Annotated in this window: 51 protein-coding genes and 1 tRNA gene (1 of these 52 running past the window's edge); 23 read left to right on the forward strand and 29 right to left on the reverse strand. The window is 63.4% G+C overall.

What is annotated here, in order from left to right:
* Positions 1 to 1,366 (reverse strand): hypothetical protein (locus PMI40_RS15720; RefSeq protein WP_008117268.1); only part of this gene is annotated, 1,366 nt, incomplete at its 3' end.
* 54 nt (positions 1,367 to 1,420) lie between these two features.
* On the opposite strand from PMI40_RS15720, the gene PMI40_RS15725 reads away from it, so the two are divergent.
* Complete coding sequence (locus PMI40_RS15725; protein WP_008117270.1) at positions 1,421 to 2,017, forward strand: 5-formyltetrahydrofolate cyclo-ligase; 597 nt, start codon at positions 1,421 to 1,423, stop codon at positions 2,015 to 2,017.
* A 114-nt stretch (positions 2,018 to 2,131) separates the two neighbouring features.
* Here PMI40_RS15725 and PMI40_RS15730 read toward each other — a convergent pair whose 3' ends face one another.
* The 3 genes from PMI40_RS15730 to PMI40_RS15740 form a co-directional block, all read right to left on the reverse strand.
* Complete coding sequence (locus tag PMI40_RS15730) at positions 2,132 to 3,802, reverse strand: diguanylate cyclase (RefSeq protein WP_008117272.1); 1,671 nt, start codon at positions 3,800 to 3,802, stop codon at positions 2,132 to 2,134.
* A gap of 181 nt (positions 3,803 to 3,983) precedes the next feature.
* On the reverse strand, positions 3,984 to 5,552 hold the full coding sequence (locus tag PMI40_RS15735; RefSeq protein ID WP_008117274.1) for a methyltransferase regulatory domain-containing protein: 1,569 nt from the start codon (positions 5,550 to 5,552) through the stop codon (positions 3,984 to 3,986).
* Positions 5,553 to 5,594: 42 nt separating this feature from the next.
* On the reverse strand, positions 5,595 to 5,990 hold the full coding sequence (locus PMI40_RS15740) for a nucleotide pyrophosphohydrolase (protein ID WP_008117276.1): 396 nt from the start codon (positions 5,988 to 5,990) through the stop codon (positions 5,595 to 5,597).
* A gap of 165 nt (positions 5,991 to 6,155) precedes the next feature.
* On the opposite strand from PMI40_RS15740, the gene PMI40_RS15745 reads away from it, so the two are divergent.
* The 5 genes from PMI40_RS15745 (at position 6,156) to PMI40_RS24290 (ending at position 10,210) form a co-directional block, all read left to right on the forward strand.
* Entirely contained in the window at positions 6,156 to 6,755 is a 600-nt protein-coding gene (locus PMI40_RS15745) for a hypothetical protein (protein WP_008117278.1), read from the forward strand.
* A 324-nt stretch (positions 6,756 to 7,079) separates the two neighbouring features.
* Entirely contained in the window at positions 7,080 to 8,744 is a 1,665-nt protein-coding gene (locus tag PMI40_RS15750) for a PAS domain-containing methyl-accepting chemotaxis protein (protein ID WP_008117280.1), read from the forward strand.
* Between the two features lie 178 nt (positions 8,745 to 8,922).
* On the forward strand, positions 8,923 to 9,132 hold the full coding sequence (locus PMI40_RS15755; RefSeq protein ID WP_008117282.1) for a hypothetical protein: 210 nt from the start codon (positions 8,923 to 8,925) through the stop codon (positions 9,130 to 9,132).
* Between the two features lie 138 nt (positions 9,133 to 9,270).
* The gene (locus PMI40_RS15760; protein WP_008117284.1) at positions 9,271 to 9,897 is read left to right on the forward strand and encodes a trimeric intracellular cation channel family protein; all 627 of its coding nucleotides are present in this window, start codon (positions 9,271 to 9,273) and stop codon (positions 9,895 to 9,897) included.
* A 154-nt stretch (positions 9,898 to 10,051) separates the two neighbouring features.
* Positions 10,052 to 10,210: a hypothetical protein gene (locus tag PMI40_RS24290; protein WP_008117286.1), complete on the forward strand. Its 159-nt coding sequence runs from the start codon at positions 10,052 to 10,054 to the stop codon at positions 10,208 to 10,210.
* 20 nt (positions 10,211 to 10,230) lie between these two features.
* On the opposite strand, the gene PMI40_RS15765 is transcribed toward PMI40_RS24290, so the two are convergent.
* Positions 10,231 to 11,748, reverse strand: coding sequence for an ATP-binding protein (locus tag PMI40_RS15765; RefSeq protein WP_008117288.1), 1,518 nt, complete (start codon positions 11,746 to 11,748; stop codon positions 10,231 to 10,233).
* A gap of 2 nt (positions 11,749 to 11,750) precedes the next feature.
* Positions 11,751 to 13,241, reverse strand: a complete 1,491-nt coding sequence (locus tag PMI40_RS15770; protein WP_008117290.1) for an ATPase domain-containing protein — start codon at positions 13,239 to 13,241, stop codon at positions 11,751 to 11,753.
* Positions 13,242 to 13,620: 379 nt separating this feature from the next.
* Between PMI40_RS15770 and PMI40_RS15775 the strand changes: the two genes are divergently transcribed.
* Positions 13,621 to 14,010 carry a response regulator gene (locus tag PMI40_RS15775; protein WP_008117292.1) on the forward strand — a complete coding sequence of 130 codons (390 nt, stop codon included), beginning with the start codon at positions 13,621 to 13,623 and terminating at the stop codon, positions 14,008 to 14,010.
* Between the two features lie 473 nt (positions 14,011 to 14,483).
* Here the strand turns inward: PMI40_RS15775 and PMI40_RS15780 are convergent, their stop codons facing one another.
* Entirely contained in the window at positions 14,484 to 14,696 is a 213-nt protein-coding gene (locus tag PMI40_RS15780) for a cold-shock protein (RefSeq protein WP_008117294.1), read from the reverse strand.
* 365 nt (positions 14,697 to 15,061) lie between these two features.
* On the reverse strand, positions 15,062 to 15,490 hold the full coding sequence (gene arfB / locus PMI40_RS15785) for an alternative ribosome rescue aminoacyl-tRNA hydrolase ArfB (protein WP_008117295.1): 429 nt from the start codon (positions 15,488 to 15,490) through the stop codon (positions 15,062 to 15,064).
* A 238-nt stretch (positions 15,491 to 15,728) separates the two neighbouring features.
* On the opposite strand from arfB, the gene PMI40_RS15790 reads away from it, so the two are divergent.
* From PMI40_RS15790 to trmB, 3 genes are all read left to right on the forward strand, one after another.
* Entirely contained in the window at positions 15,729 to 18,191 is a 2,463-nt protein-coding gene (locus PMI40_RS15790; RefSeq protein ID WP_157221575.1) for a hypothetical protein, read from the forward strand.
* A gap of 212 nt (positions 18,192 to 18,403) precedes the next feature.
* Positions 18,404 to 18,477, forward strand: a tRNA-Gly gene (locus tag PMI40_RS15795).
* A 70-nt stretch (positions 18,478 to 18,547) separates the two neighbouring features.
* Positions 18,548 to 19,267, forward strand: a complete 720-nt coding sequence (gene trmB / locus PMI40_RS15800) for a tRNA (guanosine(46)-N7)-methyltransferase TrmB (protein ID WP_008117299.1) — start codon at positions 18,548 to 18,550, stop codon at positions 19,265 to 19,267.
* A 160-nt stretch (positions 19,268 to 19,427) separates the two neighbouring features.
* Here the strand turns inward: trmB and recQ are convergent, their stop codons facing one another.
* From recQ to PMI40_RS15815, 3 genes are all read right to left on the reverse strand, one after another.
* Entirely contained in the window at positions 19,428 to 21,284 is a 1,857-nt protein-coding gene (gene recQ, locus PMI40_RS15805; protein ID WP_008117301.1) for a DNA helicase RecQ, read from the reverse strand.
* Positions 21,285 to 21,307: 23 nt separating this feature from the next.
* Positions 21,308 to 22,180, reverse strand: coding sequence for an undecaprenyl-diphosphate phosphatase (locus PMI40_RS15810; protein WP_008117304.1), 873 nt, complete (start codon positions 22,178 to 22,180; stop codon positions 21,308 to 21,310).
* Positions 22,181 to 22,332: 152 nt separating this feature from the next.
* Positions 22,333 to 23,187, reverse strand: coding sequence for an undecaprenyl-diphosphate phosphatase (locus PMI40_RS15815; RefSeq protein ID WP_008117306.1), 855 nt, complete (start codon positions 23,185 to 23,187; stop codon positions 22,333 to 22,335).
* Between the two features lie 197 nt (positions 23,188 to 23,384).
* On the opposite strand from PMI40_RS15815, the gene arsC reads away from it, so the two are divergent.
* A complete protein-coding gene (gene arsC, locus PMI40_RS15820) occupies positions 23,385 to 23,738 on the forward strand; it encodes an arsenate reductase (glutaredoxin) (RefSeq protein ID WP_008117308.1) in 354 nt (117 codons plus the stop codon).
* A 127-nt stretch (positions 23,739 to 23,865) separates the two neighbouring features.
* On the opposite strand, the gene PMI40_RS15825 is transcribed toward arsC, so the two are convergent.
* Positions 23,866 to 24,123 carry a YkgJ family cysteine cluster protein gene (locus PMI40_RS15825; protein WP_008117309.1) on the reverse strand — a complete coding sequence of 86 codons (258 nt, stop codon included), beginning with the start codon at positions 24,121 to 24,123 and terminating at the stop codon, positions 23,866 to 23,868.
* 456 nt (positions 24,124 to 24,579) lie between these two features.
* Between PMI40_RS15825 and PMI40_RS15830 the strand changes: the two genes are divergently transcribed.
* The 6 genes from PMI40_RS15830 (at position 24,580) to PMI40_RS15855 (ending at position 32,239) form a co-directional block, all read left to right on the forward strand.
* The gene (locus PMI40_RS15830) at positions 24,580 to 25,239 is read left to right on the forward strand and encodes a TetR/AcrR family transcriptional regulator (protein WP_008117312.1); all 660 of its coding nucleotides are present in this window, start codon (positions 24,580 to 24,582) and stop codon (positions 25,237 to 25,239) included.
* A 38-nt stretch (positions 25,240 to 25,277) separates the two neighbouring features.
* Positions 25,278 to 26,465 (forward strand): efflux RND transporter periplasmic adaptor subunit, encoded by a 1,188-nt coding sequence (locus tag PMI40_RS15835; RefSeq protein ID WP_008117313.1) that lies wholly within the window; start codon positions 25,278 to 25,280, stop codon positions 26,463 to 26,465.
* Between the two features lie 4 nt (positions 26,466 to 26,469).
* A complete protein-coding gene (locus PMI40_RS15840) occupies positions 26,470 to 29,658 on the forward strand; it encodes an efflux RND transporter permease subunit (protein WP_008117315.1) in 3,189 nt (1,062 codons plus the stop codon).
* Positions 29,659 to 29,793: 135 nt separating this feature from the next.
* On the forward strand, positions 29,794 to 30,456 hold the full coding sequence (locus tag PMI40_RS15845; RefSeq protein WP_008117317.1) for a protein-L-isoaspartate O-methyltransferase: 663 nt from the start codon (positions 29,794 to 29,796) through the stop codon (positions 30,454 to 30,456).
* A gap of 9 nt (positions 30,457 to 30,465) precedes the next feature.
* A complete protein-coding gene (locus PMI40_RS15850; protein WP_008117319.1) occupies positions 30,466 to 30,789 on the forward strand; it encodes a rhodanese-like domain-containing protein in 324 nt (107 codons plus the stop codon).
* A gap of 145 nt (positions 30,790 to 30,934) precedes the next feature.
* Positions 30,935 to 32,239, forward strand: a complete 1,305-nt coding sequence (locus PMI40_RS15855) for a TolC family outer membrane protein (protein WP_008117321.1) — start codon at positions 30,935 to 30,937, stop codon at positions 32,237 to 32,239.
* On the opposite strand, the gene PMI40_RS15860 is transcribed toward PMI40_RS15855, so the two are convergent.
* Positions 32,208 to 32,864, reverse strand: coding sequence for a TetR family transcriptional regulator (locus tag PMI40_RS15860; RefSeq protein ID WP_008117323.1), 657 nt, complete (start codon positions 32,862 to 32,864; stop codon positions 32,208 to 32,210). The two genes, PMI40_RS15855 and PMI40_RS15860, sit on opposite strands and share 32 nt — an antisense overlap.
* Before the next feature lie 626 nt (positions 32,865 to 33,490).
* On the opposite strand from PMI40_RS15860, the gene PMI40_RS15865 reads away from it, so the two are divergent.
* The 6 genes from PMI40_RS15865 (at position 33,491) to PMI40_RS15890 (ending at position 41,924) form a co-directional block, all read left to right on the forward strand.
* Positions 33,491 to 34,693 (forward strand): efflux RND transporter periplasmic adaptor subunit, encoded by a 1,203-nt coding sequence (locus PMI40_RS15865; RefSeq protein ID WP_040502179.1) that lies wholly within the window; start codon positions 33,491 to 33,493, stop codon positions 34,691 to 34,693.
* Between the two features lie 11 nt (positions 34,694 to 34,704).
* Positions 34,705 to 37,860 (forward strand): efflux RND transporter permease subunit, encoded by a 3,156-nt coding sequence (locus tag PMI40_RS15870; protein ID WP_008117329.1) that lies wholly within the window; start codon positions 34,705 to 34,707, stop codon positions 37,858 to 37,860.
* Positions 37,853 to 39,286 (forward strand): efflux transporter outer membrane subunit, encoded by a 1,434-nt coding sequence (locus tag PMI40_RS15875; protein ID WP_008117331.1) that lies wholly within the window; start codon positions 37,853 to 37,855, stop codon positions 39,284 to 39,286. Before PMI40_RS15870 ends, PMI40_RS15875 begins: the two co-directional genes overlap by 8 nt.
* 192 nt (positions 39,287 to 39,478) lie before the next feature.
* Positions 39,479 to 40,357: a dTDP-4-dehydrorhamnose reductase gene (rfbD, locus tag PMI40_RS15880; RefSeq protein ID WP_008117333.1), complete on the forward strand. Its 879-nt coding sequence runs from the start codon at positions 39,479 to 39,481 to the stop codon at positions 40,355 to 40,357.
* A 50-nt stretch (positions 40,358 to 40,407) separates the two neighbouring features.
* Complete coding sequence (rfbC, locus tag PMI40_RS15885) at positions 40,408 to 40,947, forward strand: dTDP-4-dehydrorhamnose 3,5-epimerase (protein ID WP_008117335.1); 540 nt, start codon at positions 40,408 to 40,410, stop codon at positions 40,945 to 40,947.
* Positions 40,944 to 41,924: an SDR family oxidoreductase gene (locus PMI40_RS15890; RefSeq protein WP_008117337.1), complete on the forward strand. Its 981-nt coding sequence runs from the start codon at positions 40,944 to 40,946 to the stop codon at positions 41,922 to 41,924. Before rfbC ends, PMI40_RS15890 begins: the two co-directional genes overlap by 4 nt.
* Here PMI40_RS15890 and waaA read toward each other — a convergent pair.
* From waaA to PMI40_RS15970, 16 genes are all read right to left on the reverse strand, one after another.
* The gene (gene waaA / locus PMI40_RS15895) at positions 41,906 to 43,180 is read right to left on the reverse strand and encodes a lipid IV(A) 3-deoxy-D-manno-octulosonic acid transferase (protein ID WP_008117339.1); all 1,275 of its coding nucleotides are present in this window, start codon (positions 43,178 to 43,180) and stop codon (positions 41,906 to 41,908) included. The genes PMI40_RS15890 and waaA overlap by 19 nt on opposite strands.
* 2 nt (positions 43,181 to 43,182) lie before the next feature.
* Positions 43,183 to 44,052: a Kdo hydroxylase family protein gene (locus PMI40_RS15900; RefSeq protein ID WP_008117341.1), complete on the reverse strand. Its 870-nt coding sequence runs from the start codon at positions 44,050 to 44,052 to the stop codon at positions 43,183 to 43,185.
* A 105-nt stretch (positions 44,053 to 44,157) separates the two neighbouring features.
* A complete protein-coding gene (waaC, locus tag PMI40_RS15905; protein ID WP_040502181.1) occupies positions 44,158 to 45,153 on the reverse strand; it encodes a lipopolysaccharide heptosyltransferase I in 996 nt (331 codons plus the stop codon).
* A gap of 42 nt (positions 45,154 to 45,195) precedes the next feature.
* A complete protein-coding gene (locus tag PMI40_RS15910; protein ID WP_008117345.1) occupies positions 45,196 to 46,572 on the reverse strand; it encodes a phosphomannomutase/phosphoglucomutase in 1,377 nt (458 codons plus the stop codon).
* Positions 46,573 to 46,608: 36 nt separating this feature from the next.
* Positions 46,609 to 48,591: a nucleoside-diphosphate sugar epimerase/dehydratase gene (locus PMI40_RS15915; RefSeq protein WP_008117346.1), complete on the reverse strand. Its 1,983-nt coding sequence runs from the start codon at positions 48,589 to 48,591 to the stop codon at positions 46,609 to 46,611.
* Between the two features lie 6 nt (positions 48,592 to 48,597).
* A complete protein-coding gene (locus PMI40_RS15920) occupies positions 48,598 to 49,158 on the reverse strand; it encodes a sugar transferase (RefSeq protein ID WP_008117347.1) in 561 nt (186 codons plus the stop codon).
* Positions 49,159 to 49,223: 65 nt separating this feature from the next.
* Complete coding sequence (locus PMI40_RS15925; protein WP_008117349.1) at positions 49,224 to 50,348, reverse strand: glycosyltransferase family 4 protein; 1,125 nt, start codon at positions 50,346 to 50,348, stop codon at positions 49,224 to 49,226.
* Between the two features lie 6 nt (positions 50,349 to 50,354).
* A complete protein-coding gene (locus tag PMI40_RS15930; protein ID WP_008117352.1) occupies positions 50,355 to 51,227 on the reverse strand; it encodes a glycosyltransferase family A protein in 873 nt (290 codons plus the stop codon).
* Positions 51,211 to 51,927: a methyltransferase domain-containing protein gene (locus PMI40_RS15935; protein WP_008117356.1), complete on the reverse strand. Its 717-nt coding sequence runs from the start codon at positions 51,925 to 51,927 to the stop codon at positions 51,211 to 51,213. Before PMI40_RS15935 ends, PMI40_RS15930 begins: the two co-directional genes overlap by 17 nt.
* A gap of 33 nt (positions 51,928 to 51,960) precedes the next feature.
* On the reverse strand, positions 51,961 to 53,529 hold the full coding sequence (locus tag PMI40_RS15940; RefSeq protein ID WP_008117358.1) for a hypothetical protein: 1,569 nt from the start codon (positions 53,527 to 53,529) through the stop codon (positions 51,961 to 51,963).
* A gap of 20 nt (positions 53,530 to 53,549) precedes the next feature.
* The gene (locus PMI40_RS15945) at positions 53,550 to 53,978 is read right to left on the reverse strand and encodes an FdtA/QdtA family cupin domain-containing protein (protein ID WP_008117361.1); all 429 of its coding nucleotides are present in this window, start codon (positions 53,976 to 53,978) and stop codon (positions 53,550 to 53,552) included.
* Positions 53,953 to 54,354, reverse strand: a complete 402-nt coding sequence (locus PMI40_RS15950) for a GtrA family protein (RefSeq protein ID WP_008117362.1) — start codon at positions 54,352 to 54,354, stop codon at positions 53,953 to 53,955. Before PMI40_RS15950 ends, PMI40_RS15945 begins: the two co-directional genes overlap by 26 nt.
* Complete coding sequence (locus PMI40_RS15955; protein WP_008117364.1) at positions 54,341 to 55,267, reverse strand: glycosyltransferase; 927 nt, start codon at positions 55,265 to 55,267, stop codon at positions 54,341 to 54,343. Before PMI40_RS15955 ends, PMI40_RS15950 begins: the two co-directional genes overlap by 14 nt.
* Positions 55,264 to 56,220 carry a GNAT family N-acetyltransferase gene (locus PMI40_RS15960; protein WP_008117365.1) on the reverse strand — a complete coding sequence of 319 codons (957 nt, stop codon included), beginning with the start codon at positions 56,218 to 56,220 and terminating at the stop codon, positions 55,264 to 55,266. Before PMI40_RS15960 ends, PMI40_RS15955 begins: the two co-directional genes overlap by 4 nt.
* Positions 56,217 to 57,137 carry a hypothetical protein gene (locus PMI40_RS15965; RefSeq protein WP_008117367.1) on the reverse strand — a complete coding sequence of 307 codons (921 nt, stop codon included), beginning with the start codon at positions 57,135 to 57,137 and terminating at the stop codon, positions 56,217 to 56,219. Before PMI40_RS15965 ends, PMI40_RS15960 begins: the two co-directional genes overlap by 4 nt.
* Positions 57,134 to 57,671: the 3' portion of an acetyltransferase gene (locus PMI40_RS15970; RefSeq protein ID WP_008117369.1), read on the reverse strand. Its footprint extends 140 nt past the window's final position; only the last 538 of its 678 coding nucleotides appear in the window; its start codon lies beyond the right edge, outside the window; the stop codon is at positions 57,134 to 57,136. Before PMI40_RS15970 ends, PMI40_RS15965 begins: the two co-directional genes overlap by 4 nt.

Raw genomic sequence — 57,671 nt, forward strand, 5'->3', positions numbered from 1 at the left:
TTGCGGCGGCCGCCAGCAACTGGCGGTCCGTCATGTTGCGCAGTTCCCAGTTCCACTCGCGGATCGCCTCGAAGCGCAGGTTGAGCTGATAGAACCGCAACGAGCGCTTGAAGCCGGCGTTCTGCGAATACACGGCAACCTCGCCGGCGCCCGGCGGCACAGGCCCGGGCGGCACGGAAATCTTCTGCCCCAGTTCTTCCAGCGCCAGCTGGCCGTAGAAACTGAAGTTGCCGGCGATCGATTCGAACAGGCGGCGTGCCGCATCGTTCTGGCCGTCTTCGCGCAGGGCGCGGCCCAGCCAGTAGACCCAGGTGATGTCGTTGCGCAGCCCCACCGGCATGCCCTCGATGGTGCGGCGAACGGTTTTCCAGTCGCCTGCGCGCAGGGCCATGCGCACCTTCCACTGCATCGCGTCCTGCGACAACGGCGCGTCCTGGGCCCGGCGCCAGTAGTCTGCGGCTTCCGGGGCCAGCTTGTAGGACGCCGCCAGCGCGATCTGCGCCCAGGCCAGGGCCACTTCCTGGGTGGTCATCTGGCGCGCGGCGCCGTTGAGATAGGTCGCCGCCTGGCCCGGGTTGCTCTTGGCGATACGCCCTAGCGCGATGATGTAGAGCTGATGGTTGGCCGCGCCCGTGCCCGGCCCCTTGGCCAGCATCAGCGCCGGCTTGTCCATCACCTGCGGCACGCTTGCCATGCCATTGTCGACCAGCACCGACGCCCGTCGCGCCACGGTGGTGTTGTTGTTCTCGGCGGCCTGGCGAATCTGGAACCAGACATCGGCCTGGCTGAACTGGCCGTTCTGGGCCAGGGTGGCGATCAGGTCGCTGCAGCCCTGGCCGAAGTCCTTGGGCGTGACCAGCAGGGCGCGTGCCTCATCGGCCACGTTGGCCCCCTTCAAGGCACGCGAATTGAGCGCGAAGCACTTGACCTGGGTGTCGTCGTCGAGCACGAATTTGGGATACTGTTCGTCGAACAAGGCCCAGTTGCCGGTCTTGCCCAGCGCCAACAGCCAGTCGTTGCGAAGGCGGTCGACGATCGCCTGGCCTTCGTAGCGATTCATGAAGTCGCGCACTTCCTGCTCGCTGGCGCTATAGTCGCGCACGCGCGGCTTGAGCCGGTAGTAGTCGACGTAGGATGCAAGGTCGTAACCCGGCAAGCGCGCCGCCAGTTCCTGGGCCAGGGCGACATTGTCGCTGGCGGCGGCGGCTCGAAGGGCCACGAAGACCTCGTCGGCCGATGCGTCGGGGCCGGGGCGCTTCTGCGCCTGCGCCGGCGCCGCCAGGCACAGCGCTGCACCGGCGGCCAGCGCCAGGGACGCCGCCAGCCGACGCAGGGTTTTGTCGAACAGATAATTCTTCAGACGCATTCTTGGACAACCTGGTTGAGTAATCGAGAAAAACAGACTAACTGATACATCAAAATGACGACACCAAGCATAGCACGCGACCCATTGCCGTCGCTGCCGCAAAGCAAGTCCAAATCGGCCTTGCGCGCCGATTTGCTGGCCTGCCGCCGAGCCCAGGATGAGGCCGCGCGGATCCGCGCCGACGCCGCCATTGCCGCACGGGTACTGGATTGGTGCGCCGCCACCGGGGTGACCAGCCTGGGGGTGTATCACCCGATCCGCCGCGAACCCGACCTGCTGTCGGCCTATAACGCGCTCAGCGCCCAAGGCGTGCACCTGTCGTTGCCGGTGGTGCTCGAGCGCCACGCACCGCTTGCGTTCCGGCGCTGGGTACCCGGCGATGCGCTCGACAAGGATGCGCTGGGTACGCTGGTACCGGCGGCCAGCGCCGAGGTGGTGATTCCGCAGGCGCTGTTGGTGCCGTGCCTGGGCTTTAACGCACAGCGCTACCGGCTGGGCTATGGCGGCGGTTTCTATGACCGCACCCTGGCCGGCACGCCGCGGCCGCTGGCCGTCGGGGTGTGCCATGCCAGCGGGCTGGTGGAGTTTGCGGGGGAGGCGCACGACGTTGCGCTGGACCTGATACTGACCGACCAGGGGCAATGGCGCTAGCCAGGTCGGGCCGGGTCGTCGCCAGTCACGCCGGGCAACGTCGCGGCCGGACCGCGCCGGCAAGGCGGCGTGACCGTCACCGGCGCGGTGGCTGCCCGCACGGCACCGGCGGCATCAGCCGCCCTTGGCCAGCCGCAGGTCTTCGATGGTGCGAATGCAATCGCGGCCGGCCGCCTTGGCCAGGTAGAGCGCCTCGTCGGCTTCGCGCAGCACGTCTTCGGGATTATCGACCTGGCGTTGCGGCGCCACCGCCGACACCCCGATGCTGATGGTCAGGAAACCGGTGGCGCTGGCGGTGTGTTCGATCTCCAGCTTCTGGACCGACAGCCGGATGCGTTCGGCCACCATCAAGGCGCCTTCGAGCTTGGCACCGGGTAACAGCACCGCGATTTCCTCGCCGCCGTAGCGGGCCAGCAGGTCTTCCGGGCGCACGTTGGTGTCGCGAATGGCGCTACCCAGGCGGCGCAGCACCTTGTCGCCAGCCATGTGGCCGTACAGGTCGTTGTATTGCTTGAAGTAATCGACGTCGATCATGATCACCGCCAGCGACAGGCCGGTACGGGCGGCGCGGTTGAATTCCTCGTTCAGGCCGCGCTCGAACTGGCGGCGGTTGGCAAGCCCCGTCAGCGCGTCTTCCAGCGCCAGCCGCGCCAGCGTCTTGTTCATCTCTTCCAGATGCACGCGCGCCTCGTCCAGCTCGACCTCGATATTCCTGCGTTCGGCGATCAGCGCATTGAACGCGCCCTGCACCTCGCCCAATTCGTCGGCCCGCACCTCGCCGGGCAACTGCTCCAGCGTCTTGTCCTGGCGGATGCGCTGGATATGCGCATGCAACCGCTGCAGCGGCTGCAGCAGGCGCGATACGAACCACCACGACAGCAGGCCGGCCAGCAGCGTCAGGATGGCGGCGACCAGGATCGCCCGGTTTTGCATTGCGGCGATCGCCGCATAGGCGTCACGCGCCGGGTAATGGGCACCGATGATCCAGTCGGTGGTGCTCATGCGCTTGAAGGCGTACAGCGCCGGCTCGCCATCGCGGTCGGGGCTTTCCATGCTGCCTTCGAAACCCTTGAGCGCGGCCTGGCTGGCGGGGCGGCTGCCACCGGCGGCATCCACATGCTGCAGTACGCGGCTCTTGTCCTTGTGCTCGATCACGGTGCCGTCACCGGCCAGGATGAACATGCTCCTGCTGTTGCCCATCTGCACGCTGGTGAATTGGCCCAGGAAGTTGTTTTCCTTCAGGTCGATGCTGCCCACCAGCACCATCTCGACCTCGCCGCGCGCGCCCAGCACCGGCTCGGTCATCAACACCACCGGGCGGTTCGACATCTTGCTCAGCAAAGGCTTGGAAATGATGCCCTTCTTCGTCTTGAGGGTCTGCTCCAGGTAATCGCGACCGGTCAGGCTGACACGATTGGCCTGGGATGGGTCGACCAGGTTGGCCAGCACGCTGCCATTGCCGTCGACCACGCTCACATTGAAGAACTGGGCGGTCAGCGACAGGTGCTGTTCAAGCAAGCGCTGCAGTTGCACGCTGTTGTGCCGGGCGCTGTCGGGAATACCTTCGGCCAGCAGCCGCAGGGCGATGCGGCGGTCTTCGAAGCCGGCATCCAGGGCGGCGGCGGTGAGTCGGAGCGCGGCAAACTGCTGCCCGCCCAATTCTTCGCGCATGTCACGCCGGATGACGAACAATGAAACGGCGGTGACGACGATGGCGGTGACGACCACCGCGACCACCACGGCCAGGGCCAGGCGGGTTTTGAGTTCCAGGTTCAGGCGCGACATAGGCTAGACGTTCTTCCCCGGGGGCAGTCCGTCCCCCCCATTTTTCTGTTTTACTTCCTTGCCCTTGGCAGCTGGATAACCACCGCAGGCCGATGACCACGCGAAATGCTACAGGCTCGCGCGGCGACATGCAAACAGCGCGCAAGCCGCGGGCCTGCGCTGTGCCGTTTTATCCACGCTCTCAGATCACCTGCAGTGCCCGCAACAGCGGTAGCCGGGTGGCGGCGAACAACCGTGCCTGCAACGCCAGCTCGCCCAGGTTCTCGGCCTCGCTCTCGAGCCGCACCCCATCGCGCACCAGCTTCTTGCCCTGTGCCGAAATATGCTTCCAGACCACCTCCGGCCAGCCGGCCACGTCGTCACCGCGTTCCAGGAAGGCCAGCAGGAACAGTTGCTCGATGCGGTCGACCGACACGCCGCCACCGGTGACGGGGCTGACCAGGTGGCCGACGTCGCCTTCGCTGCCGGCGCCGGCCGCCAGTCGCGCCTTGTGCAACAGGTGCAAGTTCAGGGCACGGGTGCGCCGGTTGATCTCGGCGCGCATGGCGGCATCGCCCTCGGCCGGCACCGGAGCGGCGTGGCCGGTGCCGATCAGCATCAGGGCCGAGTCGATCACCTGCTGCAGGTTCAAGTTGCGATGCGCCAGGCTGGCCGCCAGGTCGACCAGGGTATGTGGCTGGTAGTCGCCCAGCGCCTGCAGGATAGGCTCATAGATCAGCCGGTTCAGGGTGATCTCGGAGGCCACGTTTTGCACCGTCAGCGGTACCTTGTCCGGCTCGGTCAGCAACACGATCGATTGCAGGGCCAGCGCCTGCACCCGTTGCCGGTCTTCCATCGGTTGCGCCCCGCGTACCCAGTAATCGCGCCGGAACTGCTGGTTCACCATGAAGTCGCGCACGCTCTGCTGCTGCACCGGGTCGGCGATACCTTGCATGAACTGGCGCTGCGCCGGCGTCAGGTTGGCCATGTCGAGGTGGTCGGCGTAGTGCGCGGTGCAGGCAAAATCGAGGCCGATCGACGACAGCCGGGCGTGCACCGATGCGAACGACTCGGCATGCCAGTCGCGGTTGAAGTATTCGTGCGCCAGGTAGCTGCGCGGCTGCTGCTGCAGTATCTTCAGCCGGTCGCGCATGAAGGGATTGGCCTGGGCATAGACCGGATCGGCGTCGAACATGCTGGCCGCGAAGTCGAGCGCGGCGTCGATGCGTGCCGCCGTGGGCACGCCCTGTTCGTCATTGCCGGCTTGCAGCGTGTGCTGCATCAGCAGGTCGCGCAGCGGCATGAACGCGGCCCAGCCGGGCTGCGTGTTATAGCTGATGTACAGCACGCCGCCCGGCTTGAGCTTGCGGTCGATGAAATCGAAGATGATCGCGCGGTTCTCGGCCGAGACCCAGCTCCAGACGCCATGCAAGGCGATGAAATCGAAATCCGGCAGGTCGCTGCGGCGGCAGAAACGCGAAAAACTGGAATCTTCCAGTTGTGCGCCGGCGCCGGATGCGGCCGCCAGTTCCTGCGCGAAGGCCGCCTGCATCGGGTTGAAATCGTTACCCCACCAGCGGGTGGCGGAGCCGGCGGCGTGGAAGTTGGTCGACAGACCCTGGCCGAAGCCCAGCTCACAAGCCGTCTGCACCACCGGCGCCTGCAGGCCGTAGCAGGCAAAGGCCAGCGGCAGGCGGGCCGGGTTCATGCCGGGGTAGTAACCGTAGGTATAGGCGATGTCGAAGACGTAGCCGTCATTCCAGTTGTTCAAGGGGGTGCTCCGGGCGGTTGGCGTAGCGTTGATGTTATTGATCTAGTCGGGCTCGCCCGCGGTGCCGCGATCGGCATAGGCGGTATATTTGCGTGCGCTTGCCCGCGCCAGCTGCACCGGGTACTTGCGGGCGTTCAGTTCCAGCTTCTCCAGCACCGCCTGGTGCAGGTCGACCCCGGTGTGGTCGGCCAGCTGGATCAGGTACACCAGCACGTCGGCCATTTCGTGCCGGATGCCGACGCGGGCGGCGTCATCGAGTTCATGGTCGGCGCCGGTAGGCAGCCACTGGAAGTGTTCCACCAGCTCGGCCACCTCGACCGACAACGCCATGACCAGGTTCTTGGGCGTGTGGAAGCGCCGCCAGTCGCGTTCGTCGCTGAATTGCCGCACACGCTGGCGTAGATCGGACAGGTCGGAGCGCTGCTGTGCTGGATTCATGGATGGCAATGTTGGCGTGGATCAAGCGATCACTTTATCACCATCGGCCGTCCAGGCTGGTCCGGTGCCGCGTCGCAATCATCGTAAAGCTTGACCTGCGACAGCCATCGTCGCGACCGATTGCGGCACAATGGGCAGCTCAACCTTACCCGAGCCGAAAAAACCATGCGCCTGTCCACCCTGCCCCGCTCCACCGCCCGCCTGTGGCTTTGCATGCTGGGCCTGTGCGGCCTCGTGCTGGCAGGTTGCGACCGGTCGGTAGAGCGCGAACTGGCCGAGCATGAGGCGGCCCAGACCTCGCTTGGCGTGACCCCGAGGGAATTCTCGCAGCGCTTCAACCAGCAGTTGCCCGAGGTGCTGGCCGCACTGCAGGTAGGCGAGCCGGCCCACATGGCCCGGCTCTACCAGATCGATGACAGCAGGCTGCATCCGGGCAAGTACGAATACGTGCTCGAGACCACCGTGGGACCGGCCCAGACCACCGTACTGGGCACGCTCGACAAGAAAGGACAGTTGCGTGCCGTGGGCATCCTGCTGACCGCGCGGGGATCGGCCGCGCGCGATGAGTTCCTGATCTGCGCCGAAAGCGCCGCGCGCAGCTTCGTGACGGGCTCGAGCGCCAGGCTCACGCCGCTGATCAAGCGCATGACCGGCGTGGCGCTGGACAACCCGGGCCAACGCATGACCGAAGTTGTCGAGCGTCAACTTCTGTCGGTCGAGATCGTGCCGCAAGGCCTGCTGTTCCAGGTACAGCCCCAGCAGTGACGTAACCTGTAATCAAGTATCAATTTGCACCTCATTTCCGCGCATGGCAGCCGGCGGGCACAAGGCAGACTTGAAATGTGTTGGAAATTCTCCAACAATGGCTTGCCAGGTCATTCGGCAGCAGTCTTCGCGGTGGCATCCATATCAATAACAAATTCATCATTGCCTTGCAGCACCACTCATCCTTTGCATGATGCCGTCGGCATGACGACGGTTTAGTTGGGAGCCGCGGCCTTCCGGGGGGAATGCCGCCGCGGTATTCATAACAATGGGTGCAGGGTCTGGCCGCCAGTACGGTCGCCCTCGCCCCACAAGGGGAAGCGCATGCGCAAAAACCTGCCGGTTACCGACGTCGAGCGGCTGCTGGAAGATGGCAAGTCGATCGTCTCCAAGACCGATCTCCAGGGCAACATCACCTACGTCAATCCCTACTTCATCGAGATCAGCGGGTTCGAAGAACCCGAGCTGATCGGCGCGCCGCAGAACCTGGTGCGCCATCCCGACATGCCGCGCGAAGCCTTTGCCGACATGTGGGCCACTCTCAAGGCCGGGCTGCCGTGGAACGGACTGGTCAAGAACCGCTGCAAGAACGGCGATTTCTACTGGGTCCAGGCCAACGTGACGCCGGTACGCGAGAGCGGGCGGGTAGTCGGCTTCATGTCGGTGCGCACGCGGCCCGCGCGCGACCGCATCGAGGCCGCCGGTGAGCTGTACCGGCGCTTTTCCAGCGGCGATGCGCGCGGCCTGCGCATCCATCGTGGTACGGTGCAGCGTACCGGCATCGGCGGCTGGCTGCAGGGGATGGGCGACATGTCGATTGCGCGCCGACTGGCGTTGATCATGAGCCTGCTCACCCTGCTCTTCGTGGCCGGCGGCGTCATCGCCGGCGAGGCCGTGCAGAAGGCCGGCGGCAATCCCTGGCCGGTGTGGGCCGGAACGGCCGTGGCTGAACTGGTGGTGCTGGGGTGCTGGGCCATGCTCCACGCCAGTATCGTCAATCCGCTCAAGCAAGCCATCGGCGTGGTACACGGGCTGGCCGGAGGCGACCTCGAACTGCGCGTCGACACCAGCGTGCGCGGTGACCTCGGGCTCCTGCTGCAAGCCCTGCAGCAGCTCAATGTGAACCTGCGCTCCATCATCGGCGACGTGCGGCACAACATCGAATCGATGTCGCTATCGACCCAGGAAATCGCCAACGGCAACATGGACCTGTCGACCCGCACCGAATCGCAGGCGTCGAGCCTGGAGGAAACCGCCTCCAGCGTCGAGCAGTTCGCCGCCACCGTGCGCCAGAATGCCGACTCCGCCGCCAATGCGGACCGCCAGGCGGCGGCCGCCTCCGAGGTGGCGCAGCGGGCCGGCGAAACGGTGCGCCGGATGGGGTCGACCATGCATGAAATCGATGCCTCCTCGAACAAGATCGTCGACATCATCAGCCTGATCGACGGCATCTCGTTCCAGACCAATATCCTGGCGCTCAATGCTGCCGTGGAAGCGGCCCGCGCGGGCGAACAGGGTCGCGGCTTTGCGGTAGTGGCGGCCGAGGTGCGCACCCTGGCGCAACGCTCGGCGGCGGCCGCCAAGGACATCAAGGGCTTGATCGCCGACTCCAGCGGCAAGGTGCGCGACGGCACGCAACTGGTACAGGAAACCGCTACCGCGATGGACGAGATCTCCAAGGCGGTGCGCGACATGGCCGTCACCATGGCCGAGATCACCACGGCCAGCCAGGAACAGAGCGGCGGAGTCGACCAACTGAACGTGGCAATCAATTCCATCGACGAGACCACCCAGCAGAACGCGGCACTGGTCGAACAGGCCGCGGCGGCGGCGGCCAACCTGAGCGAGCAGGCGGGCCGGCTGATCCTGGCGATGTCGGTGTTCAAGATCGATGCCGTGGCCCGCGCCACGCCGGCCGCTGGCGTGGTGTCGACCCGCGCCCCGGCGCGCCAGGCGTTGCACGCCCAGCAGCGGGCATTGCCGCCGTGAGCCTGGCAAGCACACCGCCCGGGCGCCGGCTTTACAGACACTTGCACATCTTTACGCCCTCACCCCGGGTTGCCGGGCTGGCGCCGGGACTGCGCTTGCTATGATGAAGTGGTGGGCGCAAGTCGCCCGCGACACGCGCGCACGGCGCCATCACCATCATTTCCACGGGGAGTCCAGCATGAGCATTTCATCCGTATCGTCCGGCAACAGCAGCCTGTACAACACGGTCATCCAACCCATCAAGAACGTGGTCAAGGAAGTCGGCGACGACATCGGCGACGCCTACGACAGCACCGTCGACACCATCAAGTCGGCCGCCACGTTGGTCGGTGACGACATCGCCGCCGGCTTCAAGAAGATCGGCAGCATCATCGACACCAGCGCCTGACCCTGGCTTGGTCGCCACCCCGCAACGCAGGCGGCGACCTGGCTGTCGCCTTGGCTCGGCGCCAGGCGCCCGGGGGCGCCGCCCCGGCCAGCCGTTACAATGCCGGTCTTCCCTGCCCCTTGCCGGAGACCGACCGCCATGCTGCTGCACTACATCTACCTGATGGCCATTTGCGCCGAAGCTGCCTCGGGCGCCCTGATGGGCATACGGCGCGACATGGACATCTTCGGCCTGTGCCTGATCGGCACCGTGGCCGCACTCGGCGGCGGCAGCGTGCGCGACATCCTGATCGGTCACTATCCCCTGAGCTGGGTAGCGCACCCTGAATACCTCGCCTTCACCATCTGCGCGGCCATCGTGGCCGCCGTCGGTGCCCGGGCGTTGCATCGCTTCAAGTCGGCCTTCCTGGTGGTCGACGCCCTGGGGCTGGTGGCGTTTACCATCATCGGCTGCGACATCGCGCGCAGCTTCTCGAGCTTCCACCCGGCCATCGTGGTCATCCTGGGCATGGTCACCGGGGTATTCGGCGGGCTGCTGCGCGACGTGCTGTGCAACCAGGTCCCGCTGGTGCTGCGCCGTGAAATCTATGCCAGCGTGTCGCTGCTGACCGGCGCGCTCTATGTCGCCCTGCTCTGGCTCGAGCTGGACCCGCGCATCGCCACGCTGGGTTCGCTGCTGGTCGGTTTTTCGACAAGGCTGCTGGCGATCCGCTTCGAGTGGCAACTGCCGCGCATGGACAGCAAGCAGGTACGCGGCTTCGACTAGACCGGCGCGACGGCACCTGGACATTCGACCGACGGCGCGCGGCACAGGCCACGCAATGGCCCGGCGCGACATGATTTGTTGCAACTCCCTGACGGCGCTTAGCAGGCTTGCGGTATCCAATGACGCTTGCCTGACATAGACGTGGGGAATTGCAATGAAGAAAGTACTGAGCGTAAGCGCGGCGGTCCTGCTGGCACTGAGTCTGGGCGGCTGCGTGTGCGCGCCCTGGTGGTGCGGGCCCGGCCCGGGTGGCGGTGGTGGCGGCGGGCATGGCGGCGGCTGGGGTGACGGCGGCCGCGGCGGCCCGCGCTAGGCAGGTCGCGGCGGCTTCGGTCAGCTCCGGGCCAGCAGATCGACCAGGCGGTCGACGTCGATCGGCTTGACCAGGTGATGGTCGAAGCCGGCGGCACGACTCTTTTCCTTGTCTTCCTGCTGGCCGTAGCCGGTCACCGCCACCAGCAATGCACCGGCGGTCTGGGGCAGCTGGCGCAGCGCGCGCGCCAGTTCGTTGCCATCCATGTCGGGCAGGCCGATGTCGAGCAGGCAGATGGCCGGCGCGTGTTGCCTGGCATACCCGATCGCATCGCCTGCGGTGTATTTCGCGCTGACTTCATAGCCAGCCACCTGCAGCACCATCGCCAACGCATCGGCGGCGTCCTGGTTGTCGTCGACGATCATGATGCGCTTGGACGCCGGTGCCTGGGCTGCAGCGCCTGCGTGCGCGGCGGCAACCTGGTCGGCCGCCAGGCTGACCATGTGCGGCAACCGGATCGTGAAGCGGCTGCCCTGGCCGATACCGGCGCTGACGGCCTGCACACTGCCGCCATGCGACCTGACCAGGCTTTCCACCAGTGACAGTCCCAGTCCCAGTCCGCCTTGCGAGCGGTCTGCCGATCGCTCGGCTTGCGCAAACAGCTCGAACACGTGCGCCACCACATCCGGATTCATGCCGATGCCGTCATCGGTCACCTCCACCACCACCTCGCTGCCCTGCACGGTCATCGCCGCGCTGATGGCGCCACCGTTGGGCGTGTACTTGGCGGCGTTGTGCAATACGTTGGCGAACACCTGCACCAACCGTTTGTGGTCGCCTTGCACATTGATCTGGCTGGCGGGCATGTCGAGCGTAAGGGTGTGACCGCGCGAACGCATCATCGAGTCGACCTGCTCGACGGCTTCGCCCAGTACCTGGCGGATATCGATCAGTTCGCGGTCGAGCGTGATCAGGCCGCGCGTGACCCGCGCCACATCCAGCAAGTCGTCGATCAGGCTGGTCATGTGCTTGACCTGCCTGGCAATGATCTGGCTCGCCATCTTGACCTTGCCCACATCGGCCGAGGCCAGTGCCAGCAATTGCGCCGCAGCGCCGATGGGCGCCAGCGGGTTGCGCAGTTCGTGCCCCAGCATGGCCAGGAATTCGTCCTTGCGGCGGTCGGCCTCGTGCACCTCGTACTGGCGCTCTCGCGCGCGCACCGCAGCCCGCACGGTACTGACCAGCGTCGACGGGCGCACCGGGCTTTCGAGCAGGGTCAGGTTGCGCAGCCGGTCATGCGCATCGCTGTACCAGCGACCATCGTTGGCGATGCGGGTCAGCACCAGTACCGGCAGGTCGGACCAGGGCGGCTGGCGGGCAATGAAGTCACTCAATGCCGCCGACCGGTTGGGTGCCACCACATCGTCGGCCGTCAACAAGGCGCCGGCACCCCGCTGCAATTGCGTAAGTACCTCCGCCAGGTCCTTGCAGATGACGCAGTTCAGCCCGGCCTTCTCGAGGACGTGGGCGGCAAGCCGCGCATCTTTACCGAAAGGGGTGCAAATCAGTACACGACGTCCGTCCGCGTTATCTGCCATTGTCAGCGCACGCCCGTGGGGTATCCCGGATCGAACTTGGGCACGCCGGTCAATATGCCGCGGAACTGCCGCAGTACCGGGCCGATGTGGATTCCGTTGGCGCCGATGGACATGCGGCGGATGGTGCGCTCGTGCTGGCTGCCGCGCTTCTTGAAGACCGACAGCGCCTGTTGCACTTCGCCCTGCGACTCGAAGTAGCGCAGCAGCAGCACATTGTCGGCCAGGTAGGTGGCGTCGATGGTGGTTGTCATGTTGCCGCCCAGCATGCCTTGCTGCACGCCGATGAGCAGCGTGACGACGCCCCGCTGGCCGAGGTAGGTCAGCAGTTCGTGCATGTGGATCGACAGCAGTTTCTCGTTGGGCATGGCCTGCAGGAAACCGTTGAGACTATCGATGACCACCACCTTGGCGCCATCGTCGGCAGCCCGGCAGACGCGGTGCACGAATTCGCCGGGGGTCAGTTGCGCCGGGTCGATCTGCTGCACCTCCATCTGTCCATCGTGCTGGTGCTGGCGCAGCGACAAGCCCAGGCTGTCGGTGCGGTTGAGCAGATTCGAGGCCGATTCCTCGAACAGGAACAGCGAAGAGCGCAGGCCCTGCTTGAGACAGGAATGGATGAACTGTGCCGCCAGGGTCGACTTGCCGGCACCCGGCGGCCCGGCGATCAGCGTGCTGCTGCCTTCCTCGATCCCGCCGCCCAGCATCACATCGAGTTCGTCGATGCCGCTGGAAAACTGCATCGGCGTCAGGCTCTCTCGCGTCTCGGCCGCGACCAGGCGCGGAAACACCACGATGCCACCGTACTGGATCTTGTAGTCGTGCAGACCTTCGCGAAAGGCGATGCCGCGGTACTTGACGATTTCCAGCCGGCGCCGCGTGCCGCCGTAGTCGGTGGCCATCCGCTCGAGCGAGATGACACCATGCGCGATGCTGCGCACCTGCAGGTCGCCTTCGCTGGCGGTGCGGTCGTCCAGGAACAAGGTGGTGCAGGCGCGGGTGGCGAAGAACTGCTTGAAGGCCAGCACCTGGCGCCGGTACAGCAGCGGGTTCGATGCCAGCAATTGCAGTTCGGACAATGAGTCCAGCACGACCCGCACGGGCTTGAGCGCCTCCACAATCGACAGTACCTCGCGCGTGGTGGTGCCCATCTCGACATCGCTGGGATCGAACACACTGTATTGCTCGTCGGGGTCGAGGATATTTTCCGATGGCAATACTTCGTGAATGTTGACCCCGTCCAGCGTCCAGCCATGCGCGGCGGCGACGGCCTTCAATTCGACTGCCGTCTCGGACAGGGTGACATAGAGCACCGACTCGCCCCGGCGAGCGCCCTCGATCAGGAACTGCAGCGCCAGGGTAGTCTTGCCGGCGCCGGGCGAGCCCTCGAGCAGGAACAGGCGGTCGCGGGTCAAGCCGCCCCGCAGTACATCGTCGAGGCCGGCGACGCCGGTGGAAAGAAAGGAGTTGCTATCGGAATTTTGTGCGAGCGTCACGATGAGGTCTCCCCCGTTGGCAGCGAGACGAATTTTTTCATCAGTCGCTGGTTTCAATAATGTTATTTTTGCAAGACAATGCTGCGGGGCGCACATCGATCGGACTGGGCTGGCCGCGGGGTCGATCCGGATGATCCGGTCGCCACCCTCAACATGAACGGCCGGGCAATTTTATCTGCTTTCAAACAACTCGATGCAGTCTGACCAATATCGACCTGGACCGTTCGGCTTCGTACGCGCAATTTGTGGGAGAGGAAAATAGTGTTATCTTGAATTGTCGCCTTTGAGCGACGTTATTTTGAATTTTTCGTGCGTTTTCCACTCTATATGGTCGATTGCAAGAATAATAATTTTGTTGCCTCCTTTATAAAGTTTCACCATGGGAAACACTTCACGCGCTACGACAACGGTACTGGTCGTAGAAGACAATGTTGACGCACGGGAAGTCTTCGCCTACACCATCAGGATGCACGGCTACCTGACGCTGGAAGCCGGCAACGGAATCGAGGCATTGCAGCGCCTGGGGGAAACCCCGGTCCAGTTGATCCTGACCGACTTCCGGATGCCCGAGATGGATGGCCTGCAGATGGCGTCGGCGATCAAGCAAACGCCCGGATATGCGGCGATCCCGATGATCCTGTTGACCGCCACCCCGCTGGCGGACAAGCACGCCATGCTCAAGGAATTCGAGGCGGTGCTGCTCAAGCCCTGTTCGGTCGATGAGCTACTGGCAACCGTAGACAGGGTGGCCGGCTTTTCACCCTCCTGAAAACCAGCGCCCCACAACGCAAAAAGCCCACCAAACTGGCGGGCCGTTCATCTATTAATGCTGGATTATCTGCCGACCCATTCTATCTGAGTGGTGTCGAGCGCAGAAACCGCCCACGCTATCGTGCGAGGTGCCGTCTCCAATACAGGTGTCGTTTGGTCTCTTGCATCATTGCGCATGATGCCGGGACGAAGGACTAACAAATTATTTGCTTCACAGGACCAGCCTGTGATGGACCAACTGAACCATTTCCCGCCAACCCGTGCTATCTGCACGGTGTCAACAGCCGGTAAGCGTTGGACCACGCCCTGGATAAATCCGGATTTATCGAAGGCGGTGCGCATCGGCGCGATGCCCGGTCTAGTCTATCGATCCTTGCCATCTGCAAGGTACCGATCTGCGGATTTCCGAAGACCAGGAAGGCGGCGATGCTGATGTTGCTGTGCTCTTATCGGCCGGAGCCGACAAGAACTTTAGGCGATCACCTGGATGTTGCTGGCCTTCTCGCCCTTGGGACCGACGCTGCGTTCGAACGACACGCGCTGGTTTTCGGACAGGCTGCGAAAGCCGTTCGATTGGATGTCCTGGAAGTGGGCGAACAGATCTGCGCCACCTGCATCAGGAGTGATGAAACCGAAACCCTTGGCATCGTTGAACCACTTGACCACACCAGTTTGGTTGCTCATGAATATTTCCTTCAATTTAATAGTAGAGGCACATGCCTGAAAGGCACTCGAAACCAAGAAATGAAACCGAAGGAAAAAAGACAGGACGACTAGAAGGGAGAACAACAGTCATGCGGAATTGGGACCAACCAGAAACGACTTGATGCAAGTGCAGACCGAATTATAACTGAAACATGGGATTAGAGTACGCCTTGATGAAAAAAATGTATTTGTCTCACTACATCATGCCAGCGCAACACCTTGCTTCCTACTCGCCCCCCCCCTCGTTACTGACCTGCATGCAGCGCCCGTTAGTCGATAGTGGCGACCTGGACGTTGCCCGATGACTCCCCCTGCGTCAGGCGGCCGGATCACTGTGAACGACCTCAATCACGCACCTTGCCGCGCATCGACTTGATCTCGCCGCGCTGGGTCTTCGATTGCAGCCGTCGGCGTTGCGAACCGCGTGTAGGACGCGTCGGTCGCCGCATCACCGGCACATGGGTCACCAGCCTCACCAGTTCGTGCAGCCGCTGCAACGCGTCGGCCTTGTTCATTTCCTGGCTACGGTGTGCCTGGGCCTTGATGATGACCACGCCTTCCTTGCTGATGCGCTGGTCCCGCATGGCCAGCAGGCGCTGCTTCACCTCGTCCGGCAAGGACGATGCGCGGATATCGAAACGCAGGTGGATGGCGCTCGATACCTTGTTGACGTTTTGCCCACCCGCGCCTTGCGCGCGGATGGGGGTCAGTTCGACTTCTTCGTCGGGGATGAGGAGGGCTGTAATGAGCGTGTTTCCATTCCAAAAGACCATATTCTAAAGGCTGTGGATGTGTCCATCGGTCCTGCGCCAACCAACCGGGCAGCGCCAGGTCTCGCGCCTGGCGACCATGGGCGACATGCCGTTACCGCATGGCCGCCCGCGCCTCTACCTCGAATGCCGGCCGGGTTGGAACCATGGCGTTGTCGCCGCTACCCATGCACAGGAGGCGAGCGTCTGCCGCAACGGGCCATGCTATCCGCCATGTCCCGACCAGAACCAGAAAAACTCCATGCGCCTGCAACCGTTCACTCCAAATACCTCGGCACCTGCTGAGCCTGCCAGCACCGCCAACGAGGCAGCAAACACATCGGCTGCATCGGCCAGCACGCGGCCATCGTCACAAACCAGACATGCATCGGCCATTGCATTGCGTCCCAGGAACGGCACTGCCCAGAGGATGCAGGCGTTCCTCGCCCAGCAAGCCAATGCCCCTTCAAGCCAGGTGTCGCGCCAATCCGAAGCCCGGCAGACCGTCTTCGACCTGGTCAAGCTGACCAACGAGGCGCCTTCAATCTATCCGGCCGAATTGATCGGTATCGCCGGTAACGGCGGTGTCGGCCATGCCGGGGTCGAACTGCGGCTGGACCGTTTTCTTGGCGCCTTCGCCAACGGGACGCTGGAAGGTTTTCTGGCAGAACAGCATCAGCACGGTACGGGCGCGGAGCATCAATTCGTGTCGGATGCCGCAACGCTGTTGGACAAGTTCAAGACGACCGGATTGAACAGCGACGAACAACTCGTCTTGCTTACATGGATTCGTCAGCAATATGGCGCGCCTGCAGGAAGTTACGTGGCGTCCCACATCACACCGCTTATCGCAAACTGGGCGGAGCGCGCCTCCGAGTTCGACCACCGTGACGATTTCGCCGAGCTATTGAGCAACACCCTGTGCGCCGTGCGTGCAGAAACGGTTCAGCGTGGTCACGCCACCTTGCTGCAGGTCCTACGCAATACGATCACGCAATATGAACTTCGAAAGGCGCCGCGTAGCCATGACGAAGTCAATGAAATGATGCGTCAGTTGGAAGAATTCCCGGCCGGTCATGCAGTCTCCGGGCGACGCCTTCGATTCGTGATGGAGTGCGTCTGCGAGGCCATGCAAGACGATGCCCAGCTTCTGGTACCGAATGCAAAAGCCGCCTCGGACGCGCCCCGCGACACCAAGCGCATGCCCAATGATTGCGCCATCCAATGGGCCGCGCGCCTGCGCGACATGGCAAAATCCACTGCAGATCCGGGGCTGAAGAAAGCGTGTGAAAAAGAATACGACACCATACTGGAGCATTTCCTTCGACACGACCTGAGCTTCGAATTTACGCGCGCCTATTTTTCGGCCGCGCGCTCGTCGATGCACACGCTCGGTTGCCACAGCCTGATGCGGCTGGCCGATGATCTGTTGCGCCAGTTGCCGGGCCCCGAGCACGATGATTTCGACCGCGACAAGAGCGAAATCGTCTTCAAGACAGCCTTGCATGACAATCCCTACGGCCGTGTATTCGGCACCCTGCTCTGCAAGAGGATCCAGGACGCCCCCTCGGACGACATGCGCGCCACGCTGTCGCGGATGAGTGAGTGGCTGAGCGACTATATCTTCCCGGACCAGCATCCCGACGAACAAGGCCGCCCACACATCGTGTTGTCGCAAGGCGATACCGACCTTGTGAAGGCGCTGCGCGATGAACTCGGCGCAAATGAACTCAACTGGCGCCGCCGTATGCCGGGCGCATTGTACGACTTCCTCGATTCGCATGGAGATGACCCGGATGATGTGGAAGAAGCCGTTGCGGCGCTGGTGGGCTATCTGAACGATGTCGCCGAGGAGCCGGAGAGCATCGACTTCATCGCCCTTCCCCACCTGATGTTCAAGGCCATGGTGGTGGACCCGCGCGACGATGCGCCCTGGGTAGAACAGCGCGAGCAGCAGTATGCCGAACTGGGCACGATACGCCAGCGTCTGGTCATTCGCGACGACCAACCAAAAGCTATTCGTACGCTTGCCAATCACCTGTATCACGAAGAGGGTTCGATCGGTTCTGAACAGCTCGATGCCATGCTCGATACGGCAGACGACCTGCAGGATATGCTGCGTCAGGCGAGTCGTCGCGATGCCGTCGTCGGTATTACCCTGGCGCACCAGCCTCCTGCCGTACAGGATAACTGGTTGCTGCCCGCGCCTCGGCCGTCGAACGCTGTCATACCGAATTTTTCACAGCATCCGATCAGGCTCAACGATCGGCTGGAGATCGCCCCGGACGACCCGGCCATTCCCAATTACTTCAGCGTGATGGAAAAGAACCGGCTGCGTCACGGCGAGGCGTTCGGCACCGATCTGTCGGGTGTCTGCAATTACTTCCTGCATCCGCTTGCCCATGCCAGCAAGCATGGCGCCCCATTCGACTTTCGTGCGGTACTCAATGTGGTCGCCATTTATCTGAACCTGGACGGCGGGCACGATCCCTCGGAATGTTATGGCGTGGCGCGCCTGCTCGATGGCAAGGAAGAAGGAAAACTCGATCTTGGGCTGGGCCTGGGTGATAACTCACCCGACGCGCACTTCGTGTTTGATTACCATATGATGGAAGATCCCGCGCAGGCAAACATGCAAGCGCATTTCCGCAAGGCGTTCGAGCAGGTGCTCGACTACCACGACCGGTACAGCCATTACGCGCAGTCCGATTCGTCGTCGCGTTGAGCAGCTTGCTGAGCCTATTCCGTGTCAGATGGCGTCGGTTTTTCCGCGGTATCGCCCTGTTTCGGCCCTTTCCGGGAGCGTTCCTGTCCGCGCTGGCATGCCTCTAACTATCGGCACACGCTTCTCCAGCAGCGGGCCACCTCGGGGGCCCCACCGCATACGAGCCCGTGCCGTTGCCTCATCACCATAAAGCCGCGTAAAATGCCGGTTCCGCGGGTGTAGCTCAATGGTAGAGCAGAAGCTTCCCAAGCTTAAGACGAGGGTTCGATCCCCTTCACCCGCTCCAGATTGCATGCTGCCAAGCCCCGTACCCGGTGCGACGGTCCTCGCCGCGCTCTTCGATTCTCGAGTCATTCATGTCAGAAAACAAATCCGGCAAGCCGCTGTTCTACGATCCCAGCGAACGCCGCATCCGTAGTTTCGTTACCCGCACCGGTCGCGTGTCCAATGCGCAAGAGCGTGCGCTGGAAGAACTGGGCCCCAGGTTCGCGATCCCCTACGCCAAGCAAACGCTGGACATCGACGCCGCCTTCGGGCGCACCGCCCCTACGGTGCTGGAGATCGGCTTTGGCATGGGCGAGACCAGTGCCAGGATCTCGGCACTGATGCCGGAGAAGAACTTCATCGGCGTCGAAGTGCACACCCCGGGGGTGGGCAGCTACCTGAAGCTGATCGACGAGGGCGGGCTGACCAATGCCCGCATCATCCAGCACGATGCCGTGGAAGTGCTCAACCACATGATCGCGCCGGGCACCCTGGCCGGCGTGCACGTATTCTTTCCCGATCCCTGGCACAAGGCGCGTCACAACAAGCGCCGCCTGATCCAGGGGCCGCTGGTGCAATTGCTCAGTTCGCGCCTGGCCATCGGCGGCTACCTGCATTGCGCTACCGATTGGGAAGAGTACGCGATCCAGATGCTCGAGGTGCTGAGCGCCGAACCGACACTGAAGAATACGTCGACCGATGCGTCTGGCTATGCGCCCCGGCCGGAATATCGTCCGACCACCAAGTTCGAGAACCGTGGTCTGCGACTCGGGCATGGGGTGTGGGACCTGGTGTTCGAGAAGATCGCCTGAACGCATCGGCCCGCAGCACGAAAAACGGCATGCCCTTGCGGGACATGCCGTTTTTCCATGGCGGGTGGCATGACACTATTTCAGCTTGAACACCGCCACCGCGCGGTTCAAGCACCAGGCCTGCACGCCTTCAACCTAAGCTGGACGGCAGCGTCGGCTATCAACCCTGCTCTTGCGAGAACGCCGCAATCAACGCAATCAACTGCGCGCCATAGGTCTCGAGCTTCTTCTCGCCCACGCCGGTGACGTGGCGCAGGTCGTCGATCGAGGACGGCCGCGCCTTGGCGATCTCGCGCATGGTGGCGTCGTGGAAGATGACGTAGGCCGGCACGTTGTGCTCGCGCGCGGTCTCGACCCGCCACCAGCGCAGCTTGTCGAACAAGGCCTGCTCCTGCGGCGTAAGGTCGGTCTCGACGAAGCCCGAGCGCTGCGTGCTGCTGCGCTTGGGCCTGACCGGTTTCTGGTATTGCCGCAGCTGGATCTTCTGCTCGCCCTTCAACACCGGTCGCGCGGCGTCGGTCAGCTTGAGCGAACTGTAGTTCTCGTGGTCGACCGTGAGCAAGCCGATGGCGATCACCTGGCGCAACAATGCGCGCCATTCGGCCTCGCCCACATCGCTGCCGATGCCGAACACCGACAGCTGGTCATGACGCCATTGCTTGACGCGGTCGCCATCGATGCCGCGCAAGACGTCCAGCACATGCCCGGCGGCAAAGCGCTGCTCGACGCGATACACGGTCGACAACAGTTTTTGCACCTGCACGGTGGCGTCGAACGACACCGGCGGCGACATGCAGATATCGCAGTTGCCGCAGGGCGTGGCTTGCTGCCCGAAATAATTGAGGATGCGCACCCGCCGGCAATGCATGGTTTCGCATAGGCCCAGCATGGCATCGAGCTTGGTACGCAAGACGCGCTTGAAGTCTTCGTCGGCTTCGGACTCTTCGATCATGCGCCGCTGCTGCACCACATCCTGCAGGCCATACGCCATCCAGGCATCGGCCGGCAGGCCGTCGCGGCCGCCACGACCGGTTTCCTGGTAGTAGCCCTCGATGCTCTTGGGCAGGTCGAGGTGGCAGACGAAGCGCACATCGGGCTTGTCGATCCCCATGCCGAAGGCCACCGTGGCCACCATCACGATCTTGTCCTCGCGCAGGAACCGCGACTGGTTGGTGCTGCGCGCCTGGGCATCCATGCCGGCGTGATAGGCCAGTGCGTTGAGGCCCTCGCTGCGCAGGAACTCGGCGGTCTCGTCGACCTTCTTGCGCGACAGGCAATAGACGATGCCGGCATCCTCGGCGTGCTCGCTCTTGATGAAATCGAGCAATTGCTTGCGGCCGTTGCCCTTCTCGACGATCTGGTAGCGGATGTTGGGACGGTCGAACGACGAGACGAACTGCTGCGCCTGCTCGAGCTGCAGGCGGTGCACGATCTCGGCGCGGGTCTGGGCGTCGGCGGTAGCCGTCAACGCGATGCGTGGCACCTGCGGAAAACGCTCGTGCAGGATCGACAGCTTGATGTACTCGGGACGGAAGTCGTGCCCCCATTGCGAGACGCAATGCGCCTCGTCGATGGCGAACAGGCCGATCTTGATCGAGTCGAGCAGGTCCAGGCAGCGCTGCGTCATCAGGCGCTCTGGCGCCACGTAGAGCACATCGAGATCGCCCTGGCGCAGGCGGCGTTCGATCTGCATCGCCTCGTCGAAGCTCTGGCTCGAATTGAGGAAGGCGGCGCGCACGCCGACTTCGTCGAGGGCGTCGACCTGGTCCTGCATCAAGGCGATCAACGGCGACACCACCACCCCTACCCCCTCGCGCAACAGCGACGGCACCTGGTAGCACAGCGACTTGCCGCCGCCGGTCGGCATCAATACCAGCGCATCGCCGCCGCTGGCCACGTGGCGCACGATCTCGCCTTGCTGGCCGCGGAACGACGAATAGCCGAATACCGTCTCCAGCACGTGCAGCGCACGTTGCGGCAACGGGGTATCGGCGGGCAGGGTATCGAAATCGACCATGGAATTTGATTCGGTAGATGAGTCTATTGCAACCAGCCGTAGCCGACGGCCACCAGCAAGAACACGCCGAGCCCGGCGCGGTAGACGATGAAGGGCCAGGTGGAAAAACGCTCGAGGAACCGCATCAGGCCCCAGATGGCGGCGAACGCCGACACGCTGGCCACGACCAGTCCGAACAGCAGGATACCCCAGGCCTGCAACGGAATATGCGCATGCCACAGCTCGACCAGTTCCTTGAGGCCAGCCAGCGCGATGGCCGGCAAACCCAGCAGGAACGAAAACCGCGCCGCTTCTTCACGCTTGAAATTGAGCAGCAACGCCGCCGTCAGGGTGGACCCGGAGCGCGATACGCCGGGAATCAAGGCGCCCACCTGGGCCACGCCGACGATCACCGCATCGCGCAGGCGCATCTGCCCGACCGTGCGGCGATGGCGGCAAGCCACTTCGGCCAGCCCCAGCAGCAGCGCCATGGCAATGCACGACCAGCCGATGACCGTCAGGCTGCGCAGCGGCGAGCCGCAGGCATTGAGCACGTGCGACAAGGCCAGCCCGGCGATGCAGATGGGGATGGTGGCCAGCACGATGGCCAGGCCCAGGCGCAGCATCGGGTCGCCGAAATCGCGCCGGCGCCAGGCGGCCAGGCTGCCACCGGTGACGGCGGCCACGTCGCGCCTGAAATAGGTGATCACGGCGGCCAGCGCGGCCATCTGCATGGCGGCCGAGAAGGCCGAGCCGGGGTCATGCCAGCCGAGCAGCGCCGGGACGATGCGCATGTGCGCCGTGGACGAGATGGGCAGCAGTTCGGTGATGCCCTGGACGATGCCGAGGAAACCGATTTGCAGATAGCTGAGCGAAGCGAAGCCGATATCGAGGCCGGCGCTGCAGACATTGGCCATGGGAAACTCTTGGGTCTGGAATTTGGCGATGCAATGATGACGCCGGAGGCATCGAGGCGACCGGCCGGAACAACAGGAGCGACACTATAGCAGGACTGCGGAGGAGGATAGGCGCGCCCGGCGCATCGGGCGGGCGCGCCATCGGGTGCGGCTTACTCGGCCCAGACCACCATGCCACTGTAGGCCGTGACCAGCACGACGATACCGAAGACGATGCGGTACCACGCGAAAATCGTGAAATCGTGGGAGCTGATGTAACGCAGCAGCCAGCGTACGCAGAGGAAGGCCGACACGAAGGCGGCCACGGTGCCCACCGTGAACAAGGGTGCATCGGCGGCGCTGAGCAGCGCCCGGTCCTTGTAGAGCGAATAGATGGTCGCCGCGAACAGGGTCGGGATGGCCAGGAAGAACGAGAACTCGGTCGCCGCCTTGCGCGACAGGCCGAACATCATGCCGCCGATGATGGTGGCACCCGAGCGGCTGGTGCCGGGGATCAGCGCAAACGCCTGCGCAATGCCGACCTTGAGCGCGTCGAGCGGGGTCATGTCGTCGACCGTCTCGATGCGGGCCGAGGCCATGCTCATGCGGTCCTTGTTGCGGCGCTCGACCCACAGGATGATCAGGCCGCCGACGATGAAGGCGATCGCCACCGAGACCGGATTGAACAGCTGTTCCTTGATCCGGCGGCTGAACAGGAAGCCGAGGACGGCGGCCGGCAGGAAGGCGATGATCAGGTTGATCACCAGGCGCTGCGCCTTGCGGTCGGTAAACAGGCCGCCCAGTACGCCGGCGATGCGGGCTCGGTATTCCCAGCACACGGCAAGGATGGCACCAGCCTGGATGACGATCTCGAAGACGTCGACTTTTTCCTTGGGGAAAGCCGGGCCCGAGAATTCGAGCAGACTGCCGGCGAGAATGAGGTGACCGGTCGAGGAAATGGGGAGGAATTCCGTCAGGCCTTCGACGATGCCCATGATGAGCGCCTTGAGCGCGAGGATGGTGTCCATACGTGGCTAGTTGGCTTCTTTTGGAGGGTGGATGGGGGAATTACCAAGGTTGAGTCATGAAAACCGGCTCTTTGACCGCGGCACCGGATAAAGGTGCAGCGCAACAAAACGGCATTCTACCGGTTAGCCATTAAGATGTCGGTCTTTGCGTTGGAAATACCGGCGCAGCTACCGACCCCATGCCCCGAAAGGAAATCATGTCGACCATCACCATCTATCACAATCCCAAGTGCGGCACCTCGCGCAATGTATTGCAGGCATTACGCGATGGTGGCGTCGAACCGACCGTGATCGAATATCTCAAGACCCCACCCGACCGGGCTACGCTGGTCAAGCTGATCGGCGACATGGGGGTGCCGGTACGCGAGGCGATACGCAGCAAGGAAGCGATCTATACCGAACTGGGGCTGGATGACCCGGCCCTGGGCGATGACGAACTGATCGACCAGATGCTGTCTCATCCGATCCTGATCAACCGACCCATCGTGGTCACGCCCAAGGGAACATTGCTGGTGCGGCCCAAGGAGCGCCTGAGCGAAGTGTTTCCCTGATCGTGGCGCCTGGCTGGGATCCGGCGGCCAGGCGCGCCAGGGCCTAGGCGTGATCTTCTCCTGGACAACACCAGGCAGGCTGCGCTGGTATTTTCCTGGCCGGCAGTCCTTTAGCCTGGCGATCTGCTCAATCCGGCCTGGTCGCGTTTTCGAGCTGGAACAGCCATCGAATGGCCTGTTCTCGCGTGTCGCCGCACATTTCCTCGGACGCCTGCAAACCACCGCAGAACGATGGACGTTCGGGCTTGCCGAAGATCAGGCAACGATTGTCGGCGGCAAGTTGCACGCATCGCACGTTGGCGGGCTTGCCGTCGGGCATCCCTGGAATCGGGCTGGTGATGGACGGAGCGACGCAACAGGCGCCACAGTCGTCGCGGCATTTCATAACGCTTCCTTGACAAGACATGCTGCCGGCGGCGAGCGCATCGCTGCCGGAAATCCTTCGCATTGTACCGGCTGGCCGTCCAGGCGCGCTGGCCGGGACAGGCCCTTGGACAGGCTTCCTTCGACAGGCTTCCTTCGACAGGCTTCCTTCGACAGGCTCAGGACAGGCCCTTCGACAGGCTCAGGACAGGCTTCGATACAGCGCTGCGCGCTTTTGGCCCGAACGGTGTTCCTCAGGCACGACAAAACACAGCGCTACGCTCGATAGCCCGTGCGTCAAGACACCCACCATCAACGCTTTACACAGCCTTACAGGCGGAGCCTGACCGGCCTGCTTGACGTCCTCGTGTTTGGCACTTACATTGCTGACTCCCGGGTAACTTACTCGCATCGGACGCTGTCTTACGTCGATCAGCACGCCGCGTATGCCACCGAGTAAGTCCTGCCATTGCCCACCATGTCCGAAGCCCACAAAGAACCCCGCTGGGAACGTCGCAAGCAAGACCGTCCGCAGGAACTGCTGGCGGCGGCGCTGCAATTGTTCGTCGAGCGCGGCTTTGCGGCGACCCGGCTGGAAGACGTGGCCGCGCGCGCCGGGGTCTCCAAGGGTACGCTCTATCTATATTTCGACAGCAAGGAAAGCCTGTTCAAGTCGGTCGTGCGCAGCAACATGCTGCCGTTGCTCGACGAAGCCGAGGCCATGGTCGAGCGCCACGCCGGTTCCAGCGCCGAGCTGCTGCGCCAGTTGATCCTGCGCTGGTGGGATGCGGTGGCGCATTCGGGACTGAGCGGCATCACCAAGCTGATGATGGCCGAATCGGGTAACTTCCCCGAGCTGGCGCGCTTCTACCATGCAGAAATCATCATGCGCAGCGACGCCATGCTGGTGCGCATACTGCAAACCGGCATGGCCAGTGGCGAATTTCGCCAGGTCGATGCCGAATCGATGAAGAAGGTGATCATCGCGCCGGTGGTCATGCTGATGCTGTGGGACCAGTCGTTCGGGCCCTGTGCGATCTCCCCCATCGATCCGCATGCCTACCTGGCCAGCCTGGTCGACCTGTGCATCCATGGCTTGAAACAAACCCCTGCCGTCCAGGCGGACCACAATAAATAAGGTGCAGCGACGTCTGCACAAGAAACGAGACCCGATCGATGACGCTTGCCCTGTATAAACGCCGCTGGCTACGCTGGACCCTGCTGCTGGTGGTGCTGCTGGTTGCCGCCATGGTGATCATGAAAAAACGCGTGGCGGCGCCGGCGCCCAATGCCGAACGCGTCACCACCGCCGTGCCCAGCGCCATGGAATTCGTGCCCGACGACCTGTACCAGGTGCATGCGGGCGAACTGCGGCGGATCCTGCCGCTGTCGGGCGCGCTGCGTGCGCTGAACCAGGTCTCGGTCAAGGCGCGGGTGGCCGGCGAGGTGCAACAGGTGCTGGTGCGCGAAGGCGAGGCAGTGGCCGCCGGGCAGATACTGGCACGCATCGATCCGGTCGATTACCAGGCCCGCGTCGACCAGGCACGGGGCGCGCTGGTGGCGTCCCAGGGGCAGCTCGACATCGCCACCCAGACCCGCAACAACAACCAGGTGCTGCTCGACAAGGGGTTCATTTCACGCAATGCCTTCGACACCGCCTCCAGCCAGTTCGACATCGCCCGCGCCAACCTCGACAGCGCGCGCGGCGCACTGGAAGTGTCGCGCAAGGCGCTGGCCGACACCGTGGTGCGCTCGCCCATGAAGGGCCTGGTCAGCGCCCGCAACGTCCAGCCGGGCGAGAAGGTAGCGGTCGACGGCAAGCTGCTGGACGTGGTCGACCTGTCGCAGATGGAGCTGGAAGCGCCGGTGCCGACCAACGACATCCTCAAGGTGGGCATCGGCCAGGACGTACTGGTGTCGGTCGAAGGCCTGCCGCAGCAGGTGCGCGGCACGGTGGCGCGGATCAACCCGGCCACGCAGTCGGGCTCGCGCTCGATCATGGTGTATGTCCGGGTCGACAATCCCACCGGGATACTGCGCGCGGGCATGTTCGCCGACGCCCAGCTGACCCTGGAGCGAAAAGAACAGGTGCTCGCCGTGCCGGCCAGCGCGATCCAGGTCGAGGACGGCAATGCCTACCTGTACGCCATTGAAAACGGCATCCTGGCGCGGCGCCAGGTGGTGACCGGCCTGCGCGGGCGCGGCGCCGACGGCGACGCGGTCGAGATCAGCAGTGGCATCGCCGACGGCGCCCGGATCGTACGCGCCAACCTGGGCCTGTTGCGCGAAGGCACCGAGGTGCGCATCCAGCAGCGCGCCGCAGGCACCGCCTCGCGCCCCGCCCTCCCCGCGCAAGGACACTGACACCATGTGGTTCACCCGCATCTCGATCGGCAACCCGGTCCTGGCCACCATGATGATGCTGGCCTTCGTGGTACTGGGCCTGTTTTCGTACCAGCGCATGCGGGTCGACCAGTTCCCCGACATCACCTTCCCTATCGTGGTGGTGCAGACCACCTATCCCGGTGCCTCGCCGGAGAACGTCGAATCGGACGTGACTCGCAAGATCGAGGAATCGGTCAACACCATCAACGGTATCGACAGCCTCATCTCGCACTCCTATGAAGGCCTGTCGGTGGTGATCGTGCAATTCGACCTGACCGTCGATCCGGTGCAGGGCGCGCAGGACGTGCGCGAGAAGGTGGCGCTGGTGCGCGCGGCGTTCCGCAAGGAGGTCGACGAGCCGCGCATCACCCGCTTCGACCCGGCCGACCAGCCGATCTTCTCGATCTCGGTCACCAATGCGCCCGATGCGCGCCCGCGCACCTTGCGCGAACTGACCACCATCGCCGACCAGGTGATCAAGAAGCGCCTGGAGAACGTGCGTGGGGTGGGTTCGGTCACCCTGGTGGGCGGCGTCAAGCGCCAGGTCAACATCTACGTCAAGCCGGCCGAGATGGAGGCGCTGGGCATCGGCGTGAACCAGATCGTCGACGCCGTACGCAACGAGAACCAGGAACTGCCGACCGGGGCCATCCGCACCCGCGACGCCGAGCAGACGGTGCAGGTGCAGGGCCGGGTGCGTGCGCCCGAGGATTTCAAGCGCATCATCGTGGCACGCCGTGGCGGCCAGCCGGTGACGCTGGCACAGGTGGCCAACGTGGTCGATGGCCAGGAAGAACAGGAGACCCTGGCGCTGTACAACGGCCAGCGCACGCTGGCGCTGGACATCCTCAAGGCGCAGGGACAGAACACCATCGATGTCGCCGATGGCCTCAAGAAGGCGATGGCCGAGTTGCAACCCAGCATGCAGAAACTGTATCCGGGCGTGACCCTGCAAGTGGTCAAGGACGGTTCGCGCCAGATCCGCACCGGGGTCGAGAATGTGCGCCGCACCCTGCTCGAGGGTGCGCTGCTGACCATCGTGATCGTGTTCCTGTTCCTCAATTCCTGGCGCTCCACGGTAATTACCGGGCTGACCCTGCCGGTGGCGCTGATCGGCACCTTCCTGTTCATGTACATGTTCGGCTTCACCATCAACATGATCACGCTGATGGCGCTGTCGCTGTGCGTGGGCCTGCTGATCGACGACGCCATCGTGGTACGCGAGAACATCGTGCGCCACGCCGGCATGACCGTGCACGGCAAGTTCAAGTCGCACCGCGCCGCGGCCCTCGAAGGCACCCAGGAGATCGGCCTGGCGGTGCTGGCCACCACCTTCTCGATCGTGGCGGTGTTCCTGCCGGTGGGGTTCATGGGCGGCATCATCGGCCGCTTCTTCCACCAATTCGGCATCACCGTGGCCGCGGCAGTGCTGATCTCGATGTTCGTGTCGTTCACGCTGGACCCGATGCTGTCGTCGATCTGGCCCGACCCCGATGCCCATGGCCCGCAGCGCCGCGCCGGCTGGTACGACCGCAGCATCGGACGCGTGCTGCGCCGCTTCGAACGCCTGGTGCACTGGTTGTCGGCGCGCTACCAGCTGCTGCTCGGCTGGTCGCTGCGGCACCGGCTGCTGACGCTGGCCATTGCCGTGGCCAGCTTCGTCGGTGGCCTGGCGCTGCCGGCGTCGGGCCTGATCGGCTCCGAATTCGTGCCCCAGGCCGATTATTCCGAGACCGGCGTGACCTTCTTCACCCCGGTCGGATCGTCCCTGGAGCTGACCGAGAGCAAGGTCCACCAGGTCGAGGCGGTACTGCGCGCGTTTCCCGAGATCACCGACATCTACAGCACCGTCAATACCGGCAATGCCCAGGGCAAGAACTACGCCACCGTGTTCATGCGCCTGAAGCCGCGCAGCCAGCGCACGCTGACCACCGGCCAGATGGCGCCGCTATTGCGCGAGCGGCTGTCGCGGGTGGCCGGCATCAGCGTGACGCATGTGGGCGCGCTCGATGGCGTGGGCGGCGACAACAAGCAGATCCGCTTCAGCCTGCTGGGCCCCGACCTGCAACAGCTGGCGCGCCTGTCGGCCCAGGTCGAGGCCCAGTTGCGGCAGATTCCCGGGGTGGTCGACCTGGACTCGAGCCTGAAGGCGCAAAAACCGATCTTCTCGGTCGAGCCCCGACGCGACATCGGCTCGGACCTGGGCATCGGCGTGGCGCAACTGGGCAATGCACTCTCGCCGCTCCTGGCTGGCGAGGCCGCCAGCAGCTGGCGCGCCCCCGACGACGAGAACTATGACGTCAACGTGCGCCTGGCGCCGGATGATCGCAACACCGTCGCTGGCCTGTCGCGCCTGATGCTGGCCAGCACCCTGACCAACAGCGACGGCACCCCGCGCATGGTGCCGTTGCGCCAGGTGGCCGAGGTCAGGCAGGCGCTGGGCGCCAACCAGATCAACCGGCGCGACCTGAACCGCGAAGTGGAACTGTCGGCCAACGCCCAGGGCCGCTCGGCCGGCCAGATCAACACCCAGATAAAGACCATGCTCGACGGCATGCACTGGCCGCCCGGCTACCGCTACCAGATCGGCGGCTCGACCAAGAGCATGAACGAATCGTTCGGCTATGCGGTGGGGGCGCTGGCGCTGGCGATCGTCTTCATCTACATGATCCTGGCCTCGCAGTTCGCCAGCTTTTTGCAGCCGATGGCGATCATGTCGTCGCTGCCGCTGACGCTGATCGGGGTGTTCCTGGCGCTGATGATGTTCCGCTCGACCCTGAACATGTTTTCCATCATCGGCTTCATCATGCTCATGGGCCTGGTGACCAAGAACGCCATCCTGCTGGTCGACTTCGCCAACCAGGCGCGCCGCGATGGCATGGAGCGCGGCGCCGCATTGCTGGAAGCGGCCCACGTACGGCTGCGACCGATCCTGATGACCACCTTGGCGATGGTGTTCGGCATGGTGCCGCTGGCCTTCGGGGTCTCGGAAGGCTCCGAGCAGCGCGCGCCGATGGGACAGGCGGTCATCGGCGGCATCATCACCTCGTCGCTGCTCACGCTGGTGGTGGTACCGGTGGTCTATACCTACCTCGACGACCTGGGCGCCTGGGTCAGGCGCAGGTGGTCCAGTGGCGCCCGGGTGCAGGATGAGGCACGCCATGCCGACTGAGAAAAAATTGCACCGGATCAATGAAAGCCGGCAAAAGGGGCCGTTCTACCGCGCTTTTCCGCGTGTACATGCGCGCTCTGATGAGGCTGGGTTTGATAAAATGGCGGCTTTTCCGTCGCTATTGAGCCCACTGCCATGAATATCGAACAAGCCCGCTTCAACATGATCGAGCAGCAAATCCGCCCCTGGAACGTGCTGGCCCAAGACGTCCTGGACCTGCTGACCGTGGTCAAGCGTGAAGAATTCGTCCCCGGCGCTTATCGCAACCTGGCCTTCTTCGATACCGAGATCCCGCTGCCCGGCGGCGAAGTGATGCTCGAACCCAAGATCGAGGCACGCATCCTGCAGGAAGCCAACGTCAAGAAACACGAATACGTGCTCGAGATCGGCGCCGGTTCGGGCTACATGGCGGCATTGTTGGCACACAAGGCGCGTCACGTCACTACGGTTGAAATCTCGCCGGAATTGAAGAGCCTGGCCGAACGGAATTTGGCAGACTACGGCGTCGCCAACGTCGATGTACAGCTGGGCAACGGCGCGCAAGGCTGGAGCGTGGACGGCAAGGCCGGTGAATACGACGTGATCGTCATCTCCGGCTCGCTGCCCTTCCTGCCCGAGGCGTTTGCCAAGCAACTCAAGCTCGGCGGCCGCTTGCTGGCCATCGTCGGCACCGATCCAGTCATGCAGCTGCAACTGGTCACCCGCACGTCGGAACAGACGTTCGAGACCGTCAATGTGGTCGACACGCTGGCCAAACCACTGCACGCGGCGACCACGCCGTCCCACTTCACTTTCTAGGAAATTCGCATGGAGCACATCACCGCCCCGGACCTGGCCGCCTGGATCGCCGATCCAGACCGCCCTTCCCCCCTGCTGCTGGATGTGCGCGAACCCTGGGAACATCAGACCTGCAACATCGAGGGATCGCAACTGATCCCGATGAACACCATCCCGGGGCGCTTCTCGGAGCTCGACGAAGACCAGGCCATAGTGTGCATCTGCCACCATGGCGCTCGCAGCATGCAGGTGGCGGCGTTCCTCGAACGCCAGGGTTTTACCCAGGTCATCAACCTGACCGGCGGCGTGCATGCCTGGGCGACCCAGGTCGACCCGGCCATGCCGACCTACTGACGGTCTGACGGGTGCCGCCCGGCGGCCCCGTCCCTTTCCGGCACATCGTCCGATGGCCGGCTGCCTGATGTCCGACCTGCGCCCTGCGCGTGGGCGCTGTCATTGCGTTCTGTCGCGGCTCCCGCCGTGCCCCGGAGATTTGCCCATGTCCCGATTTCTCAGCGCCGCACTGGCGCTTGGCGCCATTGCCCTGCAGGCCCCGGCGGGCGCCGCCGACCTGCTGCAGGTCTATCAGCAGGCGCTGTCCAACGATGCCGTCTACACCAGCGCCCGTCATGCGCTCACCGCCGGCCGCGAGCGCGAGGTGCAGGGCCGCGCGGGCCTGCTGCCGACGATCGGCATCGGCGGCAGCTACACCCGTTCCGACCAGAATTTCGACAGCAGCAACAACAACTATGCACTGCAGTTGACCCAGCCGCTGTTTCGGCTGGCCAACTGGGAAACCTACCAGCAGGGCAAGCTGTCGGCCGCATCCAGCGAAGCGCAATTCGCCCAGGCCAGGCAAGACCTGATCCTGCGCGTCGGACAAGCCTATTTCGACGTCCTGGCGGCGCAGGACGCGCTGTCGTTCATCGGCGCCCAGAAGGTCGCCATCGCCGAGCAACTGGCCTCGGCCAAGCGCAATTTCGAGATCGGCACCTCGACCATCACCGACACCAATGAAGCCCAGGCGCGCTACGACCTGGCCGGCGCCCAGGAGATATCGGCCCAGAACGACCTCGAAGTGGCACTCTCGAAATTGCAGCAGATCGTCGGCGACGCGCCGACCCCGCTGGCGGTATTGCGCAGCGATGTCAGGCTGTCGCCGCCACAGCCGGCCCGCATCGACGACTGGATCAGCGGCGCCCAGCAGGACAACTTCAACGTCGTGGCGCAGCAGCTGGCGCTCGAGATCGCCCAGAGCGAGATCAAGCGCAACCGCGCCGGCCACGCGCCGACCGTGGACCTGCAGGTGGCACGCGGCTTCAGCGACCAGACCAGCGTGCGCTCTTCCTATCTCAATGCGCGTGGCTACAGCAACTCGGTGGGGGTGCAATGGAATATCCCGCTGTTCGCCGGCTTTGCCACCAGCAGCCGGGTCGACGAAGCGGTGGCGCTGGCCGAGCGCGCCCGTTCCGACCTCGACAATGCGCGCCGTACGGCGGTATTGAGTGCGCGCCAGGCGTTCCTGGGCGTGGCCAACGGCCTGTCGCAGATCAAGGCCTATGAAGCGGCCGAAGTATCGAGCCAGTCTTCGCTCGACTCCAACAAGCTGGGCTACCAGGTGGGGGTACGGATCAACATCGATGTGCTCAACGCCCAGCAGCAGCTGTATTCGACCCGGCGCGACCTGGCGCGGGCACGCTACGACACGCTGATCAATGGCCTCAAGCTCAAGGCCGCCGCCGGCGTGCTGCAGGAGGCCGACCTGGAGCAGGTCAACCGGCTGTTGACGGCGCCGGCCCAGTAAGCTGCATCGATGGCGCCGACAGCGCGTACTGGGCCGCCGCCAGGATGCGTTCGCCATCCTCGACCAGGTCGAAGCTCTCCGGCGAGAAGAACCAGTCGGTCAACAGGCCGCTGAAGGCCGCGTGCATCATCAGGCAGGCCCGGCGCACGTCGAGCGTCGCCGGCAACTGGCCGCGCGCGATGGCATTGCTGAGGATCTGCTCGATGCGCAGCATGCCATCCACATGGCATTCACGCTGGCGCACCAGGATGGGGTCGTCATGGTCGGCGAATTCGCACTTGTTGAAGATGATGTCGAACACCTTGCGGCAGCGCTCGTCGGTGGCCGCCATGGTCAGCACATAGACGCCGCTGCGCAGGAACTGCCCCAGCGGATCGATGACATGGGCGCCAGCGCTTTCTTCCAGCACCGCCTCCATCGGCAAGCGCACCCGTTCGCACATGGCGTCGAACAGGTCGCCCTTGTTCTTGAAATGCCAGTAGATGGCGCCGCGCGTGACATCGGCCGCCTTGGCCACATCGGCCAACGAGGTGTGCGACACGCCACGCTCGTGGAATACCCGTTCGGCCGCATCGAGGATGCGGGCACGGGTCTCGAGCGCTTCTTCCTTGGTCGAGCGGGCCATGTCAGCCGGGTCCGGCGGATTTGTCGTTGCCCATCACGGCAGCGTTGCAAAGCGTATTCATCGTCCTGCTCCGAAGTAATCGAACCACGACGATCTTGCGCCCGGCGGCAACGATACGCCGCATTGCACAAAAAAAGCCGTGGTAATAATCCTGTCATACCTGCGCGGGTACCATAGGTGCGCCACCGCACATCCTGCCGCCGCCGAAACGGCGGCCAAGCTCTTCAATGAAGCCCGCATGCGACCAAATGCCGCGGGAAGATTGCTCGCTTTAAGCGACTTCATCGCCCCGCGTTCCGGCCATGTTCACCGAATGCAAGGAATCGCTCATATTTCGCTACGCCAAATTCGACAAGTTTGTTAAATTAATGTGGTGTTCCACAGAAATACATACATACACGAATGTATGTATAATAACATCCGCTTCAAGGTCCTGCCGTCGCTTTACCGCAAAAAATTCCATGCCTGTTCCGCGCGAAAGGCAGGGGCTTTTTTGCTTTGCAACATCCGCTATACCATAGCCCACCGCCACGCGGACGGCCTTGCATCACCCGTAATCAATCGTAAGACCGGATTCGTTTCAATGCCGCTGTCGCGGCCTCACTTTACTTTCGTGCGAGATATCTATGAGCTCTGTCAGTCGTTTCACGCGCCTTTCCATGACCGTCGCCGTTGCAGCGGCGCTTGTTGCATGCGGCGAAAAACCAGCAGCCCAAGGCGGCGCCATGCCGCCAGCGGAAGTGTCGGTGGTCACCGTCGCCCCGCAGCAGCTGGCCATCACCAATGAACTGCCAGGTCGCCTGGAAGCGTACCGCGTGGCGCAGGTGCGGGCGCGGGTGGCCGGCATCGTGCAAAAGCGCGTCTTCAAGGAAGGCAGCGACGTCAAGGAAGGCCAGGTACTGTTCAAGATCGACCCGGCCCAGTTCAAGGCTTCGTATGACAGCGCCCAGGCCACCCTCGCACGCGCCCAGGCCAACCTGACCCAGGCCACGCTGAAGGCCCAGCGCTACAAGCCGCTGGTCGAGGTCAATGCCGTGTCCAAGCAGGAATACGACGACGCCGTGGCCGCCCAGAAGCAGGCCGAGGCCGATGTTGCCTCGGGCAAGGCATCGGTGCAGACCGCCGGACTCAGCCTGGGTTACGCCACCGTCACCTCGCCCATCACCGGCCGGATCGGCCGTGCGCTGGTGACCGAGGGCGCGCTGGTGGGCCAGGGCGATGCCACCCAGCTGGCGCTGGTGCAGCAGCTCGATCCGATCTACGTCAACCTGACCCAGTCCAGCGCCGACCTGCTCAAGCTGCAGCAGGCCATGGCCAACGGCCAGTTGAAGAGCGTGGGCGAGAACAAGGCCAGCGTCACCCTGATGCTGGAAAACGGCCAGGCCTATCCGCTGCCGGGCAAGCTGCTGTTCTCGGACATGTCGGTCGACGAAAGCACCGGTTCGGTGTCGCTGCGCGCTGAGTTCCCCAACCCCAAGCGGGTGCTGCTGCCAGGCATGTATGTGCGTACCAAGCTGGAGCAAGCGGTCGACGAGCAGGCCCTGGTGGTACCACAACAGGCCGTCAGCCGCGACCTCAATGGTTCGTCCGTGATGGTGGTGGGCGCCGACAACAAGGTGGCAGCGCGTCCGGTCAAGACTGGCGCCTCGCGCGGCAACCAGTGGCAGATCATCGATGGCTTGAAGGAAGGCGACCGCGTGATCGTCGAGGGCCTGCAGAAGGTCAAGCCGGGCGCGACCGTCAAGCCGGTGCAGTGGACTCCAGCGGGTGCTCCCGCCGGCCAGGCCGCACCGCAGGGTGCCAATGGCGCCCAACCGAAAGCTAACTAAGAGGTTGCCAGATGGGAAAGTTTTTCATTGATCGCCCCGTATTTGCGTGGGTGTTGGCCATCTTCATCATGTTGGCCGGGGTATTGGCGATCACCGGCTTGCCGGTGGCCCAGTATCCCAGTATTGCGCCGCCGACCATCGTATTGACGGCGACCTATCCGGGCGCGACCGCCCAGACCCTGGACGATTCGGTGACCAGCCTGATCGAACAGGAAATGAACGGCGCCGACGGCTTGCAATACATGGAATCGCAAAGCCAGGCCAACGGCCAGGTGCAGATCACCGTCACCTTCTCGCCCGAGACCAATCCCGACCTGGCGGCGGTGGACGTGCAGAACCGCCTCAAGCGGGTCGAGGCGCGGCTGCCGGCAGCGGTGACGCAACAGGGCGTGCAGGTGGTCAAGTCGCGCAGCAACTACCTGCTGTTCATCGGCCTGTCGTCGACCGACGGCAAGCTCGACCAGGTGGCGCTGGGCGATTACCTCTCGCGCAACGTGCTCAACGAAGTCAAGCGCGTACCGGGCGTGGGCCAGGCACAGCTGTTCGGCACCGAGCGCGCCATGCGCATCTGGATCGACCCCAACCGCCTGATCGGCCTGTCGATGACGCCGGCCGACGTCACTGCGGCCATCACGGCCCAGAATGCCCTGGTGGCCGGTGGCACGCTGGGCGCGCTGCCCAGCCCCGGCTCGCAGCAACTGGCCGCCACCGTGGTGGTGAACGGCCAGCTGACCACGCCCGAGCAGTTCGGCGACATCATCCTGCGCGCCAATGCCAACGGCTCGACCGTGCGCCTGCGCGATGTAGCGCGCATCGAAGTCGGTGGCCAGACCTATGACACATCGGGTCGCCTGGACGGCAAGCCCAGCGCCTTCATCGGCGTGCAGCTCTCGCCCACCGCCAATGCGCTGGGTACCGCCACGGCCGTACACAAGAAGATGGAAGAGCTGGCCAGGTATTTCCCGGCCGGCGTGAAGTACACCATCCCCTACGACACATCCAAGTTCGTCAAGATCTCGATCGAGGAAGTGGTCAAGACCCTGATCGAAGCCATCGTGCTGGTGTTCCTGGTGATGTACCTGTTCTTGCAGAACATCCGCTACACCATCATCCCCACGGTGGTGGTGCCGGTGGCGCTGCTGGGTACCTTCGCCACGCTGCTGCTGTTCGGCTTCTCCATCAACGTGCTGACCATGTTCGGCATGGTGCTGGCCATCGGTATCCTGGTCGATGATGCGATCGTGGTAGTGGAAAACGTCGAGCGCATCATGAGCGAGGAAGGACTCTCACCGGCCGACGCTACCCGCAAGGCGATGGGCCAGATCAGCGGCGCGCTGATCGGCATCACGCTGGTGCTGATCGCGGTGTTCATCCCCATGGCGTTCTTCGGCGGCGCCGTGGGCGCGATCTATCGCCAGTTCTCGCTATCGATGGTGGCCTCGATGGTGTTCTCGGTCCTGATGGCCTTCACCCTCACGCCGGCCCTGTGCGCGACCATCCTCAAGCCGGTCGAGAAGGGTCATCACCACGAAAAGGGCGGCTTCTTCGGCTGGTTCAACCGCAAGTTCAACACCACCGCCTCGGGCTACCAGGGCTTCATCGGCAAGATGCTGGCCAAGGCCGGACGCTACATGATCCTGTATGTGCTGATCGTGGGCGGCGTGGCGCTGCTGTACACGCGCCTGCCGGCATCGTTCCTGCCCAACGAAGACCAGGGCTACATCATCACCAACATCCAGTTGCCGCCGGGCGCAAGCACGGCACGCACGGTCGAGGTGGTCAAGCAGGTGGAAAACTATTACCTGAAGAACCCGGCGGTGGAACATGCGATCGGCATTCTCGGCTTCTCGTTCTCGGGTAACGGCCAGAACGCCGCGCTGGTGTTTACCCCGTTGAAGGACTGGGCCGAGCGCAACAAGTCACAATCGGCCGATGCCATCGCCGGCCAGGCCTTTGGCGCCTTTGCCGGCATCAAGGATGCGATCGTGTTCCCGCTGAACCCGCCGCCGATCCCCGAACTGGGTAACGCCACCGGCTTTACCTTCCGCCTGCAGGATCGCGCCGGCCTGGGCCACGATGCATTGGTCAAGGCACGCAACCAGATCCTGGGCATGGCGGCCCAGAGCAAGGTGCTCGCAGGTGTGCGTCCGGAAGGCCTGGAAGATGCGCCGCAGCTGCAGCTCGATATCGATCGCGACCGCGCCAATGCATTGGGCGTGCCGTTCTCGACCATCAACAGCGTGCTGTCGACGGCATTGGGTTCGTCCTACGTGAACGACTTCCCGAACCAGGGACGCCAGCAGCGGGTGATCGTCCAGGCCGACGCCCAGCGCCGCCTGAACCCGGAAGACCTGACCAGCCTGTACGCCCGCAACTCCTCCAATGCGATGGTACCGTTCTCGGCCTTCGTCACCGCCAAGTGGATCAACGGCCCGGTGCAGTTGATCCGCTACAACGGCTATCCGGCCATGAAGATCGCCGGCGGCGCAGCACCTGGCCGCAGCACCGGTGAGGCCATGGCCGAGCTGGAATCGTTCGTGGCCAAGCTGCCGGAGGGCTTCGGCTTCGAATGGACCGGCCAGTCGCTGGAGGAAAAGACCTCGGGCAACCAGGCGCCGGCGCTGTATGCGCTGTCGCTGGTGGCGGTGTTCCTGGTGCTGGCGGCCTTGTACGAAAGCACTTCGATCCCGCTGGCGGTGATGCTGGTGGTGCCGCTGGGGATTCTCGGCGCGCTGCTGGGCGTGACCCTGCGCGGCATGCCCAACGACGTATACTTCAAGGTGGGCATGATCGCGGTGGTGGGCCTGTCGGCCAAGAACGCGATCCTGATCATCGAGTTCGCCAAGGACCTGCAGGCCCAGGGCAAGGGTTTGATCGAAGCCACCCTGGAAGCGGTGCACCTGCGCTTCCGCCCGATCATCATGACCTCGCTGGCGTTCATCCTGGGCGTGCTGCCATTGGCCATCGCCAGTGGCGCGGGCTCGGCCAGCCAACGCGCCATCGGTACCGGCGTGATGGGCGGCATGATCACCGCGACAGTGCTGGCCGTGTTCTTCGTGCCGGTGTTCTTCGTGGTGGTGCGCAAGCTGTTCAAGGGTAGCGAGCGTCAAAGGAAGTTCGACGCCGAACACTCCCCAAAGATTAATTCGGAGAATAACAATGGCTAAACTGTCGATGCCACGACTGACGCAGCTGTGCGCAGTGCTGGCGGTCGCCGGCGTGCTGGGCGGCTGCTCGCTGGCCCCCACCTATGAACGGCCGCAGGCACCGGTGGAATCGGCCTACCCGGCTACCGCCGAAGGCCGTGCCGAACTGGATGCGGTCAACCTGGGCTGGCGCCAGTTCTTCCCGGACCAGCGCCTGCAATCCCTGATTGCGGCTGCCCTCGAAAACAACCGTGACCTGCGCACTGCGGCACTCAATATCGAGGAAGCGCGGGCCCAGTACCAGATCGCCCGCGCCGACCTGTTGCCCACGCTCAACGCCACCGGCTCGGCGGCACGGAGCCGCACGGCCGCATCGCAATCGCTGACCGGCCAGCCCTACGTGAGCAACAGCTACCAGGTAGGCCTGGCGGTACCGGCCTACGAACTGGACTTCTTCGGCCGCGTGCGCAGCCTCAAGGATGCCGCGCTGGCCAGCTACCTGGCCACGGAAGAAGCGCGCAAGTCGGCGCAGATCAGCCTGGTGGCCCAGGTGGCGCAAGCCTACCTGAGCGAGCGTTCGTACGCCGAGCAGTTGTTGCTGGCCGAAGAGACGCTCAAGTCGCGCGAGTCCGATATCCAGTTGGCGCAAAAGCGCTTCGACGTCGGCGCCACCTCGGCGCTGGACTTCCGCCTGACGCAGACCCTGGTCGAATCGGCCCGGGTGGCGCGCGCCCAGCTGCAACGCCAGCGCGCCCAGGCCGACAATGCGCTGACGCTGCTGGTGGGCCGCAAGGTCAACGACCTGCCGGCCACGCAATTGCTGTCGGACGAGAAGATCGTCACCGACATCCCGGCCGGCCTGCCATCGGACCTGCTGATCAACCGTCCCGACATCCGTTCGGCCGAGCAGAGCCTGCTGGCCGCCAATGCCAACATCGGTGCGGCGCGGGCAGCGTTCTTCCCGAGCATTTCGCTCACCGGCAGCCTGGGCAGCGCCAGCCGTACGCTGGGCGGGCTGTTCGAGTCGGGTTCGGGTGCATGGTCGTTCGGGCCGCAGCTGTCGCTGCCGATCTTCGACTTCGGCCGCAACAGCGCCAACCTGGACCTGGCCGAAGTGCGCAAGAACAAGGCCATCGTGACCTACGAAAAGACCATCCAGACCGCATTCCGCGAAGTGGCCGATGCGTTGGTCGCCCGCGGCAGCCTGGATGAGCAGGTCACGGCGCAAGAGGCGTTCCTGAACTCGCAGCAGGAACGACTGAAACTGACCGACCTGCGCTTCAAGAACGGCATCGCCTCGTCGCTGGACCAGCTCGACGCCCAGCGCGACCTGTTCTCGGCCCAGCAGGCGCTGATCCAGGCGCGGCAGTTGCGCCTGAACAATGCGATCGACCTGTACAAGGCGCTGGGGGGCGGGTTGAATGAGAATTCGGTCGCCCGGCAGTAAATATCAGCATGCCTGATCCAAAACACCCCGGCCTTGCAGCCGGGGTGTTTTCTTTGATGGCCGCCCGCCGTCTTGCCCTGCCAGCGACGGCATGCGTTTATCATTAGGGTTTGGCGGGCAATGCGGCCTGGCCAAGTTGGCCGGTGGTGCCGCGCGCGTCACCGGCAATCGGAAGAGTATTAGAACCAGTCCATGAAGATCCTGCTCACAGGCAGCAACGGCCAGCTTGGCAGCGAATTGCGGCTCGCCCTGGCGCCGCTGGGGACGATTTTGCCTCTTGATCGTAGTCATTGCGATCTGCGTGAGACCGACACCGTGCGCTCGCTGGTGCGTGACGTGCATCCTGATATCATCGTCAATGCGGCCGCGTTTACCGCGGTGGACGCCGCTCAGAGCGATCACTCCACGGCCTTTGCCGTCAACGCGACCGCCCCTGGCATCCTTGGCGAAGAGGCAGCCAGGATCGGAGCGCTCGTGGTGCATTATTCCACCGACTATGTGTTCGACGGTAGCGGCGATGGCTTTCGCAGCGAGGACGCGCCAACGGCACCATTGAATGCCTACGGCGCCAGCAAGCTGGCAGGCGAACGCAATCTGGCGCAAGCATGTCCGGACCACCTCATTTTTCGCACGAGCTGGGTATTCGGCCTTCAAGGCAGCAATTTTCTGAAGACGATGCTGAGCATGGCAAGCCAACGTGAGCGCATCAACATAGTGGACGACCAGATCGGCGCTCCTACCTCCGCCGCGCTGATTGCCGACATGACGGCGCGCGGCATCGCCGCCGCCCGCGCAGCCACCATGGCGCCGGGCTGTTACCACCTGGCGGCTGCAGGACAGACCAGCTGGTACGCCTACGCCTGCCATGTCATCGCCAAGGCACGTGCCAGCAATTGGCCGGTAAGACTGGCGGCCGACGGCATCGTGCCGGTGTGCTCGGACGACTATCCCAGCGCGGCGCGACGCCCGCTCAATTCGCGCCTCGACACCCGAAAATTGCGGCATGCCTTGGGCCTCGAACTGGAACACTGGCGCGATGGTGTCGACCGCGTAATGAACCGACTTATCTGAAAACATCCCATGTCGACCGTAACCGGTTTTACCTCGCAGGAGAACGCATCATGATCGTCAGGCAAACCCGACTGCCAGGCGTACTGTTGCTTGAGCCAGCGATATTCCAGGACGAGCGCGGTTTTTTCTATGAACGCTTCAACCGCAAGCAATTCATGGCACTCACCGGTGTCGATTGCGACTTCGTGCAAGACAACCACTCCTTGAGCCGCCAGCATGTATTGCGGGGCCTGCATTATCAGGTGGCACCCCATGCGCAAGGCAAACTGGTCGAAGTGGTCCATGGGGAAGTATTCGACGTGGTGGTGGATATCCGACCTGGTTCGCCCACCTGCGGACAATGGAGCGGCACGATCCTCAACGCGAAGGAGCATCGCCAACTCTGGATTCCTCCCGGGCTGGCACACGGATTCCTGACCCTTTCCCAGAGCGCCGAGCTGCTCTACAAGACCACCGACTATTGGTCGCCCGAACACGAGCGCACGATTCGGTGGGACGATCCGGTGCTGGCCATCGACTGGCCCCTGACAGCACCGCCCATCATTTCAGCGAAAGATAAGCAAGCAATGTCATATCAGGGCCTGTCATGAGCAATCCCTCCATCCGCGTCCTGGTCACCGGCGCTTCCGGCTTTGTCGGCGGTGCCCTGTGCGCTCACCTGCGCAGCCATCCGAACATGCGGGTCCGTGCCGCCGTGCGGACCGCCACTCATCAGGTCCTCGGCACGGATGACCCGGCACAGGTGCTGGTAAGTGCACTCGATGCCGGCACCGACTGGACCGATGCACTCGATGGCATCGATGTCGTCGTGCATTGCGCTGCCCGTGTCCACGTCATGAAGGAAAGCGTGCGCGACCCCATGGCCGAATTCCGCCGGGTGAATGTGGAGGGGACGCTGCAATTGGCACGCCAGGCGCAGGCAGCGGGGGTCAAGCGCTTCGTGCTGGTCAGCTCGATCAAGGTCAACGGCGAATCCACGCTGCCAGGAAGGCCGTTCCTGGCCGATGACCTGCCGCATCCGGCCGATCCCTATGGACTTTCCAAGCTGGAGGCCGAGCAAGGGCTGCTGCGACTGGCGAAGGACGATGCAATGGAAGTGGTGATCGTGCGACCGGTACTTGTCTATGGGCCGGGGGTGAAGGCCAATTTCCTTGCCATGATGCGTTGGCTCGATCGCGGCATTCCTGTTCCGCTGGGTGCCATCGTGCACAATCGCCGCAGTATGGTAGCCATCGCCAACCTGGTCGATCTGCTGACCACTTGCATGGTCCACCCCGCGGCCGCCGGACAGGTTTTCCTGGCCGCAGACGGCGAAGACCTGTCTACGACCGAATTGCTCAGGCGGGTCGCCAAAGCGTTGGATAGACCTGCGCGATTGTTGCCGCTACCGTACACCTGGCTGGAGGCAGCGGCAAGAATGCTCGGCAGGCCGGGCGTGGCACAGCGCCTCTGCGGTTCCTTGCAGGCCGATATCACCAAGAACCGCACAGTGCTAGGGTGGTCACCAACGATATCGGTCGACGCCGCGCTGGCCAGGACTGCTGCCCATTACCGACGCGACACCTGATCCATCAATGGTGCCAGCAGCGCCATCGTGCGCATGGTAGCGCCCTGGTGCCGGTACGCAAAAGAGGCCGCGGCCGCGGCCCGGCGCGCATATTCGTCGGGATCCGCCGCCAATGCCGACCAAGCGCCCAACATTTGCTCAGCGTCGCCGACCCGCGCTGCCGCCACGGCGGCAATGGCGTCGTGCGTGATGTGCGCGAAATTAAACGTGTGCGGCCCGATCAATACCGGCTTGCCCAGCGCCAGGGCCTCGATCAGGTTCTGGCCGCCCAGCGGCAACAGGCTGCCGCCGATGAACGCTACGTCACACAGGGCATAGTAGGCGAACATCTCCCCCATCGAATCGCCCAACAACACGTCGGCGTCGCCCACATCCTGCGTCATGGTCGAACGGCGCCGCAGCGACCAGCCCTGCCCCTGGATGAGCGAAGCCACCTCGTCGAAACGCTGTGGATGGCGGGGCACGATGACAGTGAGCCAATCCGGCCGTCCGAACTTGCCAAGGGCCTCCAGGATCAATGCTTCCTCACCCTCGCGGGTACTGGCGCACAGCAGCACAGGACGCTCGCCCAACGCCCGTTTCCATGCCCGGCCGCGCTCGACCACGTCAGTCGGGGGCTGTACATCGAACTTCAGGCTGCCGGTCACTGCGACGTGATTAGCGCCGAACTGCCTCAGGCGACGCTCATCGTCGTCCGACTGTGCCCCCACGCAATCGATCATTTCGGCTGCCGGACGCAGCAAGCTGGAAAATCGTTTCCCTCGTCGCAAGGAACGTTCGGACAGACGTGCGTTGGCCACCATCACCGGCACGTCAAATCGCTTGCACTGCGCAATCAGATTGGGCCAGACCTCGGTCTCCATCAGTATGCAGACATCCGGTTCGAAATGGCGCAAGAAGCGCGCGCACATCCAGCCAGTGTCATAGGGGAGAAAGCTCTGCACCACCCGTCTGCCATGCTTGGCGAACACCTGGGTACCGGTGGCGCGACCGGTGGCGGTCATGCAGGTCAACAGGACCGAGTGTTGCCGATAGCGATGCAACAAGGCGTCGATCAACGGCTCTGCCGCACGGGTCTCCCCTACCGAAACCGCATGTACCCAGATCAATGGCGGCTGCGCCCCACGTGGCCCGTAAAACCCCAGGCGCTGGCCGATGTGCTGGCGGTAGCCCGGCTCCTTGCGGCCGCGGCGCCACAGGCGCAGCAGTACCAGCGGCATGGCGAACCACCACAAGGCAGAGTAGAGCAGGCGCATCGTCAAACCAGCCGATGGCCTGCCAGGCGCGTCAGGATCGCCAGCGGGCTGGCCGAAGGGTCGTATTGCCTTTCAGGGGGCAGGTGCAGGGTCTGTTCCAGCATGTACTGGCCCGACATCACCGCGTGCGATGCCTGGTCCGAAAAACAGACCCATGCCGAGCCGGCGGCAAATGGCATGGTGACCTGCTCGGCATCCTGCTGGTATTGCAGGTCGCCCTTCATGCCATCATGCAATTGCAGCATCAGGTGGTCGTATTCGCTACGCAGGGACTTGGTCACGCGCAACGTCTTGAGCAGGCTGGCCTGCCAACGCACGTAAGGCTTGGCGCGCGGCATGAAGCGCCGCGCCACGGTTTCGAACGGTTCCCCCACGCGCCATACCCGTGGCACGCCTTCCGGATTGACGTTGGTGAATACGCGCAGGATGCGCTCGCCGTAATTGGGCCGCGACGGAAAGGCATCGACATGCATGCGCCGATCATCGGCCCGCCACGACTGGTTGCGCGTCTCGACCTGCATCGGCCGATAGCTGGTGGGCGCCACTCGCAACGCCGGGCGATATTGCGGCAGCAGCGAATGCACCAGCGACAGCGCCTGCTCACGGAAACGTCCGATCATCAAGGCCAGCGCCAGTTGCTGGTCGGTACCCGCGGCGGCTCCCTTCAGATGTCCACGCACATCGAGACTGATGTTGCGCGACTTGGGATCACGAATGGCGGGCGTGAGGAAGGCGCGCTCGGCATCCTGCAGCTCGAACGCCAGGCGGGGGAAATACAGCACCTTGCCCGCTTCGAGCGCGGCGATCCATTCCGGATTGGGGACGGCGACCTGCCATTCGGTCAAGTCGATATCGATAATTTGCGATTCCATGCCGGTATTATGCCCGCTTGCGCTGGCGCGTGTCGCTGCCAGGATCCGTAAAAAAAACGTAAAACGCCCGCTCGCGGCGGTTTTACGCCTGCCGTTTGACTTGCCTCAAGCGCTACCCGTGGCCCGGTCCAGCAGGCGCGCGACTGCGGCCTGGACTTCGTCCACCTGGGGCGCCAGGCCGGTGTCGCCCAGGTTGATCACGGCGTCAGACCAGTTGCCCTCGGTCTTCCAGCGCGGCGAATCGCAGTACAGTTCGACCGTTGGCCGGCCATAGGCGGCGGCGATATGGGTCAGTCCGGTATCGAGCCCGACCACCAGCCGTGCCTGGCGCACCAGGCTGACCGCTTCCATCAAGGGCAACGCCGGTAACAGCTGGGCCCCGGGAATGGCTGAAGCCAGGGCCTGCGCCGCCTGCCGCTCACGGGCACTGCCCCAGGGCAGCAGCACCGGCAGTCCACGCAACGCCAGTGCCTGGCCCAATGCGATCCAGTGCGCCTGCGGCCACTGCTTGGCCGCACGTGCGGTGCCATGGAAAAACACGACATAAGGTTGCGCTGGCATCCATGCCAGCGCGGCGGCCGGCGGCGCCTGCAATGCAAAGTCAGGTGCATCGTCGAGCGCGTAGCCCAGCGCACCTGCGGCCACCAGCCGCGCCCGCTGTACCGCATGGGTATGCAACCCGACCTTGATGCTCTGGTCGTGGAAGACGCGCGACAACGGCTCGTAGCCCGAGCCTTCGGTGGCGTTGGCCAGGCCGACCCGCCGCCCGCCGGGCGCCAGGCGCGCCATGCGCATCACGATGCTGGTCTTGAGCAAGCCCTGGGTATCGAGCACCAGGTCGTAGGCCTGGTCGCGCAACTGGCGACGAAACGCCCCGATCTCGGCCCGGGTGGCGGCCGACCAGAAGGTCTTGCGCCAGCGCCGCAGCGCAATCGGGATGATCGTGCCGACATGGCCGTTGAGCCTGACCAGGTCGGTATAGGCTTCTTCCACCACCCAATCGATGCGGGCGTGAGGAAAGTGACGGCGGATGTCCGCGACCATCGGCATGTTATGGACGACGTCGCCAAGCGACGAGACACGGACGATGAGGATATTCAAGGCTGGCCCAGTGAGACTTCGATGGGCCAGCATCTTACCCGATCAGAAGGGCAATGCCACGTCCGGTCGTGCCGCCAGGATCACCTTGCGGAATTCGCCCTGGATACGCGCCAGCGCTTCGGCGGTCTCGGCCTCGAAGCGCAGCACCACCACCGGGGTGGTATTGGACGAACGTGCCAGGCCGAAGCCGTCGGCATACTCCACCCGCAAGCCATCGATGGTGATGATCTCTTGCGCCCCTTCGAACCTGGCATCGCTCTGCAGCTTGCCGATCAGCGCGAAATTCTCGCCTTCTTGCAGCTGCAGCTGCAACTCGGGGGTGCTCACCGACTGCGGCAGGGCATTGAGCAACGCCGATGGGTCGGCCTCGCGCGCCAGCAGCTCGAGCATCCGTACGCCGGCATACAGGCCATCGTCGAAGCCGAACCAGCGATCCTTGAAGAAGATATGGCCGCTCATCTCGCCGCCCAGCGGGGCACCGGTCTCGCGCAACTTGGCCTTGACCAGCGAATGCCCGGTCTTCCACATCAGCGGCTGGCCGCCACGCTCGGTGATCCACGGTGCCAGGTGGCGCGTGCACTTGACGTCGTAGAGGATCTCGCGCCCCGGGTGGCGCGTGAGCACATCGGCGGCAAACAGCATCAACTGGCGGTCCGGATAGATGATCTGGCCGTTCTTGGTCACCAGGCCCAGGCGGTCACCGTCACCATCGAACGCCAAGCCCAGTTCGTTATCGGTGTCCTGCAGGCAACGGATCAGGTCCTGCAGGTTTTCCGGATGGGCCGGATCGGGATGGTGGTTGGGGAAGGTGCCGTCGACTTCGCAGAACAGCTCGGTGACTTCGCAGCCCATTGCCCGATAGATCTCTGCGGCGAATGCACCGGCCACGCCGTTGCCGCAATCGACGGCGATCTTCATCGGCCGCGCCAGCTTGACGTCGCTGAGCATGCGCTTGATGTACGCATCCTTGATGTCATGCGTGCCGTAGCTGCCGTTGCCCTGAGGAAATTCGTTTTTCACGATGGCGTGGTAGAGCGCCTGGATGGTTTCGCCGTGAATCGCCTCGCCGGCCAGCACCATCTTGAAGCCGTTGTAGTCGGGTGGATTATGGCTGCCGGTAACCATGATGCCCGACTGTGTCTCCAGCACGTTGGTGCCGAAGTACACCATCGGCGTGGCCACCATGCCCAGGTCGATGACATCGATGCCCACCGACTGCAGGCCCTTGGCCAGTTGCGCCGCCAGTTCGGGGCCGGACAAGCGGCCATCGCGGCCGATGACGACCTTGCCCTGGCCCTTGGCCAGGGCCGCCGCGCCGAAGGCCTGGCCGATCTGGTAGGCGACCTTGCCGTCCAGGGTCTTACCGATGATGCCGCGGATGTCGTAGGCTTTGAAGATTGAGTTCGAGAGCAGGCTCATGGTCTTTTTTGAAGTGATTGAATCGACAAGGTAAGTTTATTTTTCTACAACCATCGGGCCCGGACCGGCGGCACCGAGCGCCACGGCGGTATCGATCCAGTCCACGATGTCTGCCGCAGGCAGATATCCCGTCACCAGTTGAGTGAGCAACGTACGTATTGCGACGACATCGTTCTTTTCCACGATCCATGCCAGTTGATCAAGGCACTTCTGGAGTTCTGGCCAGGACAGGAATTGCTCATTGGCGCACATGATGCGTGGATGAGCGGTGACTTTGGCGTTTTCTTCGATCAACAATTCCTCAAATAGTTTTTCACCCGGACGCAAGCCGGTCACCTGGATCTCTATATCGCCGTCGGGGCGGTCTTGGTCACGCACCGTCAGACCCGACAATTCCACCATCCGCCGGGCCAGGTCCAGGATACGCACAGGCTGCCCCATGTCCAGCAGGAACACGTCTCCCCCTTCTGCCATGGCGCCGGCCTGAATCACAAGCTGCGCGGCCTCGGGAATGGTCATGAAGTAGCGCGTCACCTCGAGGTCGGTCAGCGTAATGGGGCCACCATTCTTGATCTGCTGGCGGAACAGGGGAACCACCGAGCCGGACGAGTCGAGCACGTTGCCGAAACGCACCATGGAGAAACGGGTGGGCAAATGCCCCTCGCCCGTGGCCGGCCGACCGCCTGAAAACGCCGGTGATGGACTCGACGCCAATGCCTGCAGGATCATCTCGGCCAGCCGCTTGGTAGCGCCCATGACATTGGTGGGGCGCACCGCCTTGTCGGTACTGATCAGGACCATGTCCTGCACGCCGGATTCGAGAGCTGCCCTGGCCACGTTGAGGGTACCGAAGACATTGTTGCGGATGCCTTCGGCCGGGTTGTGTTCCACCAGGGGTACATGCTTGTAGGCGGCCGCATGGTAGATCGTGCGCGGGCGCCAGTTACGGCATATCTGGGCCAGGCGGGCGAAGTCCTTGACGCTGCCCAGCAGCGGTATCAGCCTTACTTCCAGGCCTTGTTCGGCCACCCTTTCCTGCAGGTCGCGGTGAATCGCATACAGGCTGTATTCGTTATGATCCAGCAGCAACAGGCAGGATGGCCGCGCCGGCAGGATCTGGCGACACAGCTCGCTGCCGATGCTGCCGCCAGCGCCCGTGACCAGCACCACCTTATCCAGGATGTTGCGGCTGATCAGCGCCAGATTGGGAGGCACCGGATCGCGTCCCAGCAGGTCGACGATATCGAGCTCGTGGATGTCCGACATCCTGACCTTGCCGCGCGCAAGGTCGGTCAGGTCGGGCAGGGAACTGACGTGGACATGGAAGTGCCGCAACGCATCGAGGATCTCGTTGCGACGCGTACGTGTCACGGTGGGCAGCGCCATGAGCACATCGGTCACGCCGAACAGCTGGATCACGGTGCCGACGTCCCTGGCCGGATAGACCTTCAGACCGTTGATCAGCTTGCCATGCATCTCGGCGTTGTCGTCGAGAAATCCGATGATCGTGAATTGCCTGCGTTGTTGGAGCACGTCGGCGATCTGGGCACCGGCGGCGCCGGCCCCATAGATGAGCATGCGAGAATCGGACTGGTACTTGCGTTCACCATCGGTCTGGCTCAGCCAAAGGCGGGCGAAGGCGCGACTGCCGCCAATCATCGAAAACAGCAGCAGCGGCTGCAGTACCCCAAGCGAACGTGGTACGCCAGGAAGGGCCAGCCATACCAGGAACAGGAACAGCATCAGGCCATAGACCGCCACGGCCTTGGCGATGGAAACGATGGCGGCAATGCCTGTGTAGCGGAACACGGCTCGATACAGGCCGAAGCGCACGAAGATGGGCATCATCAACAACGGCGCGACCTGATAGACATGCCATTGGTAGCCCTCGGGGAAATGCAGCGTATCGAGCCGGATGGAAAAGGCGGTCCAGGTGGCGACCAGGCAGATCACCAGGTCGACCGCGATGACGATGCCCTGCTTGATCCGGCGTGGCAGGTGAATGATTTGGCGTCGCATAGTTATTTAATGGGATACACCGCTGCGCATGACGACCTTCTTCACGGTCTGGAGGAGGATATAAAGATCGAATCCGAATGACATGCGCTGCAAATACTGCTCATCGTACCGGACCTTGAGCGCAATGGGGAGCTCGTCGCGCCCGTTGATCTGTGCCCACCCTGTCACGCCCGGCACCAGCCGGTGCACGCCAGCGGCGGTACGCAGCTCGATCAGGTCGGCCTGGTTGAACAGGGCCGGCCGAGGACCAACCAGGCTCATATGCCCGACGAGGACGCTCCAGAGCTGGGGAATCTCGTCCAGGCTGGTCTTGCGCAGGAAGCCTCCGATCGGGCTCAGGTGCGAGCGGGCATCGGCCAGCAGGTGCGTGGCCACCGCCGGGGCGCCCACGCGCATGGTGCGGAACTTGGGCATATCGAACAGCTGGTTGTCCTTTCCCACCCGACTGGACCAATAGATGGCCGGCCCCGGGGAAGTCAATCGGATGCAGATCGCGATGATCGCGCCGGGAACGGCAAACACCGCCATTCCCATCAGCGCACAGAGAATGTCCAGACCTCGCTTCATGTCAATTACCTGTCAAATCAGAGAAAACGAATCACAAAACGCAAGCCGCTCGCGCCGGCCTGCCCTCACGCATCGAACTGGCGATACGCGGCCAATGTCTCGGCAATGACGCGAGCGGAACTGAATTGCTTTTCGGCCCGCTCGCGCCCCGCCCTGCCGAAAGCCTGGCGGCGCTGCGCATCGGGTACCAGCTCGCACAGGGCCGCAGCGAGTGCGGCGGTATCACGAGCGGGCACCAGCAGGCCGTTTACCCCGGGTTCCACCGCCTCGCGGCATCCAGGCACGTCCGTGGCCACCACCGCCCGCCCCGCCGCCAGCGCCTCGAGCAGGAACTTGGGCAAGCCCTCGCGATAGGAAGGCAGGCATGCGATGTGAGCCTGCGCCAGCAACTCTGGCACGTCGGTGCGATGCCCCAGCCACTGCACCACGCCTTCGCGCTGCCATTTCTGCAGAACGGCAGGCGGGATCGACGCCGGATTGCCCTCGTCGGGGCTGCCTACCAGCAGGAACCGGGTATCCGGCAGTTTTTCCCTGACCAGGCGCGCCGCGCCGACGAATTCCTCGATGCCCTTGTCCCACAACATGCGGGCGGCCAGGATCACGCGTACCGGCCCGACCGGTTCGGCAAGTGTTTCGACCTCATCGGTATCGACGCCGGCACCGCGGATGAGCACGGTGTCGCTGCGCCTTACCAGCCCCTGTTGCACCGCAGCGCCGAGGTCATCGGCATTCTCGAACACCACGCGGCTTCCCCGTGGGTTGAGCAGGCGTCGCATGCCCAGCATGATCAGCGGCTTGAGACAGCGCGCCAGCAGCCGGGGCGAGGTGAACACGAAGCCCATGCCTACCGGTGCATTGATGACATGGGGACGGGGGCCGAGCAGCGCGGCGAGAGTACCGTAGAGTATCGGCTTGAGCGCGATATGATGCACGATATGTGGCCGCTGGTGCCGGTAGATCTTCCACAGCGCCAACACCGTGGCCAGTTCCGAAAAGGGGTTCACGCCACGCCGGCTTACCTTGAGGTCGATGAAGCCCAGCCCCGCGCGCACGATCTCATCGACGTGCTCGCCAGCCCGCGCGGCCACGACCACCTCATAACCCGCATCACGGGCTGCCATGGCACGCGCCATGAAATGGGAGCAGAAGAACCAGTCTGCCGTGATGACGTACAAGATCTTTCTTTTCATGACAGCTCAATCCCGCGCGGCCAAGACGCTCTTGAGCGCCTGCTCGGCCCGCTCGTCGTGCGCGCCGGCCATCCTGGCAAAGAACAGCCGGCTGCTGCCCGGCATTGCCGCCAATACGTCAACTGCCACCTTGAGGGCGCCTGCCAAGATGGCCAGGCCCAGGTTGCGCCACTGGTGCCGTCGGTAGAACAGGCCGGCCTGGGCGCGCAACAGTTGCACCCGCGCCAGCCAGACTTTTCGTAGTGAAAAACTGTCCTGGCGGTAACCCAGCAGCACTTCGTCCAGGCAGGCATACCGGCTCGTCGGGGCGGCGCGCAGGAGCAGCTCCTGATCCTCTGCCCGCAGCACCTCCGGGGCGCGGTAGCGATGCGTCCTGAACCAGGAGGCCTTTCCCATCCAGGTGGGATGCGGCAGTGGCAGGCCACGCCACGGCCGGGCGCAGATCTCCTCGTGGGTGGCCCGGAAAGGCAACAGGCCAATGACCTCCATGGGCGACCGGAAGACGATGGCGCGCGTGCCCAGCAGGTCGATTTCCGGATGCGCGACCAGATAGTCCAACTGGCGCTGCAGGCGCGCGGGGAAGGCAACATCGTCGGCGTCCATGCGCGCGATGTATCTGCCCCGGGACATATCGATCCCCTGGTTCAGGCGCGCCGCCAACCCCTTGTGCTGACCGTCGACGATGAGGCGCAGGCGCTCGTCGCTGATGGCGCGCACGAGGTCGGGCGATCCATCGGTAGAACCATCGTCGAGCACCAGGACTTCCAGCGAGGTCGATCCCTGTGCCAGGATGGAACGCAACGCCAGGCCTAATGTGGCCCGGCCATTTTTTACCGGCAACAATACTGAAATCAGGGGCTGCTCAACGGACTGCATCATCGGACTGCGATCTTTCTGGGCGCGTGGCCATCATGTTCAGAGAAAAGAACTCGCCAAACGGCTCGTTGGCCACCGAGGCATCCACGGTGCCAGGCACGAAATGGGGTTCGTGCGGGTATTCCCGGCAATCCACGTAGCCGCATAGTTCAAGCTGGTACGACAGCCAGCAGGCATTGAAACCGGTCTTGTGAAAATCGTACGGCGTGGACTGGCCACCATAGACCAGGCCGACCCAGGGTGAATTCCCCCTGGTCTGGAAATGCTCGAAATTCTTGTGGTAGATCTTTACGATGCGGTCGATGTCGGGCACCGAGATGCGCAGTACGCCGCCCGGCGCCAGCACTTGCAACCAGCGCTTGAGCAGTGGCTGTACCTCTTCATGGGAGAAATGTTCCAGCACGTGACAGGCGTAAATCTCCTTGACCGAACCATCGGGAAACTTGCTCAGCACGCGGATATCATCGATGACATCGGCGGCAATGGTTTCCAGCGCATCGACATTGCAAAAACCGTCCAGTTTGATATTGCCGCAACCCAGGTGCAACCGATACGGTGGCGCGAACCGGTCGAGCCCGCCGGCGAAGCGCTTGCGCCGTTCGGATCGCTGCCGGGCCTTCTGCCACATGTCGTGCAGCTTGATGCGCTGTTGGCGCGTGGTGACCTTCTTCAGTACGAACTTCAGCGTTGCAGTCAAAGCCATCATTGCCTCCGAGTTCAGAATGCTCAAGTCAAATCAACGAGGGACACAGCCACTGTCATACGGCGCCGTCGGCGCTACTACACCAGCCTGCGGATAGGTCCACAGGTAGAACTTGGAAGCCTCCAGCGCCCAGACCATGGCGCCGCTCTGGTTGCACCAGTATTGGCGCACCGTCTGGCCGTCCCAGGTGGTGCGCCACTCGCCTTTCCGGGCGACGGTGGCAAAGGCGTGGGGCGGACCACCGCGAACGTAATGCGACATCCGCAGCGCAAAGGCGCCACTGATATCCCAGAAGGCACGGAAGGTATAGACCGGTGGCGTGCCATCGGGCACATCCATCAACACCAGGCTGTCACGGTCGGCAAGATCCACCACCGACTGCGGCAACGCCTGCAATATTTGCTGTTGCTCGTCCCAGCTCTTCTTCCAAGGAAGCGAATTGACCAGTAACGAATGGGCCAGGCACGCGATGACCATCGCCAATGCCAGCACCAGTGCAGCCTTGATCGGCTTGGCAGCCCCGTGCCAGGCCAACGCGAAGATAGCCGTCGACAGCAGCGAAAGCCAGAGACTGATGGCCAATGTGACCCTGCTGAACAGGCCCACCCATTCGATGGCGTATCCGGCGGCGGCGTAGATGATGACAGAGATGGCCAGTCCGAGCAGCAGGCTTAGCGGGACGACGACGCGCGCAGGTGAAAACACCCAGCGTCGAATATTGAGGATCAGGCAGGCAAGTACCAGCCACATCGCCCATGTCAGGCACTCCCGCCATTGCAGCGACGGCAGCAGCTGCACCAGCATCAGGTGACGATCGGAATCGAACGTCGAGATGATATTGGCCGATAGCTTCTTGCCCGCCTGCAGTTGCGCCGAACTCAGGCGATTCCAGGCCACGAAGAGCATTTGCAGCGAGGCGCTGCCAATGGCGAAGCGCCAGGCGAGTCGCCGCCGCTGACGGTCAGGACGCGAAAACGACCGCGCCAGCAGTACCAGCGAGAACGGCAACCAGATCATCCACGTGGCTTCATAGATGAGCCAGCTGGCGACCAGCAGCAGTAGTGACACATGCGTCTTGCGCACGCTCGGCTCAGGACCGACGACCAGGGCGATGGCACCCATGGCCAGCAGCATTCCCAGGTTGGGTGGCAGCATGACGGTCCAGGCCGAATAGCCTAGAGACCACGGGAAGACCAGCCACAGCATGCCCGCCGTCGCGCCGAAGACCTGGCCCTCGCCGCGGGGGGCATCCGAACACAGCGCCGATGCCACCCGGTGCAGTGCGATGGCGGCCATCAGGTGGATCATCGCCAGGCTGGCCTGCCACAGCACCACGTTGTCCCGCAGCAGCGGGCGCAGGACGTAGAGAATAACCAGGTACAGCGGGCGGCCGGGGTCGGCCTTGACCAGCGGCCACAGGTCACCGGATCGCTCCAGGGGCAAGGCGACGCTGGACCAGTCGTCGTGGTAAAAGCCGAAGAATGCCGGACGCCACGCGACCAGGCATAGCCATACCACGATCAACAACGGCACCGACCATGACCTGGAAGGTGATCCGGGCAATGTGCCCTGGCTCGATGGCCGCCACTTTGACAAGAACATTTATTCCCCCTGATGTCGAGTCAATTGGCAGCCGTTTGTAACGCTGCGAGGTATTGCTTGTAGTCGCGGATATAGTCCGCCTCGTCGTATTTGTCCGAGGCCAGCACCAGGCAGACGGTGCCAGGATCGAAATTGATTTCCGCCGCCCAGATCATGGGCGGTACATGCAACCCCTTCCATGGCCTGTTGAGATGGATCTTCGCCTGGAACTCGCCATCGTCGAGTGCCACGTCAAAGCTGCCCGACAGGCAGATGATGAACTGGTGCAGGTTGCGATGGGCATGCGCCCCACGGCTTTCCTCGGTCGGAACGTCGTACAGGTAGAACACCCTTTTGATCTCGAAGGGAACATGATTGCTTTCCTCGACGAAGGTGAGGTTGCCGCGTGGGTCACTGATCTTCGGCAAGGCTACGACCTTGCAGTCATTGATCGTCGGTTTTGCTTTCACTGTATTTCCTCCCCCGGAAAATAGATCTTGTTAATACGTACATCACAGGCACACTCACCGCCACCACCAGCAACGGCCCGACTTCCTTGGGCACCCCGAGCCAGGAGACCAGCAGCCACAATATCGCCACACCCAACAGATAGTTCGCCAGGTAGCTCAGCAGGTAGGCCGCGCCGGAACGCGTGTCCGGCTTGCTGCGAAATACCCACCAGGCATTGAGCAGGTAACCCAGCGCGATCCCGCTGACATAGGTCAGCGAGTACGCCCATATATACGGAATGAACTGTATCAACAGCAAGTACAACAGGTAGGTCAGGCTGGTATTGATCACGCCTGCGATGACGAACCGAAGGAAACTGAGGTCACCAGATCTCATCGATCACCGTCTCCGGGCGTTTGTTGGTTTCATCGAAAATACGCCAAAGGTACTCACCAATGACGCCCAGCATGACGATGATCAAGCCCAACAGGAAGGTGATCAAGGCCACCACGGTGGCAAAGCCCTCCACCGGGATGCGATTGAGGAAAGCGTTGACCACGACCATGCCGCCGTAGACGAAGCTGCAGGTCGCCACGATGGCGCCAACGCCGGAGATGGCACGGATGGGCTTGATCGAGAAACCCAGCATCACATCCAGGAAGGCATTGAACTTCTTGGCGAAGGTCCAACCTGACTTGCCATGCCTGCGTGCCGGGCGATGATAGTGGATGACTTCCGGTTTATAGCCGAGCCAATAGGCTAGCAGGGGTGTAAACACGCTCTTGGCACTGTTCTGCAGATAGGGCAGGAAGGCCTTGTCCATCAGGGCCATGTCATAGCCACCCACGGGATAGTCCTTGATCACGAAAGCTCGCAGCAGCATGTAGTAGATGCGCGAATAAATGCGGGAGACGACAGGGTCATCGCGCGCAATGCGCTCGCAGATCACGAACTTGGCCCCCGCCTGCCAGCGCTGGACCAGCTCCATGATCAATCCCGGGGGGTCCTGCAGGTCTGCGGCCACCACCATGAAGGCATCGCCGGTGACGAACTTCAAGCCGGTCTTGGAGCAGTGGACCGCACCGAAATTGCGCGTGAGCTTGACCACCCGCGTGGCCGGACGCGTGTCGCGAAACGCCAGCAGGCGGGCCAGCGAATCGTCGCGCGAACCATCGTCGACGAAGATGAGTTCCAGGTCGATGCTACGTGCGGCCAAGCCTTCCTCCAGCCGTGTCAGCTCCGAAAACAGGTGCGGCAGGCTCAGTGCATTGAAATAGACCGGCACGACGATGGATAGCTTTTTGTTCATGCTTTTAATGGTAGCTCGTAGAATTCGTGGGCGACGCCGGCTGCGCCGAACTCCGACTTGAAGCGATACAAGCCGTCGTTGAGAACGGTCCCTGCTTCTTCATTGCTGGTGCCGAAATCGAAATAGCGCGCACCCTCCCGGCTAGCCGTGTCGATCGCCGACTCGAATACCAGGTCCAGCGCCCCCAGTTCATAGGCCCTTTCGCTGGCGGCAATATATTGGGCGTGCCAGACTGCGACGCCGTTGAAAAAGACCACCCCTGCCTCGACCCGGCCATCCACCAGTGCGCACAGCGATCGTATCTGTTCCGGAAACCGTTCCCGCAGCAGGAGCAATTCGTCCAGGCCATGCACCGGACGTGCGTCATGCTTGCGTTGCAGATTGCCATTCAGGACATCCCACAACGGACCAAGCAAACCAGGATCGTCGGACAGCACCGCAGCTGTCATGGCACGCTTGAAGCTGCGCTTGCGTCGCGTGCTACGCTGCAGCCGGGCAGACAGGTCCATGGCGCAGGACAGGTCGCAACGCGTGCGTTGCGCGTGCAACCTGAACAATGCATATAGGTCGTCCTGGGCCGGCGCCCTGGCGTAGATATGCGGTATGGCCTTGTACAACAGCGAATGGTAGCCGGCGCACCGATAGTGTTCGGCTACCGCCCCCATGGCATCGAGCATTTTCGTGCCTCCCAGCCGTCCTTCATGCACGATGCCACCGTACGTGATGCCCGGATGGCTGACCACCTGGTCGGCATGGGCGGGCGACTGCGCTGCGGGAAACACGCCAACCGGCTTGCCGCCATCGAGCAGGATCAGCGAAAGGTCCTTGAACCGTTCCCCGTGATACGACAGGAAACGCCGGGTATGCAGCAGCGTACCGTTGATCGAGAGCTTGCAAAATGCGTCCCAGCGCTCTGCGTCGCTGTCGACGAAGGGAACGATCTCGATAGTCAAGGTATCAACTCCGCCACGCAGAACCCTTGCTCGCCGAAATTGTTGCCGTTATAGAAGCAATAGGTCTTGCCGCAGGACTCGATGACGGCGCTGTACATGATCGCTTCCGAAGCGAGATCGCCGTCCTCGACGTCGAGCCCCATCTCCTCGTCCTTGCGCACCCAGTGCAAGCCATCGGCTGATTCTGCATAGCCCAGGCGGTAAGCTCCGAGCGACCGTTTCCTGATGGAATAGAACAACTGGTAACCCCGCTCCGACTTGACGACCCAGGGACGACCGAACCCATGCTCGTCGGCACCGGTCAGCGCCATCGACAGGGTGCCGGTGTCGCCCCACGTCACGCCATCTGCCGACTCCTGGTAGCGCAAGTCATACACCGGCATGGCCTTGCCATTGAGCATGGTCCACTCGCTGCCGGCGACATACCAGAGTCTGAACACGCCTTGGTCGACCATGGCAAAGGGACCGCCACGGAAGAATCGCTCGGTGTCGGTACGCTCCAGCACCGGCGTACTGGAAAGACGCCTGAACGTCGCGCCGTTGTCGTTGCTCACCGCCACGCCCGAGAGAATGCGGTAGCGTATCCTGGTGCAGATCTCGAAGCCCGAGTAATACATCCACAGGTCGCCCGACGGCACCCGCACGATACTCAACGGCATTAGCCCGTTGTCGTCGAATGAGCCCGGCTCGCCGATGTCCATGACCGCATCCGACGACACGCCGAGCACCCGGGTGGGATCCGTGGCATCCACATCGACATACCCGGGGCGCCCACGGCCTTGCTCATCAAGACAGGTAACAAAGACGCGGATGGTCCGGTCATCCAGTCGGAACGGCGTGGGGCCCATCGCATGGCTGCGCGACCAGGGTTGCGTGGCGTCGTTGCGCCAGACCAGTCCGAGCTTGCGCCACTTCATTTCCGGACCTTCAGAAAACGGGTTGCGGACACCTTGGCCAGCTCCGGTGCAACGTTCTTGAAGAGCTGGTCCGGTTGGGTATCTTGGGCGATGGCCACGCCGACCCCGATCCAGTTGTCCGCACCGAGATTGACGTTGTTGGCCAACGCGGCATTGACGCCAATGAAGGTGTTGGCACCGACGTTGCAAAACCCCGAGATGACCACGTGCGAGGAAACGAAACAGTTGTCCTGCACCACGCTGTGGTGACCGATATGGTTTCCGCTCCACAGCACCACGTTGTTGCCGACTTTGACGAAAGGCTGCAACGTGTTGTCCTCGAACACAAAGCAATGTTCGCCAAATTCGACGTTATGCCAGACGAAGGCACGCGAGCTGATGTAACTGGCGGGAACATAGCCCTTTTCCTTCATCGCCAGGTAGAGCCGTGTGCGTAGTCGGTTCAGCTCCGAATAAACGAGTGCGGCATAGAACTCGACCTCGTCCGGACGGAAATGCTGTTCGACCTGCTCCAGCGCCACCACGGGGAGACCG

The organism is Herbaspirillum sp. YR522, assembly GCF_000282575.1.
Lineage (GTDB): Bacteria > Pseudomonadota > Gammaproteobacteria > Burkholderiales > Burkholderiaceae_D > Herbaspirillum.

Bases quoted from the DNA above. Each gene is read 5' to 3' on its own strand.
- PMI40_RS15815 (WP_008117306.1), bottom strand. From the start codon at position 23,187: ATGGACACCATCCTCGCGCTCAAGGCGCTCATCATGGGCATCGTCGAA.
- PMI40_RS15835 (WP_008117313.1), top strand. From the start codon at position 25,278: ATGACGCTTGCCCTGTATAAACGCCGCTGGCTACGCTGGACCCTGCTG.
- PMI40_RS15780 (WP_008117294.1), bottom strand. From the start codon at position 14,696: ATGAGCAACCAAACTGGTGTGGTCAAGTGGTTCAACGATGCCAAGGGT.
- PMI40_RS15875 (WP_008117331.1), top strand. From the start codon at position 37,853: ATGGCTAAACTGTCGATGCCACGACTGACGCAGCTGTGCGCAGTGCTG.
- PMI40_RS15845 (WP_008117317.1), top strand. From the start codon at position 29,794: ATGAATATCGAACAAGCCCGCTTCAACATGATCGAGCAGCAAATCCGC.
- rfbC (WP_008117335.1), top strand. From the start codon at position 40,408: ATGATCGTCAGGCAAACCCGACTGCCAGGCGTACTGTTGCTTGAGCCA.
- waaA (WP_008117339.1), bottom strand. From the start codon at position 43,180: ATGCGCCTGCTCTACTCTGCCTTGTGGTGGTTCGCCATGCCGCTGGTA.
- PMI40_RS15930 (WP_008117352.1), bottom strand. From the start codon at position 51,227: ATGATGCAGTCCGTTGAGCAGCCCCTGATTTCAGTATTGTTGCCGGTA.
- PMI40_RS15860 (WP_008117323.1), bottom strand. From the start codon at position 32,864: ATGGCCCGCTCGACCAAGGAAGAAGCGCTCGAGACCCGTGCCCGCATC.
- PMI40_RS15790 (WP_157221575.1), top strand. From the start codon at position 15,729: ATGCGCCTGCAACCGTTCACTCCAAATACCTCGGCACCTGCTGAGCCT.
- PMI40_RS15765 (WP_008117288.1), bottom strand. From the start codon at position 11,748: ATGGCAGATAACGCGGACGGACGTCGTGTACTGATTTGCACCCCTTTC.
- PMI40_RS15855 (WP_008117321.1), top strand. From the start codon at position 30,935: ATGTCCCGATTTCTCAGCGCCGCACTGGCGCTTGGCGCCATTGCCCTG.
- PMI40_RS15810 (WP_008117304.1), bottom strand. From the start codon at position 22,180: ATGGCCAATGTCTGCAGCGCCGGCCTCGATATCGGCTTCGCTTCGCTC.
- PMI40_RS15850 (WP_008117319.1), top strand. From the start codon at position 30,466: ATGGAGCACATCACCGCCCCGGACCTGGCCGCCTGGATCGCCGATCCA.
- arsC (WP_008117308.1), top strand. From the start codon at position 23,385: ATGTCGACCATCACCATCTATCACAATCCCAAGTGCGGCACCTCGCGC.
- PMI40_RS15745 (WP_008117278.1), top strand. From the start codon at position 6,156: ATGCGCCTGTCCACCCTGCCCCGCTCCACCGCCCGCCTGTGGCTTTGC.
- PMI40_RS15935 (WP_008117356.1), bottom strand. From the start codon at position 51,927: ATGGCTTTGACTGCAACGCTGAAGTTCGTACTGAAGAAGGTCACCACG.
- recQ (WP_008117301.1), bottom strand. From the start codon at position 21,284: ATGGTCGATTTCGATACCCTGCCCGCCGATACCCCGTTGCCGCAACGT.
- PMI40_RS15840 (WP_008117315.1), top strand. From the start codon at position 26,470: ATGTGGTTCACCCGCATCTCGATCGGCAACCCGGTCCTGGCCACCATG.
- PMI40_RS15870 (WP_008117329.1), top strand. From the start codon at position 34,705: ATGGGAAAGTTTTTCATTGATCGCCCCGTATTTGCGTGGGTGTTGGCC.
- PMI40_RS15755 (WP_008117282.1), top strand. From the start codon at position 8,923: ATGAGCATTTCATCCGTATCGTCCGGCAACAGCAGCCTGTACAACACG.
- PMI40_RS15925 (WP_008117349.1), bottom strand. From the start codon at position 50,348: ATGAAAAGAAAGATCTTGTACGTCATCACGGCAGACTGGTTCTTCTGC.
- PMI40_RS15730 (WP_008117272.1), bottom strand. From the start codon at position 3,802: ATGTCGCGCCTGAACCTGGAACTCAAAACCCGCCTGGCCCTGGCCGTG.
- rfbD (WP_008117333.1), top strand. From the start codon at position 39,479: ATGAAGATCCTGCTCACAGGCAGCAACGGCCAGCTTGGCAGCGAATTG.
- PMI40_RS15940 (WP_008117358.1), bottom strand. From the start codon at position 53,529: ATGTTCTTGTCAAAGTGGCGGCCATCGAGCCAGGGCACATTGCCCGGA.
- PMI40_RS15900 (WP_008117341.1), bottom strand. From the start codon at position 44,052: ATGGAATCGCAAATTATCGATATCGACTTGACCGAATGGCAGGTCGCC.
- PMI40_RS15775 (WP_008117292.1), top strand. From the start codon at position 13,621: ATGGGAAACACTTCACGCGCTACGACAACGGTACTGGTCGTAGAAGAC.
- PMI40_RS15825 (WP_008117309.1), bottom strand. From the start codon at position 24,123: ATGAAATGCCGCGACGACTGTGGCGCCTGTTGCGTCGCTCCGTCCATC.
- PMI40_RS15740 (WP_008117276.1), bottom strand. From the start codon at position 5,990: ATGAATCCAGCACAGCAGCGCTCCGACCTGTCCGATCTACGCCAGCGT.
- arfB (WP_008117295.1), bottom strand. From the start codon at position 15,490: ATGGTCTTTTGGAATGGAAACACGCTCATTACAGCCCTCCTCATCCCC.
- trmB (WP_008117299.1), top strand. From the start codon at position 18,548: ATGTCAGAAAACAAATCCGGCAAGCCGCTGTTCTACGATCCCAGCGAA.
- PMI40_RS15915 (WP_008117346.1), bottom strand. From the start codon at position 48,591: ATGCGACGCCAAATCATTCACCTGCCACGCCGGATCAAGCAGGGCATC.
- PMI40_RS15830 (WP_008117312.1), top strand. From the start codon at position 24,580: ATGTCCGAAGCCCACAAAGAACCCCGCTGGGAACGTCGCAAGCAAGAC.
- PMI40_RS15890 (WP_008117337.1), top strand. From the start codon at position 40,944: ATGAGCAATCCCTCCATCCGCGTCCTGGTCACCGGCGCTTCCGGCTTT.
- PMI40_RS15725 (WP_008117270.1), top strand. From the start codon at position 1,421: ATGACGACACCAAGCATAGCACGCGACCCATTGCCGTCGCTGCCGCAA.
- PMI40_RS15965 (WP_008117367.1), bottom strand. From the start codon at position 57,137: ATGAAGTGGCGCAAGCTCGGACTGGTCTGGCGCAACGACGCCACGCAA.
- PMI40_RS15760 (WP_008117284.1), top strand. From the start codon at position 9,271: ATGCTGCTGCACTACATCTACCTGATGGCCATTTGCGCCGAAGCTGCC.
- PMI40_RS15750 (WP_008117280.1), top strand. From the start codon at position 7,080: ATGCGCAAAAACCTGCCGGTTACCGACGTCGAGCGGCTGCTGGAAGAT.
- PMI40_RS15865 (WP_040502179.1), top strand. From the start codon at position 33,491: ATGAGCTCTGTCAGTCGTTTCACGCGCCTTTCCATGACCGTCGCCGTT.
- PMI40_RS15950 (WP_008117362.1), bottom strand. From the start codon at position 54,354: ATGAGATCTGGTGACCTCAGTTTCCTTCGGTTCGTCATCGCAGGCGTG.
- PMI40_RS15910 (WP_008117345.1), bottom strand. From the start codon at position 46,572: ATGAGCCTGCTCTCGAACTCAATCTTCAAAGCCTACGACATCCGCGGC.
- PMI40_RS15955 (WP_008117364.1), bottom strand. From the start codon at position 55,267: ATGAACAAAAAGCTATCCATCGTCGTGCCGGTCTATTTCAATGCACTG.
- PMI40_RS15920 (WP_008117347.1), bottom strand. From the start codon at position 49,158: ATGAAGCGAGGTCTGGACATTCTCTGTGCGCTGATGGGAATGGCGGTG.
- PMI40_RS24290 (WP_008117286.1), top strand. From the start codon at position 10,052: ATGAAGAAAGTACTGAGCGTAAGCGCGGCGGTCCTGCTGGCACTGAGT.